The organism is Streptomyces sp. NPDC047022, from assembly GCF_040644155.1.
Classification (GTDB): domain Bacteria; phylum Actinomycetota; class Actinomycetes; order Streptomycetales; family Streptomycetaceae; genus Streptomyces.
Window position 1 is genome coordinate 1 of sequence record NZ_JBEYVV010000016.1, and the last position, 55,909, is coordinate 55,909.

53 protein-coding genes and 2 pseudogenes (1 of these 55 cut by a window edge) are annotated in these 55,909 nt (G+C 70.9%); 24 read left to right on the plus strand and 31 right to left on the minus strand.

The window, feature by feature from the left end:
• On the minus strand, window positions 1–317 hold a 317-nt coding region (locus tag ABZ845_RS18280), incomplete at its 3' end, for a biotin carboxylase N-terminal domain-containing protein (RefSeq protein ID WP_360980325.1).
• Window positions 318–681: 364 nt separating this feature from the next.
• On the opposite strand from ABZ845_RS18280, the gene ABZ845_RS18285 reads away from it, so the two are divergent.
• Window positions 682–1,197 carry a hypothetical protein gene (locus tag ABZ845_RS18285; RefSeq protein ID WP_360980328.1) on the plus strand — a complete coding sequence of 172 codons (516 nt, stop codon included), beginning with the start codon at window positions 682–684 and terminating at the stop codon, window positions 1,195–1,197.
• 117 nt (window positions 1,198–1,314) lie between these two features.
• On the opposite strand, the gene ABZ845_RS18290 is transcribed toward ABZ845_RS18285, so the two are convergent.
• The 4 genes from ABZ845_RS18290 to ABZ845_RS18305 form a co-directional block, all read right to left on the minus strand.
• Entirely contained in the window at window positions 1,315–1,935 is a 621-nt protein-coding gene (locus ABZ845_RS18290; RefSeq protein WP_360980331.1) for a nucleoside triphosphate pyrophosphatase, read from the minus strand.
• 22 nt (window positions 1,936–1,957) lie between these two features.
• Window positions 1,958–2,086, minus strand: coding sequence for a hypothetical protein (locus ABZ845_RS18295; RefSeq protein WP_360980334.1), 129 nt, complete (start codon window positions 2,084–2,086; stop codon window positions 1,958–1,960).
• Window positions 2,087–2,269: 183 nt separating this feature from the next.
• Window positions 2,270–2,479, minus strand: a complete 210-nt coding sequence (locus tag ABZ845_RS18300) for an acyl-CoA carboxylase epsilon subunit (protein ID WP_360980337.1) — start codon at window positions 2,477–2,479, stop codon at window positions 2,270–2,272.
• A gap of 27 nt (window positions 2,480–2,506) precedes the next feature.
• Window positions 2,507–4,090: an acyl-CoA carboxylase subunit beta gene (locus tag ABZ845_RS18305; RefSeq protein WP_360980340.1), complete on the minus strand. Its 1,584-nt coding sequence runs from the start codon at window positions 4,088–4,090 to the stop codon at window positions 2,507–2,509.
• A 163-nt stretch (window positions 4,091–4,253) separates the two neighbouring features.
• On the opposite strand from ABZ845_RS18305, the gene ABZ845_RS18310 reads away from it, so the two are divergent.
• Both ABZ845_RS18310 and ABZ845_RS18315 read left to right on the plus strand, forming a co-directional pair.
• Entirely contained in the window at window positions 4,254–5,159 is a 906-nt protein-coding gene (locus ABZ845_RS18310) for a biotin--[acetyl-CoA-carboxylase] ligase (RefSeq protein ID WP_360980343.1), read from the plus strand.
• 209 nt (window positions 5,160–5,368) lie between these two features.
• The gene (locus tag ABZ845_RS18315; protein WP_360980346.1) at window positions 5,369–6,508 is read left to right on the plus strand and encodes an adenylate/guanylate cyclase domain-containing protein; all 1,140 of its coding nucleotides are present in this window, start codon (window positions 5,369–5,371) and stop codon (window positions 6,506–6,508) included.
• Window positions 6,509–6,610: 102 nt separating this feature from the next.
• Here the strand turns inward: ABZ845_RS18315 and ABZ845_RS18320 are convergent, their stop codons facing one another.
• A complete protein-coding gene (locus ABZ845_RS18320; protein ID WP_360980349.1) occupies window positions 6,611–7,210 on the minus strand; it encodes a hypothetical protein in 600 nt (199 codons plus the stop codon).
• 231 nt (window positions 7,211–7,441) lie between these two features.
• Between ABZ845_RS18320 and ABZ845_RS18325 the strand changes: the two genes are divergently transcribed.
• The 3 genes from ABZ845_RS18325 (at window position 7,442) to hutH (ending at window position 11,184) form a co-directional block, all read left to right on the plus strand.
• Window positions 7,442–8,248 (plus strand): enoyl-CoA hydratase-related protein, encoded by an 807-nt coding sequence (locus ABZ845_RS18325; protein ID WP_360980352.1) that lies wholly within the window; start codon window positions 7,442–7,444, stop codon window positions 8,246–8,248.
• Between the two features lie 113 nt (window positions 8,249–8,361).
• Window positions 8,362–9,528 (plus strand): GGDEF domain-containing protein, encoded by a 1,167-nt coding sequence (locus ABZ845_RS18330; RefSeq protein WP_360980355.1) that lies wholly within the window; start codon window positions 8,362–8,364, stop codon window positions 9,526–9,528.
• 117 nt (window positions 9,529–9,645) lie between these two features.
• Complete coding sequence (gene hutH / locus ABZ845_RS18335; RefSeq protein WP_360980712.1) at window positions 9,646–11,184, plus strand: histidine ammonia-lyase; 1,539 nt, start codon at window positions 9,646–9,648, stop codon at window positions 11,182–11,184.
• 97 nt (window positions 11,185–11,281) lie between these two features.
• On the opposite strand, the gene ABZ845_RS18340 is transcribed toward hutH, so the two are convergent.
• Window positions 11,282–11,608 (minus strand): hypothetical protein, encoded by a 327-nt coding sequence (locus ABZ845_RS18340; protein WP_360980358.1) that lies wholly within the window; start codon window positions 11,606–11,608, stop codon window positions 11,282–11,284.
• A 110-nt stretch (window positions 11,609–11,718) separates the two neighbouring features.
• Here ABZ845_RS18340 and ABZ845_RS18345 point away from each other — a divergent pair, with 110 nt between their 5' ends.
• The 4 genes from ABZ845_RS18345 to ABZ845_RS18360 all read left to right on the plus strand — a co-directional run bounded on the left by ABZ845_RS18345 (window position 11,719) and on the right by ABZ845_RS18360 (window position 16,158).
• Complete coding sequence (locus ABZ845_RS18345) at window positions 11,719–12,072, plus strand: hypothetical protein (RefSeq protein WP_360980361.1); 354 nt, start codon at window positions 11,719–11,721, stop codon at window positions 12,070–12,072.
• A 237-nt stretch (window positions 12,073–12,309) separates the two neighbouring features.
• Entirely contained in the window at window positions 12,310–13,554 is a 1,245-nt protein-coding gene (locus tag ABZ845_RS18350) for an Ig-like domain-containing protein (protein ID WP_360980364.1), read from the plus strand.
• Window positions 13,555–13,810: 256 nt separating this feature from the next.
• A complete protein-coding gene (locus ABZ845_RS18355) occupies window positions 13,811–15,289 on the plus strand; it encodes an ABC transporter permease (RefSeq protein WP_360980367.1) in 1,479 nt (492 codons plus the stop codon).
• A gap of 185 nt (window positions 15,290–15,474) precedes the next feature.
• Window positions 15,475–16,158, plus strand: coding sequence for an ABC transporter ATP-binding protein (locus ABZ845_RS18360; RefSeq protein ID WP_360980370.1), 684 nt, complete (start codon window positions 15,475–15,477; stop codon window positions 16,156–16,158).
• Window positions 16,159–16,251: 93 nt separating this feature from the next.
• On the opposite strand, the gene ABZ845_RS18365 is transcribed toward ABZ845_RS18360, so the two are convergent.
• Complete coding sequence (locus ABZ845_RS18365; RefSeq protein WP_360980373.1) at window positions 16,252–17,172, minus strand: helix-turn-helix transcriptional regulator; 921 nt, start codon at window positions 17,170–17,172, stop codon at window positions 16,252–16,254.
• Window positions 17,173–17,346: 174 nt separating this feature from the next.
• On the opposite strand from ABZ845_RS18365, the gene ABZ845_RS18370 reads away from it, so the two are divergent.
• Together ABZ845_RS18370 and ABZ845_RS18375 are read left to right on the plus strand one after the other, a co-directional pair.
• A complete protein-coding gene (locus tag ABZ845_RS18370; RefSeq protein ID WP_360980376.1) occupies window positions 17,347–18,387 on the plus strand; it encodes an NAD(P)-dependent alcohol dehydrogenase in 1,041 nt (346 codons plus the stop codon).
• Between the two features lie 134 nt (window positions 18,388–18,521).
• Window positions 18,522–18,908: a VOC family protein gene (locus ABZ845_RS18375; protein ID WP_360980379.1), complete on the plus strand. Its 387-nt coding sequence runs from the start codon at window positions 18,522–18,524 to the stop codon at window positions 18,906–18,908.
• A 50-nt stretch (window positions 18,909–18,958) separates the two neighbouring features.
• Here the strand turns inward: ABZ845_RS18375 and ABZ845_RS18380 are convergent, their stop codons facing one another.
• Together ABZ845_RS18380 and ABZ845_RS18385 are read right to left on the minus strand one after the other, a co-directional pair.
• The gene (locus tag ABZ845_RS18380; RefSeq protein ID WP_360980382.1) at window positions 18,959–19,699 is read right to left on the minus strand and encodes a DUF2637 domain-containing protein; all 741 of its coding nucleotides are present in this window, start codon (window positions 19,697–19,699) and stop codon (window positions 18,959–18,961) included.
• A gap of 23 nt (window positions 19,700–19,722) precedes the next feature.
• On the minus strand, window positions 19,723–19,899 hold the full coding sequence (locus tag ABZ845_RS18385) for a hypothetical protein (protein ID WP_360980385.1): 177 nt from the start codon (window positions 19,897–19,899) through the stop codon (window positions 19,723–19,725).
• Window positions 19,900–20,536: 637 nt separating this feature from the next.
• Between ABZ845_RS18385 and ABZ845_RS18390 the strand changes: the two genes are divergently transcribed.
• Together ABZ845_RS18390 and ABZ845_RS18395 are read left to right on the plus strand one after the other, a co-directional pair.
• Complete coding sequence (locus ABZ845_RS18390) at window positions 20,537–21,016, plus strand: hypothetical protein (RefSeq protein WP_360980388.1); 480 nt, start codon at window positions 20,537–20,539, stop codon at window positions 21,014–21,016.
• A gap of 61 nt (window positions 21,017–21,077) precedes the next feature.
• Entirely contained in the window at window positions 21,078–22,940 is a 1,863-nt protein-coding gene (locus tag ABZ845_RS18395) for a S8 family serine peptidase (protein WP_360980391.1), read from the plus strand.
• An 80-nt stretch (window positions 22,941–23,020) separates the two neighbouring features.
• Here ABZ845_RS18395 and ABZ845_RS18400 read toward each other — a convergent pair whose 3' ends face one another.
• Window positions 23,021–24,139, minus strand: coding sequence for a hypothetical protein (locus ABZ845_RS18400; protein ID WP_360980394.1), 1,119 nt, complete (start codon window positions 24,137–24,139; stop codon window positions 23,021–23,023).
• Between the two features lie 208 nt (window positions 24,140–24,347).
• On the opposite strand from ABZ845_RS18400, the gene ABZ845_RS18405 reads away from it, so the two are divergent.
• Entirely contained in the window at window positions 24,348–25,502 is a 1,155-nt protein-coding gene (locus ABZ845_RS18405) for a cystathionine gamma-synthase (protein ID WP_360980397.1), read from the plus strand.
• A gap of 52 nt (window positions 25,503–25,554) precedes the next feature.
• On the opposite strand, the gene ABZ845_RS18410 is transcribed toward ABZ845_RS18405, so the two are convergent.
• From ABZ845_RS18410 to ABZ845_RS18420, 3 genes are all read right to left on the minus strand, one after another.
• Window positions 25,555–25,803: a hypothetical protein gene (locus tag ABZ845_RS18410; protein ID WP_360980400.1), complete on the minus strand. Its 249-nt coding sequence runs from the start codon at window positions 25,801–25,803 to the stop codon at window positions 25,555–25,557.
• A 47-nt stretch (window positions 25,804–25,850) separates the two neighbouring features.
• Window positions 25,851–26,375: a sigma factor-like helix-turn-helix DNA-binding protein gene (locus ABZ845_RS18415; protein WP_360980403.1), complete on the minus strand. Its 525-nt coding sequence runs from the start codon at window positions 26,373–26,375 to the stop codon at window positions 25,851–25,853.
• Window positions 26,376–26,638: 263 nt separating this feature from the next.
• Window positions 26,639–27,136, minus strand: coding sequence for a MarR family transcriptional regulator (locus ABZ845_RS18420; RefSeq protein WP_360980406.1), 498 nt, complete (start codon window positions 27,134–27,136; stop codon window positions 26,639–26,641).
• Window positions 27,137–27,300: 164 nt separating this feature from the next.
• On the opposite strand from ABZ845_RS18420, the gene ilvA reads away from it, so the two are divergent.
• The 3 genes from ilvA to ABZ845_RS18435 all read left to right on the plus strand — a co-directional run bounded on the left by ilvA (window position 27,301) and on the right by ABZ845_RS18435 (window position 30,671).
• A complete protein-coding gene (ilvA, locus tag ABZ845_RS18425; protein ID WP_360980409.1) occupies window positions 27,301–28,530 on the plus strand; it encodes a threonine ammonia-lyase in 1,230 nt (409 codons plus the stop codon).
• A 282-nt stretch (window positions 28,531–28,812) separates the two neighbouring features.
• Complete coding sequence (locus tag ABZ845_RS18430) at window positions 28,813–29,823, plus strand: ATP-binding cassette domain-containing protein (RefSeq protein WP_360980412.1); 1,011 nt, start codon at window positions 28,813–28,815, stop codon at window positions 29,821–29,823.
• Entirely contained in the window at window positions 29,820–30,671 is an 852-nt protein-coding gene (locus ABZ845_RS18435; RefSeq protein ID WP_360980415.1) for an ABC transporter permease, read from the plus strand. Before ABZ845_RS18430 ends, ABZ845_RS18435 begins: the two co-directional genes overlap by 4 nt.
• A 70-nt stretch (window positions 30,672–30,741) precedes the next feature.
• On the opposite strand, the gene greA is transcribed toward ABZ845_RS18435, so the two are convergent.
• Window positions 30,742–31,242: a transcription elongation factor GreA gene (gene greA, locus ABZ845_RS18440; RefSeq protein WP_360980418.1), complete on the minus strand. Its 501-nt coding sequence runs from the start codon at window positions 31,240–31,242 to the stop codon at window positions 30,742–30,744.
• Window positions 31,243–31,410: 168 nt separating this feature from the next.
• Window positions 31,411–31,809, minus strand: coding sequence for a DUF4307 domain-containing protein (locus ABZ845_RS18445; protein ID WP_360980421.1), 399 nt, complete (start codon window positions 31,807–31,809; stop codon window positions 31,411–31,413).
• Between the two features lie 157 nt (window positions 31,810–31,966).
• Here ABZ845_RS18445 and mca point away from each other — a divergent pair, with 157 nt between their 5' ends.
• Entirely contained in the window at window positions 31,967–32,845 is an 879-nt protein-coding gene (mca, locus tag ABZ845_RS18450; RefSeq protein ID WP_360980424.1) for a mycothiol conjugate amidase Mca, read from the plus strand.
• 6 nt (window positions 32,846–32,851) lie between these two features.
• Window positions 32,852–33,127, plus strand: coding sequence for a hypothetical protein (locus ABZ845_RS18455; protein ID WP_360980427.1), 276 nt, complete (start codon window positions 32,852–32,854; stop codon window positions 33,125–33,127).
• Between the two features lie 254 nt (window positions 33,128–33,381).
• On the opposite strand, the gene ABZ845_RS18460 is transcribed toward ABZ845_RS18455, so the two are convergent.
• Window positions 33,382–36,582, minus strand: coding sequence for a tetratricopeptide repeat protein (locus tag ABZ845_RS18460; RefSeq protein WP_360980430.1), 3,201 nt, complete (start codon window positions 36,580–36,582; stop codon window positions 33,382–33,384).
• Window positions 36,583–36,848: 266 nt separating this feature from the next.
• Between ABZ845_RS18460 and ABZ845_RS18465 the strand changes: the two genes are divergently transcribed.
• Window positions 36,849–38,876: a thioredoxin domain-containing protein gene (locus tag ABZ845_RS18465; RefSeq protein ID WP_360980433.1), complete on the plus strand. Its 2,028-nt coding sequence runs from the start codon at window positions 36,849–36,851 to the stop codon at window positions 38,874–38,876.
• 38 nt (window positions 38,877–38,914) lie between these two features.
• On the opposite strand, the gene ABZ845_RS18470 is transcribed toward ABZ845_RS18465, so the two are convergent.
• The 4 genes from ABZ845_RS18470 to ABZ845_RS18485 all read right to left on the minus strand — a co-directional run bounded on the left by ABZ845_RS18470 (window position 38,915) and on the right by ABZ845_RS18485 (window position 42,733).
• Complete coding sequence (locus ABZ845_RS18470) at window positions 38,915–39,646, minus strand: Mut7-C RNAse domain-containing protein (protein ID WP_360980436.1); 732 nt, start codon at window positions 39,644–39,646, stop codon at window positions 38,915–38,917.
• A gap of 25 nt (window positions 39,647–39,671) precedes the next feature.
• A complete protein-coding gene (locus ABZ845_RS18475; RefSeq protein WP_360980439.1) occupies window positions 39,672–40,322 on the minus strand; it encodes a TetR family transcriptional regulator in 651 nt (216 codons plus the stop codon).
• A gap of 11 nt (window positions 40,323–40,333) precedes the next feature.
• A complete protein-coding gene (locus ABZ845_RS18480) occupies window positions 40,334–41,893 on the minus strand; it encodes an MFS transporter (RefSeq protein WP_360980442.1) in 1,560 nt (519 codons plus the stop codon).
• A gap of 126 nt (window positions 41,894–42,019) precedes the next feature.
• Complete coding sequence (locus tag ABZ845_RS18485; protein WP_360980444.1) at window positions 42,020–42,733, minus strand: hemolysin III family protein; 714 nt, start codon at window positions 42,731–42,733, stop codon at window positions 42,020–42,022.
• Window positions 42,734–43,043: 310 nt separating this feature from the next.
• Here ABZ845_RS18485 and ABZ845_RS18490 point away from each other — a divergent pair, with 310 nt between their 5' ends.
• Complete coding sequence (locus ABZ845_RS18490; protein WP_360980447.1) at window positions 43,044–44,867, plus strand: phosphoenolpyruvate carboxykinase (GTP); 1,824 nt, start codon at window positions 43,044–43,046, stop codon at window positions 44,865–44,867.
• A 162-nt stretch (window positions 44,868–45,029) separates the two neighbouring features.
• Here the strand turns inward: ABZ845_RS18490 and ABZ845_RS18495 are convergent.
• The 4 genes and pseudogenes from ABZ845_RS18495 to ABZ845_RS18510 form a co-directional block, all read right to left on the minus strand.
• A pseudogene (locus tag ABZ845_RS18495) lies at window positions 45,030–45,602 on the minus strand (hypothetical protein); the annotation flags it as partial.
• An 11-nt stretch (window positions 45,603–45,613) separates the two neighbouring features.
• Window positions 45,614–45,931: pseudogene (locus ABZ845_RS18500) on the minus strand (hypothetical protein); the annotation flags it as partial.
• Window positions 45,932–46,309: 378 nt separating this feature from the next.
• Window positions 46,310–46,774 carry a hypothetical protein gene (locus ABZ845_RS18505; RefSeq protein ID WP_360980450.1) on the minus strand — a complete coding sequence of 155 codons (465 nt, stop codon included), beginning with the start codon at window positions 46,772–46,774 and terminating at the stop codon, window positions 46,310–46,312.
• A 116-nt stretch (window positions 46,775–46,890) separates the two neighbouring features.
• Window positions 46,891–48,102: a pyridoxal phosphate-dependent aminotransferase gene (locus ABZ845_RS18510; protein WP_360980453.1), complete on the minus strand. Its 1,212-nt coding sequence runs from the start codon at window positions 48,100–48,102 to the stop codon at window positions 46,891–46,893.
• A gap of 383 nt (window positions 48,103–48,485) precedes the next feature.
• Here ABZ845_RS18510 and ABZ845_RS18515 point away from each other — a divergent pair, with 383 nt between their 5' ends.
• Window positions 48,486–49,364, plus strand: coding sequence for a serine protease (locus tag ABZ845_RS18515; protein WP_360980456.1), 879 nt, complete (start codon window positions 48,486–48,488; stop codon window positions 49,362–49,364).
• A gap of 71 nt (window positions 49,365–49,435) precedes the next feature.
• On the opposite strand, the gene ABZ845_RS18520 is transcribed toward ABZ845_RS18515, so the two are convergent.
• A complete protein-coding gene (locus tag ABZ845_RS18520) occupies window positions 49,436–51,046 on the minus strand; it encodes a D-aminoacylase (RefSeq protein ID WP_360980459.1) in 1,611 nt (536 codons plus the stop codon).
• Window positions 51,047–51,224: 178 nt separating this feature from the next.
• Between ABZ845_RS18520 and ABZ845_RS18525 the strand changes: the two genes are divergently transcribed.
• Window positions 51,225–52,067 (plus strand): HAD-IB family hydrolase, encoded by an 843-nt coding sequence (locus tag ABZ845_RS18525; protein WP_360980462.1) that lies wholly within the window; start codon window positions 51,225–51,227, stop codon window positions 52,065–52,067.
• Window positions 52,068–52,140: 73 nt separating this feature from the next.
• On the opposite strand, the gene ABZ845_RS18530 is transcribed toward ABZ845_RS18525, so the two are convergent.
• From ABZ845_RS18530 to ABZ845_RS18550, 5 genes are all read right to left on the minus strand, one after another.
• Entirely contained in the window at window positions 52,141–52,335 is a 195-nt protein-coding gene (locus ABZ845_RS18530; protein WP_360980465.1) for a hypothetical protein, read from the minus strand.
• A gap of 182 nt (window positions 52,336–52,517) precedes the next feature.
• The gene (locus ABZ845_RS18535) at window positions 52,518–53,621 is read right to left on the minus strand and encodes a ketoacyl-ACP synthase III (protein WP_360980468.1); all 1,104 of its coding nucleotides are present in this window, start codon (window positions 53,619–53,621) and stop codon (window positions 52,518–52,520) included.
• Window positions 53,622–53,681: 60 nt separating this feature from the next.
• The gene (locus tag ABZ845_RS18540; RefSeq protein WP_360980471.1) at window positions 53,682–54,575 is read right to left on the minus strand and encodes a hypothetical protein; all 894 of its coding nucleotides are present in this window, start codon (window positions 54,573–54,575) and stop codon (window positions 53,682–53,684) included.
• A 104-nt stretch (window positions 54,576–54,679) separates the two neighbouring features.
• Complete coding sequence (locus tag ABZ845_RS18545; protein ID WP_360980474.1) at window positions 54,680–55,309, minus strand: hypothetical protein; 630 nt, start codon at window positions 55,307–55,309, stop codon at window positions 54,680–54,682.
• A gap of 114 nt (window positions 55,310–55,423) precedes the next feature.
• Window positions 55,424–55,909, minus strand: partial view of an AfsA-related hotdog domain-containing protein gene (locus ABZ845_RS18550; protein WP_360980477.1) — the 3' portion only. 330 nt of this gene lie beyond the right edge of the window; 486 of the gene's 816 nt are visible here — the last part of the coding sequence; its start codon lies off the right edge, out of view — the gene reads right to left on this strand; the stop codon is at window positions 55,424–55,426.

Sequence of the window (55,909 nt, forward strand, 5' to 3'; positions counted from 1 at the left end):
GGGGGCGGGCCGATCCAGATCAGGCCCGCGTCCAGGACGGCCTGGGCGAAGTGGGCGTTCTCGGAGAGGAAGCCGTAGCCGGGGTGGATGGCGTCGGCGCCGGAGTCCTTGGCGGCTTGCAGGACCTTGTCGATGTCCAGGTAGCTGGTCGCGGGTGTGTCACCGCCCAGCGCGAACGCCTCGTCCGCCGCGCGGACGTGCAGGGCGTCCCGGTCCGGGTCGGCGTACACGGCCACGCTCGCGATCCCGGCGTCACGGCAGGCCCGGGCGACACGGACAGCGATTTCGCCACGGTTGGCGATCAACACCTTGCGCACGTTGGCTCCCTCTCCTTGAAACAAGCCGAGTTTAGGGACTGCCGACACGACGTTTCGACCCGTCCCCAGTGGTGAGCTTGCCCACACGGAGCGTGAAACCAGGCTCACTCCACCGGCGAAATCCCTTGTCGCATCGCCGTACAGGGGAATCCACCCGAAAACCCTAGCCCTCCGATGTGGTCAAGGTCTCTATGAAGTCGTCCTGCCGCCGGTCGTGTTTCTTTGTGGAGTCCCTACTAATGGCCCAACGAATCTTTGCCCCTGCCAGGACTCTTGTCCCCAGCTTTACCCGTTAGTAGCGTTCGCGACGACTCGAACGTACTGCGAGTAACCAGCAAGCGCGCTAGAAGGTGGGTGGGGGCCGGTGGTCCGCAGACCGGTGGCAGCAGTGGTGGCGATCGTTCTGTTCGGGGAGGCGATCGGCATCGCACTCCTGAACTGGTTCCTCGGCGTGATCGCCGACCGGCAGGACATGTCCCTGGCCGGCATCGACCCGGACACGATGGCGACGTCCTCGAAGGCGGGCGGTGTCGTCTTCGGGCTCTATTTCGCGCTGTGCGGGGTCGCCGCCCTGCTCATCGCCCTGCGCGACCGCGCACCGTCCGGCTTCTGGCGCATCGTCCTGATCAGCGCCGCCGTCGTGCACGGTCTGCTCGGCGCGCTCACGGTCGGCCTGGTGGGCTGGAGCGCGTTCGCGTACATGATGGTGGTGTTCGGGCTGATACTGCTCACCCTCATGATGTACGACCGCGGGCAGGGCCCCGCCGGAGCGCCGCCCGCGGACAGTGCCCCGGGAGGCGACACGGAGGGCGCCCGCAAGGACACGGCCCAGGGGGATGCCCCGGAGGGCGGAGGAGCGCCCGCACCGGCCGCCTCCTGAGGGGCTCCACGGCGCTCTGCGGGCCCCTGCAGCTGCCGGGGCCCGCGTGGGCGCTCCACGGGGCCTACGAGGCGCTCCAGGGGTCCGGCGGGCGCTGCGGGCGAGAGGCCTCGGCGCTCACTTCTTCACCGGCGCCCACAACTCCGTGATGCCGATCCCCAGTTCCGCCAGCAGCCGGCGGATCAGCGGCAGCGAGATGCCGATGACATTGCCGTGGTCGCCCTCGATGCCGTCGATGAACGGCGCCGAGCGGCCGTCCAGGGTGAAGGCTCCCGCGACGTAGAGGGGCTCGCCGGAGGCGACGTACGCGGCGATCTCCTCGTCCGTGGGCTCGCCGAAGCAGACCACGGTGGAGGCGGTGGCGGATGTGTACCGTCCGCTGACCGTGTCGTAGACGCAGTGGCCGGTCTGGAGCGTGCCCGCCCGGCCGCGCATCGACTTCCAGCGGGCCGTGGCCTCCTCGGCGTCCGCGGGCTTGCCGAGGGCCTGGCCGTCCAGGTCCAGCACCGAGTCGCAGCCGATCACCAGTGCCCCCTTGACCTCGGGCCGGGCCGCGACGACCGACGCCTTCGCCTCGGCCAGCGCGAGCGCGAGCTCCGCGGGGGTGGGGGCGGTCACGGCGTTCTCGTCGACGCCGCTGACGATGACTTCGGGATCGAGTCCGGCCTGCCTGAGCAGTCCGAGCCGGGCGGGGGACTGGGAGGCGAGCACGAGGCGGCGACGCGGCTGAACGGTCATGCGCTCAGCGTATCGGCGCACCTCACCTGATGCCGACGACGAGCATCGCCAGCACTACCGCCAGGGCCATGAGAACCCCCAGGCGCCGCAACATCTCCTGCGTCTCGCGCAGTTCCTCCGGCGGCTCGTCGTCGGGGTCGGACCACAGCATGCCTTCGATCCTGCGCCGTGGGCCCGCCGCGCCGCCTGAGTACGCGTACTCAACTATGCCGGTCGATATCGCCCATGAACGACCGCGGGCCCGTCGTGGACGGACCCGCGGTCACTTGTGCTGCTCCAGTGCCTGCCGCGGCACCAGCTCCCCGATCCAGGGGGCTTCTCCTGCGGGAAACCCTCAGCCGGGCCAGTAGGTCCGGGACCAGGTCACCGGGCCCGGCTGGGGCAGCCGGTGGGCGGCGATACGGGCGGGATCGGCCCAGGAGTCGCGCCGCCGCGCCGCGCCGGACGGCTGCGCGGCAGCCGCCGCGGCGCGGGCTCGGACCACCGCCAGTGCGGCGGCCAGCTCCTCCGGGGTCGGATTGCCCCGTACGACCTTGATCGTCATATCCGCTCCAGGGGTCGGGTCCGGGGTTTACAGGGGGATGTTGCCATGCTTCTTCGGGGGCAGGGATGCCCGCTTGGTGCGCAGCTGACGCAGACCGCGCACGACATGGCGGCGGGTGTCGGACGGCATGATCACCGCGTCGATGTAGCCGCGCTCGGCCGCGACGTAGGGGTTGAGGAGGGCGTCCTCGTACTCCTGGATCAGCCGCGCGCGGGTCGCCTCCGGGTCGTCCGACTCGCCGATGGTGCGCCGGTGCAGGATGTTGACCGCGCCCTGCGCGCCCATGACCGCGATCTGGGCGGTGGGCCAGGCCAGGTTGAGGTCCGCGCCCAGGTGCTTGGAGCCCATGACGTCGTAGGCCCCGCCGAACGCCTTGCGGGTGATGACCGTGATCAGCGGGACCGTGGCCTCGGCGTACGCGTAGATCAGCTTGGCGCCGCGGCGGATGATGCCGGTGTGCTCCTGGTCGACGCCGGGCAGGAATCCGGGGACGTCCACGAAGGTGATGACGGGGAGGTTGAAGGCGTCGCAGGTGCGCACGAAGCGCGCGGCCTTCTCGCTCGCGTCGATGTCGAGGCAGCCCGCGAACTGCATCGGCTGGTTGGCGACGATGCCCACCGGGTGGCCCTCGACGCGGCCGAAGCCGGTGAGGATGTTCGGCGCGAACAGGGGCTGTGTCTCGAAGAACTCGGCGTCGTCCAGGATGTGCTCGATCACCGTGTGCATGTCGTACGGCTGGTTCGCGCTGTCCGGGACGAGCGTGTCCAGCTCGAGGTCCTCGCCGCTGACCGCGAGGTCCGCCTCCTCGGGGAAGACCGGGGCCTCGCTGAGGTTGTTGGACGGCAGGTACGACAGCAGTTGCTTGACGTATTCGATGGCGTCCTTCTCGTCCCCGGCCATGTGGTGGGCCACGCCGGAGGCCGAGTTGTGGGTGCGGGCGCCGCCCAGCTCCTCGAAGCCGACGTCCTCGCCGGTGACCGTCTTGATGACGTCGGGGCCGGTGATGAACATGTGCGAGGTCTGGTCGACCATGACCGTGAAGTCGGTGATGGCCGGGGAGTACACCGCGCCGCCCGCGCAGGGGCCGACGACCAGGCTGATCTGCGGGATCACACCGGAGGCATGGGTGTTGCGGCGGAAGATCTCGCCGTACGCGCCCAGCGACGCGACACCCTCCTGGATACGGGCGCCGCCGGAGTCGTTGATGCCGATGACCGGGCAGCCGGTCTTCAGCGCGAAGTCCATCACCTTGACGATCTTCTGGCCGTAGACCTCGCCCAGCGCCCCGCCGAAGACGGTGAAGTCCTGCGAGAACACGGCGACGGGCCGGCCGTCCACGGTTCCGTATCCGGTGACGACACCGTCCCCGTACGGCCGGTTCTTCTCCAGGCCGAAGTTGGTGGAGCGGTGCCGGGCGAACTCGTCCAGCTCGACGAACGAGTCCTCGTCGAGCAGCAGTTCGATCCGCTCACGGGCCGTCAGTTTGCCCTTGGCGTGCTGCTTCTCGACGGCACGCTCCGAGCCGGCGTGCGTCGCCTCCTGGACCCGGCGATTCAGGTCCGCGAGCTTGCCCGCGGTGGTGTGGATGTCGATCTCTTCCGGCTCGGACATCGGGATGCGGCTCCCTGCCTGCTCAGTGGGGACGTGAGGGTGAGTGCTTCGAGGGTGCTTCGAGCAAGCGAATGCTCAGAAGAACGAACGGTTACTCATCCGTAGCGTAGTGGCGCGCCTACCTGTCGGCAGTGCGGCGTTTACCACACCTAGGGTGGCTTGCATGATGCCGCGAGATGCCTCAGACGCGAACGACCGGTCCGGTGACTCCTCCGACGACTCCTCCGAGGGGCGCGGACGTTGGTCCGACCTGGACCGCCCGCCCCTGAACGCCGCCGCGCTGCGCCGGGCGCTGCTGCGGGACGGGGGCCTGTGGTCCGGAGTGGATGTCGTGCAGAGCACCGGTTCCACCAACACCGACCTCGTCGCCCTCGCCGCGTCAGGCAAGGCTGCCGAGGGCGCCGTCCTGATCGCCGAGCAGCAGGACGCCGGGCGCGGCAGGCTGGACCGCACCTGGACGGCTCCGGCCCGCTCCGGCCTCTTCTTCTCGGTGCTGCTCCGGCCGGCCGAGGTGCCCGTCCAGCGCTGGGGCTGGCTGCCGCTGCTCGCGGGGGTGGCCGCCGCGACGGGTCTCTCCCGGGTCGCGGGGGTCGACACGGCACTCAAATGGCCCAACGACCTGCTGATCACCGTGGGCGACGAGGAGCGCAAGACCGGAGGCATCCTCGCGGAGCGCGCGGGGGACGACGGGGTCGTGGTCGGTATGGGCATCAACGTCACCCTGCGCGAGGACGAACTGCCGGTGCCCACCGCTGGGTCCCTGGCCCTGGCGGGCGCCCGGACCACTGACCGCGATCCGGTGCTGCGCGCGGTGCTGCGCTCGCTGGAGGACTGGTACGGCCGCTGGCGCGAGGCGGGCGGCGACCCGGCGGCGAGCGGACTGCAGGAGACCTACGCGGCCGGGTGCGCCACGCTGGGCCGGCTCGTACGGGCGGAGCTGCCCGGGGACCGCACCATCACGGGGGAGGCGGTGGCGATCGACCGCGACGGCCGTCTGGTGCTGGCGACGGAGGACGGGGTGCAGGAGCCGGTGGGGGCGGGGGACATCGTTCACCTGCGCCTGGCTTGAGCGGCACGGGCGCCGGGGCGGGCGGGGGCTTCCGCCCTCGCGGGCCCGGGCCCGGAGGCCGGGGCGGGGGCCCCTGGCAAGCGGCCTCCGGCGGCGGGCACCCGCGGGCTCCCGCCGGACGCACCCGCTGAGGAGTGAGCTACCGCACACCTGCCGTAGAGTTGACCGCGGTCGATACCTGACCGCGGCAGATCGGAAGGGCAGCACGCGTGACCGTCGACGACACGGGCTCGGGCACGGGCGTACACCCCGTCCCCGACGGTGGACCCGAGCGGGACGCGGACGCCGAGCCCGAGGAGAACCCCCTGGCGCTGCGCCTGGAGCAGCTCATCCTGGGAGCGGAGCGCCGCTACACGCCCTTCCAGGCGGCCCGTAGCGCGGGTGTGTCCATGGAGCTGGCGTCCCGCTTCTGGCGGGCGATGGGCTTCGCGGACATAGGGCAGGCCAAGGCGCTGACGGAGGCCGACGTACTGGCGCTGCGCAGGCTCGCCGGTCTGGTCGAGGCGGGCCTGCTGAGCGAGGCGATGGCGGTGCAGGTGGCCCGGTCGACCGGGCAGACCACCGCCCGGCTGGCCGAATGGCAGATCGATTCCTTCCTGGAGGGGCTCACCGAGCCCCCCGAGCCCGGCATGACCCGCACCGAGGTGACGTACCCCCTGGTCGAGCTGCTCCTCCCCGAACTGGAGGAGTTCCTCGTCTACGTCTGGCGCCGCCAGCTGGCCGCCGCCACCGGCCGGGTCGTCCAGGCGGGGGACGACGAGGAGATGGTCGACCGCCGCCTCGCGGTCGGCTTCGCGGACCTCGTCGGCTTCACCCGGCTGACGCGCCGCCTGGAGGAGGAGGAACTCGGCGAACTCGTCGAGGCGTTCGAGACCACCGCGGCCGACCTGGTCGCCGCCCACGGAGGGCGGCTCATCAAGACCCTGGGCGACGAGGTGCTGTACGCGGCGGACGACGCCGGTATCGCGGCGGAGATCGCCCTGCGTCTCATCGAGACGATGGCGCACGACGAGACCATGCCGGAGCTGCGCGTGGGCATCGCCTTCGGCACCGTCACCACCCGGATGGGCGATGTGTTCGGTACGACGGTGAACCTGGCGAGCCGCCTGACCTCCATAGCGCCCCGGGACGCGGTCCTGGTCGACGGCGCCTTCGCGGAGGAGCTCATCCGTACGACCGAGGCGCCCGCCTCCGAGGCCGAGGCCGCCGAGGCCGCGGCAGCCGCGGAGAAGGAGGGCGAGGAACCGCCCTCGTACCGCTTCGCGCTCCAGCCGATGTGGCAGCGCCCGGTGCGCGGCCTCGGCGTGATCGAGCCGTGGCTCCTCAACCGGCGCGACGGATCGCCGTAGAGCCGGGCGGGACGGAGCGCACCGGGGCGGAGCACGACGGAATATCGCCGTATGACCGTATGACTGCTCGTCCTACCGAATCCTTTCTGCTCGGCGCGCGGCTCAACCGCCGCCGAGACACAGTCCGATGAGCGGGACGCAAAGGCCCGGCGGGGCCGGGTCCGGTGCGGGTGTGTGCGTGGACGTGGAGCCTGGCGTCGTCGTGGTCGGGGCGGGCTCGGGCGACACGGTTCTCGTGACCGACGGGGCGCCGGACGCGGCGGGTGCCCTCGGCGTCGACGGCGCCTCGGGGATTCCGGTCGCCGGGTCGGTGGCGGACGGTGCCGACGCGGGCGGGTGCGCGGACAGGCTCGTGGGGCTCGTCCCGGCCGAATCCGCCGTCGCCGCCCGGGTGGTGCCCGGTGCCGGGACCACGGAGTGCCGGTCCGCGCCGGCCTTCGGGGGCTCGGTGGTGATCGTGGCGGCCGTGTCGGTGGCGCGGATGTGGGGATCCGCCTGTGCGGTCCCGCCCCCGCCCGTCGCCGCGTCCGGCCCCAGGCGTACGAGGGTCAGGGCCCCCGCGGCGAATGCGAGTCCGCCGACGGCGAGAACCGTGCTCCGGCGGCGCGGCTTGCGGTGCCGGCCGCCGGGACGGAACCAGAGGACGCCCGTGGTGCCGTGCGTCGCCGCCTCGGTCTCGGTGATGGTCGTTTCTGTCGTCATTGCGCGTGCCTCCCCGGTATGCCCGTGATCCCCCGATGCGCCCCAGCGGTGCGCAGATTATGTGCGGATTGGGGGCAGGTGACGGGGAGACGGCCGGGATGTCACTCGAACGGGGAGCGATGGCCGTCGGTGGCCCGCATGCGGCTCGGGTCCGGAACACCTTCCGCGGGACCGCTCCGGCTGCCATGATCGGGACATCGTTAGTTAACCCGCGTTAACCGGGAGGGTGTCATGGCGGAGCAGGCGGACGAACGGCGTTTCGGCGAGTTCGTCGTCGTACGGCGGCACGGGTATGTCGCGGAGCTGGCGCTCGACCGGCCCAAGGCGATGAACGCGGTGTCCACCGAGATGGCCCGCTCGATCGGCGCCGCCTGCGCGGACCTCGCCGCCGACCGGGACGCCCGGGTGACGGTGCTGACGTCAACGCACGAGCGCGCGTTCTGCGTCGGCGCCGACCTCAAGGAGCGCAACTCCTTCACGGACCTCGACCTGGTGCGCCAGCGCCCGGTCGCGCGCGCCGCGTACACCGGCGTGCTGGAGCTGCCGATGCCGACGATCGCCGCCGTGCACGGCTTCGCGCTGGGCGGCGGCTTCGAGCTGGCCCTGTCCTGCGATCTGATCGTGGCGGACCGTACGGCCCTGGTCGGACTGCCCGAGGTCTCCGTGGGCGTGATCCCGGGCGGCGGTGGTACCCAGCTGCTGCCCCGCCGGGTTGGTGCCGCGCGGGCGGCCGAGCTGATCTTCACGGCCCGCCGTCTGGAGGCCGCCGAGGCGCGGGAGCTGGGCCTGGTCGACGAACTCGTGGCGGAGGGCCAGGACCGGGAGGAGGCGCTCGCCCTCGCGGCCCGTATCGCGGCGAACTCCCCGGTGGGTCTGCGGGCGGCGAAGCGGGCTCTGCGGCTCGGTCATGGCCTCGATCTGCGGGCCGGACTCGAGGTGGAGGACGCGGCCTGGCGGTCGGTGGCGTTCTCGGGGGACCGCGCGGAAGGCGTGGCCGCGTTCAACGAGAAGCGCAGTCCGCAGTGGCCGGGTGAGTGAGTCCGTCATGGCCGGGTGAGCGATCGGGCGTTCCGCGGCACCACACCCTGGCACCACAACCTGATCGCCGCACCGATGTCTCATCTCGCGCTGATCATCTCTAGCCTGGAGTGATGGGTGAGGACAGTCGGCTGAGGGCCGTGGTGGCGCTCGCGCAGGGGATGGCGGCGGCGCACAGCCCGCACGAGTCCTGGCGGGCCGCGGCGCTCGGCGCATGCCGGGCGCTCGCCGGTAACTTCGCCGCGCTGTCCGTGTGGGAGCGTGAGCGCGGACGGCTGCGGGTCCTGGTCAATGTGGGGGAGCGCGCGGCTGAGGAGGAGGAGTTCCCGGAGGACGAGGCGTACCCCGTGCACCAGTTCCCGGAGATCACCGAGTTCCTGCACGAGCGCTGGGCGGGCGGGGGCGGGCCGAGCGCCTGGGTGGAGACCGCGCGGGGCACGGCCGCGGGGCACGCCGGGTACTGCCATCAGCGGGTCGCCGCCCTGCGCCGCCGTGGCCGCGGCTGCTGCGTCGTGGCGCCTGTGGTGCTGCACGGCAGGGCCTGGGGGGAGCTGTATGTCGCCCGCGAGGCCGGTGCCCCTCTCTTCGGCACCGCCGACGCCGACTTCGCAACCGTCCTCGCCTCCGTCGTCGCCGCGGGCATCGCTCAGACCGAACGTCTGGAGGAGGCCCGCCGACTCGCCTTCACCGACTCCCTCACGGGCCTCGCCAACCGCCGCGCCGTCGATGTGCGCCTCGACGAGGCCATCGAACAGCATCGAGGGGAGGGGGTCGCGGTCTCGCTCGTCGTCTGCGATGTCAACGGGCTCAAACGGGTCAACGACACCCAGGGACATGCGGTCGGCGACCGGCTGCTGGAGCGCTTCGGGTCGGTGTTGTCGCTGTGCGGCGCGATGCTGCCGGGTGCCCTTGTCGCCCGGCTCGGCGGCGACGAGTTCTGCCTCCTCGCGGTCGGCGCCGGCGCCGACGAGGTCGTGCGGATCGCCGACGAGGTCTGCCGCCGGGCCGCCGAACTCGAACTCGGTGACGGCGTCGCCTGCGGGGTCGCCTCCACCCAGGACCCGATCGGCCCCGTCCGCTCGGCCCGCCGGCTGTTCCGGCTCGCGGACGCGGCCCAGTACCGCGCCAAGGCCCTGCACGCCGCCAAGCCGGTGGTCGCGGGCCGGGAGGGGCCCGACGACCCTGTGCTCCGCCTGGCCGACGCGCCGCCGCCCGCCGCGGGGGAGCGCCGCCGTTTCCGGGGGCGCCACCCCGAGTCGCCGGACGGCGGGCGATGCTGAGCCGGCGGGTGGTGCCGAGCCGACGGGTGGCGGGCGCCTCCGCTGGCGGGTAAGGGGTCAACCGGCCGTCCACTAGTGACATCAGTGCATTCACTGCGTACGCTCCTGAATATGGATATGCACACTGTGGTGGTGGGGACGTCCGGGGTCACCGCGTCCGACGTTCTGGCCGTGGCGCGCGCGAACGCCCGGATCGAGCTCTCGGAGGAGGCCCTGGCGGCCCTCGCGGCGGCCCGCGGGATCGTGGACGCGCTGGCGGCGAAGCCGGAGCCCGTCTACGGGGTCAGCACCGGCTTCGGGGCACTGGCGACCCGGCACATCAGCGCGGACCTGCGCACCCAGTTGCAGCGCAACATCGTCCGCTCGCACGCGGCCGGAATGGGCCCCCGGGTCGAGCGCGAGGTCGTGCGCGCCCTGATGTTCCTGCGGCTGAAGACCGTCTGCTCCGGCCACACCGGTGTCCGCCCCGAGGTCGCGCAGACCATGGCGGACATCCTCAACGCCGGCATCACCCCGGTCGTGCACGAGTACGGTTCCCTCGGCTGCTCGGGAGACCTCGCCCCGCTGTCCCACTGCGCGCTGACGCTCATGGGCGAGGGTGAGGCCGAGGGTCCCGACGGTGTCGTACGGCCCGCCGCCGAACTCCTCACGGAGCACGGCATCGCCGCGGTCGAGCTGCACGAGAAGGAGGGGCTCGCGCTCCTCAACGGGACCGACGGCATGCTGGGCATGCTGGTCATGGCGCTGGCCGACCTGGAGAAGCTGTACAAGTCGGCCGACGTCACGGCGGCGCTGTCCCTCGAGGCGCTGCTCGGTACGGAGAAGGTGCTCGCGCCCGAGCTGCACGCCATCCGCCCGCACCCCGGGCAGGGCGACTCGGCCGCCAACATGCTGGCCGTGCTGAAGGGTTCCGGCTTGACGGGCCATCACCAGGACGGCGCGCCGCGCGTCCAGGACGCCTACTCCGTGCGGTGCGCTCCGCAGGTAGCGGGCGCAGGCCGGGACACCATGGCGCACGCCCGCCTCGTCGCCGAGCGCGAACTGGCCGCCGCGGTGGACAACCCCGTCGTCCTGCCCGACGGCCGTGTCGAGTCGAACGGCAACTTCCACGGCGCGCCCGTGGCCTATGTCCTGGACTTCCTGGCGATCGCGGCGGCGGACCTGGCGTCCATCGCGGAGCGCCGCACCGACCGGCTGCTGGACAAGAACCGCTCGCACGGCCTGCCGCCGTTCCTCGCGGACGACGCGGGCGTCGACTCGGGTCTGATGATCGCCCAGTACACGCAGGCGGCGTTGGTGAGCGAGATGAAGCGGCTGGCCGTACCGGCCTCGGCCGACTCGATCCCGTCCTCGGCGATGCAGGAGGACCATGTCTCGATGGGCTGGTCGGCGGCGCGCAAGCTGCGTACCGCGGTGGACAACCTCACCCGGGTCCTGTCCGTCGAGCTGTACGCGGCGGCCCGGGCGGTGGAACTGCGCGAGGGCCTGACCCCGGCTCCCGCCAGCCAGGCGGCCATCGCGGCACTGCGCCGGGCGGGCGTCCAGGGCCCCGGCCCCGACCGCTTCCTCGCCCCCGACCTGGCCGGGGCGGAGGCCTTCGTGCGCTACGGAAGGCTGCTCGAGGCGGTCGAGACGGTCACGGGGGCGCTGCGCTGAGGCGGAGCGGTCGCACTGCCTCCTGATGCGGTGAGGGCCCCGGAACACGCCGAACGGCGGGGCCCTCCCCACATCTGTGCTCAGAGGACATCTGTGCTCAGAAGCCCATGCGCTCCCTGCGCACCGAATACGTCACGAATCCCGCGCCCAGGCCCAGGAACAGGGTGCCGCCCACGACGTAGGGCGTCGTGTCCACGCTTCCCGTGTCGGCCAGTCGGGTGGCGGTCTCCACGCCGTCCACGGAGTCCGCGGTGGTGCTCGCGTCCGTGGAGGACTGCGCGGACGTCGGCACCTGCAGCCCGGGGGCCTGCTGTGTCGCGTCGGCGGACGGGACGAACCACAGGGCTCCCAGCAGGGTCCCCGCGGCGGTTGCGGTCAGCAATGACCGGCGTGCGGTGGACGTCGATCGACGTGCGGCGGACACGAAATACCGATCCCTTTGTGGCGCTTGCGAATTGGCCGTGTGGGGCGATGCTAGTGAAAGGCGCGGGTCGCGGGAAAGTCGCGCACCCCGCGGGCCGTACGCTGCCCGCCATGAGCACTTCTGAGACATCACGGTTCGTCCGGCTTCGCGTGGAACTGGTCGTCGAGATCGCCGACCCGGACGTCGTCACCAAGGCCGCGCTGCACCGGATCGAGAACGACCCGGACATGCCCGAGGGAGAGCGCGTCTACACCGAGAGCGCGGTGTCGGAGGACGCCGCCGAGGCCCTCGCGTACCTGATCGACCCGTCCGAACTGATCGGCGAGATGCCGGGCGTCGAACTCGCCCAGGCCTCATGGAGCAGCGAGGAGATCGACTACGACCCCGAGTCGCCGGACTGGGCCCTCGACGAGGACGACGAGGCCGAGGACGACGAGGACGAGGAGGAGGCCGTGCTTCGCTGACGTGTCTTGGGGAAATCGTGACCCCGGGTGGCAACCGGCACCCGGGGTTCCGTCGTCTCATGGGGAGATCCCCGGCGTCCCGCACGACGCGGAGGCCGCCCTGCGTATCCGCCCTTCCGGGGTGGTGTGGACCACATCACCTCCGCATACGGAACCAGGTCGCCCGGCCTTACCGTTGGTGCTTCTTACGGGGGCCGATGGGTTCATGGGGATTCGGCGACGATGGAGAATCGTGTGATGACGGACAGTATGCGGCGCAATGGTCTGGCGACCGCTGCCGCTCTGCTCGGCGGAATGCTGGTGCTCACCGCGTGCAGCGGCGGCGGCAAATCGGCCTCGGGGGGAGACCCCACGTCGCAGGCCCAGGTCGATGAGGCAGCCGCCAAGAAGACCTCCGAGGCACAGATCAAGATCACACCGGCGGACGGCTCCGACAACGCCTCCATCAACAACGCGGCCAAGGTGACGGTGGAAAAGGGGACCCTCACCAACGTCACCATGACGACCGAGTCCGGTACGCCCGTCGCCGGGCAGATATCCGCGGACAAGAAGAGCTGGGCGCCCGACGGCCAGCTGCAGCGCTCGACCACGTACAAGGTCGCCGCGACCGCCAAGGACTCCGCGGGCCGCGACGCCCATGAGAACGCCTCGTTCACGACCGTGGCCCCGGCCCACTCCTTCCTGGGCAACTTCACGCCGGAGAGCGGCTCGACCGTCGGCGTGGGCATGCCCGTCTCGATCAAGTTCGACAAGGCCATCACCAACAAGGTCGCCGTGCAGAAGGGGATCACCGTCTCCTCCAGCAGCGGGCAGGAGGTCGTCGGCCACTGGTTCGGCTCCGACCGGCTCGACTTCCGTCCCGAGCAGTACTGGAAGGAAGGCTCCACCGTCACGATGAAGCTCAACCTCGACGGCGTCGAGGGCGCGAGCGGCGTTGTCGGCGTGCAGCAGAAGACGGTCACCTTCAAGATCGGCCGCAACCAGGTCTCGTACGTCGACGCGAAGACCAAGGAGATGAAGGTCACACAGGACGGCCGGACCGTCAAGACCATCCCGATCTCGGCCGGTGCGCCCGAGCACACCACGTACCAGGGCCAGATGGTGATCTCCGAGAAGTTCACCCAGACCCGGATGGACGGCGCGACGGTCGGCTTCAAGAAGGACGACGGCAAGGGCGAGTACGACATCAAGGACGTGCCGCACGCCATGCGCCTGACCAGCTCCGGCACCTTCATCCACGGCAACTACTGGGGCGCGCCGTCCGTGTTCGGCAGCGAGAACACCAGTCACGGCTGCGTCGGCCTCCAGGACAAGAAGGGGGCGGGCGACCCGAACACCCCGGCAGCCTGGTTCTACAGCCACTCGCTCATCGGTGACGTCGTGGTCGTCTCCAACACGGGTGACAAGACCGTCGCCCCGGACAACGGCTACAACGGCTGGAACATGAGCTGGGCCCAGTGGAAGGCGGGCTCGGCCGTCTGACATCCCCGGACGCCCCCACCACTTCACCACGGCGCCCGCACCCCCTCGGGGGATGCGGGCGCCGTGCCGTTTCCTGCGCCTGAGGCCGTGCTGTCATCGGCGGTCCCTGAGACCGCCTCGCAAGCCTGTTCAGGGGCTTGCTCGGGGGGCCTGCTCAGGGGTTTTCTCACGTCGGTCCGAGGCCATGGACAGCCTTCTCATGCTTCTCTTATGACCGGTTGATGGGTTCATCAGGGTTCCTCCCTAGCTTGCGGGCATGTTCTTCACCTACCTGAGGCGCGAACTGCGCCGCCGGCGAAAGGCGGCCCTCGTCGTCGCCTCCGGGCTCGCGCTGGGCATCGCCCTCGTCATCGTGGTCAACTCCGTGTCCTCCGGCATGGGGAAGGCGCAGGACAAGGTCCTGCAGTCGCTGTACGGCCTCGGCACCGACATGACCGTCACCAAGGCCGCCACCCCGCCCGCGTCCGGCGGCTCGCAGGGGCCGCGCTTCAGCTTCGGCGCCCGTGACAACGGCTCCGGCGAGACGCAGAGCAGCGACCGTGTCATGGTCCAGGGCTTCGAGACCCTGGCCGACAGCACGGTCGCCAAGGTGGGTTCGCAGAGCGGGGTCTCGGACGCCGTGGGCGGACTCAGCCTCCGGGTCATCAAGATCAGCGGTCAGTTCACCCGGGGCCAGTTCAAGCAGGACCAGAGCGGTGGCGGCCAGGGCGGCCGGGGCGGCTTCGGGGGCGGCAGGGCGCAGGGCCGTGTCGAGGGCGGCGGCGCGAATTTCGGCGTCGACAACTACTCCGTCTACGGCACCGACGTCACCAAGCCGGCCCTCGGCCCGCTGACCTCCTCGAAGATCACCAGCGGCCGTACGTTCAAGACGTCCGAGACGAACGCCAAGGTCGCGGTCGTGGACTCGGCGTACGCCGAGCAGGCGAAGCTCAAGGTCGGCGGCACGGTCACCGTCAAGGGCGTCACGTACCAGATCATCGGCATCGCCACGGCCGACAGCGGTGACTCCGCGGCCAACCTCTACATCCCGCTGACGCAGGCTCAGTCCCTCGCCGGTGCGAAGGACAAGGTCACCACGATCTACGTCAAGGCGGCCGACTCCCAGCAGATCGCGGCGGTCAAGAAGACCATCCAGAAGAACATCTCCGGGACGACGGTCACCACTTCCTCGGACCTCGCCTCCACCGTCTCCGGATCGCTGTCCACCGCCTCCAGCCTCGCCGACAGCGTGGGCAAGTGGCTGTCCATCACGGTGCTCGCGGCCGCGTTCCTGGTCGCAGGGCTGCTCACCTCCTCCGCCGTCTCCCGCCGGGTGCGCGAGTTCGGCACGCTCAAGGCGCTGGGCTGGAAGTCGGGCCGGGTGACCCGGCAGGTGGTCGGCGAGGCCGTCGTCAACGGGCTGGTCGGCGGCGCCCTCGGCATCGCGCTCGGCCTGGCGGGCGCCTACGCGGTCACCGCGATCAGCCCCACGCTGCAGGCCCAGCTCGGTGGCGGTGGCGGCTTCGGCGGTGGCCGCGGCTTCGGTGGCGGTGGCGGTGGCTTCGGCGGCTTCGGCGGCGGTGGCCGCCGGGCGGCGGGGAAGACACTGGAAGTGGCGCTCACCGCCCCCGTCAGCGCCACCACCATCGCTCTCGCGGTCGCCCTCGCCGTGGCCGGCGGCCTGATCGCAGGCGCCTTCGGCGGCTGGCGAGCCTCCCGCCTGCGCCCAGCGGACGCCTTGCGCCGGGTCGAGTAGCACCGGCACCCGCGGAATGCGCGCCAAGCGCGCTCCACAGGGGCGCGGGGGTCCTGTCGATATGCGACTCCGCCGCGCCGGCGCGAAACCCCGCGACGCACCCGCGGACGACAACGCGCCGTCAGGCGGCAGCGCCCCGCACCCCGCTCCCGAGCGGAGCGTCAACCCACCCAGGAGTCACACCCATGTACGAACTGCAAGGTGTCACCAAGCGCTACACCCGCGGCAAGGAGACCATCACCGCCCTGAACGCCGTGGACCTCACCATCGCCGACGGCGACCGCCTGGTCATCCAGGGCCCCACCGGCGGCGGCAAGTCGACCCTGCTGCAGATGCTCGGCGGACTCGACAAGCCGACCGCGGGCAGCGTCGAACTCGACGGCGTCGACCTCACCCGGCTCTCGGAGGCCAGGCTCACCAAGGTGCGCAGCGAGAACATCGGCTTCGTCTTCCAGTCCTTCAACCTGATCCCCACGCTGACCGCGCAGGAGAACGTCGAGACCGCCCTCGTCCCCCTCGGGGTGAAGGCGAAGGACCGGCGAGAACGTGCCGCCGAGGCGCTGACGTCCGTCGGGCTCGGTGAGCGGCTCGGACATCTGCCGGGCGAGATGTCCGGCGGTCAGCAGCAGCGCGTCGCGATCGCGCGTGCCCTGGTGAAGCAGCCGAAGGTGCTGCTCGCCGACGAACCCACCGGAAACCTCGACGAGTCGACGCGCGACGAGATCATGGACGTGCTGGAACGCATGTGGAAGGAGCACGGGCTGACGTTCATCATGGTCACCCACGACTCCGCGATCGCGAAGAAGGCCCCGCGGCTCGCCACCATCCGCAAGGGGCAGATCACCGTCAAGGAGAACACGGCGCCGTAGGCGGGACAGCCCCGTGGACAAGGCCGTTCACCGGACCCGCCCGCCTGGAGCCGCGCATCCCGCGCCTTCGGCGGGCCGTCCGGGGCGGTGCTCTCAGGAGCGGGACGCGCTCGTGCCCGCGCGGGTGGCGTCCGCACCCCAGCTCGCCAGCAGCCGCAGCGCCTCGGCGGAGGCCGAGCCCGGTTCGGCGTGGTAGGTCACCAGCACCTGCTCGATGTCCCCGGTCATCCTGAACGACTCGAATTGCAGCTCGATATCACCCACCAGGGGATGCCGCATCCGCTTCAGCCCGTAGCTCTTCTCCTTGACGTCGTGCGTCGCCCACAGCCGCCGGAACTCCTCGCTCTTCACCGACAGCTCGCCGACCAGCGCGGACAGCCGGGGATCGTCCGGGTGGCAGCCCGCCTCGTACCGCAGCAGGGACACGATGTCGATCGCCTTCTGCTCCCAGTCGACGAACAGATCTTGGTACTCGGGCCGCAGGAACACCATGCGCGCCCAGTTCCGCTCCTGCTGCGGCAGCTCGCCCCAGTCGCCGAAGAGGGCCGCGGCCATCCGGTTCCACGCCAGGATCTCCCCCCGCCGCCCCGTGATGTAGGCGGGGACGTCGCCGAACGCGTCCAGCAGCTGGCGCAGGGAGGTCCGCACCTGCTGCGGCCGCGGCGACGGCTTCTTCTTGTGCGCCTTCGGCTTGGCGAGGTGCGTCAGATGCGCGTGCTCCGCGTCGCTCAGCCGCAGCGCGCGGGCGATGGAGCCGAGGACCTCGGCGGAGACGTTCTGCCCGTTGCCCTGCTCCAGGCGCGTGTAGTACGCCACGGACACCCCGGCCAGTTGCGCCAGTTCCTCGCGCCGCAGCCCAGGCACCCGCCGGTGACGTCCGTAGTCGGGCAGGCCCACGTCCTGCGGCTTGAGACGGGCTCGCCGGGTGCGCAGGAACTCGCTGAGCTCGGCACGCCGGTCCAGGGCCTGACCCGCCGCGACGGGCTCCTGTGCGGAATCGGGCTGTGCGTCCATACGCCCAGTATTCCCGGTCGCGGGCAGTCGCAGGAAAGGAAGCCTGACCCCGTCAGTAGTAGGAACGCTGGACGTAGGCAGAGCCGTGGTCTGGGTGAGTACGAGGTCCTCCTGCAGCCTGGAGGCGTGCCCCGGTGGATGGCAGCCGGGCACATGACCCTAGGAGATTCCGGCATGACCACCGTTGCCGCGTACGCCGCATCAGCCGCCAAGGCCCCGCTCGAGCGCACCACGATCGAACGGCGTGAGGTGGGTGAGTCCGACGTCCTGATCGACATCAAGTTCGCCGGCATCTGCCACTCGGACATCCACCAGGTCCGCGAGGGCTGGGGCGAGGCGATCTTCCCCATGGTTCCGGGCCACGAGATCGCGGGCGTCGTCTCCGCCGTCGGCTCGGGCGTCACCAAGTTCAAGGTCGGCGACCGCGTGGGCGTCGGCTGCATGGTCGACTCCTGCCGCGAGTGCGAGAACTGCGAGGCCGGCCTGGAGCAGTACTGCCTCAAGGGCATGACCGGCACGTACAACGCCCTCGACAAGAACGGCGAGCCGACCTACGGCGGCTACTCCCAGCAGATCGTCGTCGACGAGGCGTACACCGTGCGGATCCCCGACGGTCTCTCCCTCGACGTGGCCGCCCCGCTGCTGTGCGCCGGCATCACCACGTACTCCCCGCTGCGGCACTGGAACGCGGGCCCCGGCAAGAAGGTCGCCGTGGTCGGTCTCGGCGGTCTCGGGCACATGGCCGTCAAGCTCGCGCACGCGATGGGCGCCGAGGTGACCGTGCTCTCGCAGTCCCTGCGCAAGAAGGACGACGGGCTGCGACTGGGCGCGGACCACTACTACGCCACCAGCGACCCGAAGACCTTCGAGGAACTGCGCGGCACGTTCGACCTGATCATCTCGACCGTGTCGGCGCCGCTGAACTTCGGTGCCTTCCTGTCGATGGTGAAGACCGACGGCGCCCTGGTGAACGTGGGCGCGCCCGAGGAGCCCATCTCGCTCAACCTGTTCTCGGTGATCTCGGGCCGCAAGACCCTCGCCGGCTCCGGCATCGGCGGGATCCGCGAGACCCAGGAGATGCTGGACTTCTGCGCGGAGCACGGCATCGGTGCCGAGATCGAGCTGATCGGTGCCTCCGAGATCAACGACGCGTACGAGCGGGTGCTGGACAGCGATGTGCGGTACCGGTTCGTGATCGACACGGCCACGATCTGAGGCTTCTGCGACCAGGACGAGAGGCGGTCCCCCGCGGGGCCGCCTCTCGCTGTTCTCGCGCTGCCCGAGCGGGCCCCGGTACGGCGGTAGCGTGGAAGGGGGGCCCGGTGTCCAGGGGCAGGAGGCTCGGAGCGATGTCCGTAGAGCTGAACCACACCATCGTCGCCGCGCACGACAAGGAGGCGTCCGCACGCTTTCTCGCGGATCTGCTGGGGCTGGAGGTGTCGCCGCAGTACGGCCCGTTCACCCCGGTGCAGATCGCGAACGGCGTGACGCTGGACTACAGGGAGGAGGCCGGTTCGATCACGCCTCAGCACTACGCGTTCCTCGTCTCCGAGGACGAGTTCGAGTCGATCTTCGGCCGGGTACGGGCGGCGGGGCTGACGTACTGGGCGGATCCTCACCACCGCCGCCGGGGCGAGATCAACCACAGGGACGGCGGTCGCGGGGCGTACTTCGACGACCCGAACGGCCACAACCTGGAGATTCTGACGAGGCCGTACGGAAGCGGCGGGGACTGACTCCCCGCCGCTTCCGTTTCCGTTCCCGATCCGGCCTCCGCCGCTCCCGCTCAGGTGCTGCCGGGCAGATCGTCGACCGGGGCGGCGTGCCGGGGGCGGTACTTGGACGACACCTGTCCGACCAGTTCCCGGAAGCAGACCAGCGCGGTGACCGGGGGAATGCCGACGATCACCATCGAGAGCATCGAGTGCGCCGAGTTGCAGATGCACAACGCCACCGCGGTGGCGGAGGCGAGCAGGATGACACTCCATGAACGCCGGGCGGAACGGTGCTGGAAGGCCGCCCGCAGGATGGAGAGGGCCGCCACGAACCAAGGCCCGTACACCGTCAGCGGCCACCACAGTGCCAGTGGCGCCGGAAGGACCGTCGACGCGATGGCGCGCAGCTGGCTGTACGAATACGCGGTGGACCAGCCGAGCAGGGCGACCGCGAAGGCGGCGATGGTCGCGACCAGGATCGTGACGGGGCCGACTCTCTGGCCTCCCTCGAGGACATGGGCCGCGGGCCCGGGCCGCCGATGGCGGTGGTGCCCCTCCAGCGGGGGCGGTAGCGGGTCCACCGCGGAGACGCTCGACAGCATCTGGGCCAGTTCCTCGTCCGGGTCCCAGCCATTCGCGGGGATGTCCGGATCGGGCGCGTTCCAGACGTGATGCGCCTCAAGGGCATCGACGCCGAGGGGGTCGACGCCGAGCGGATCGACGTCGTAGGAATGCTGCCCCAGTGCGTCGTAGTCGGTTCTCAGGGCGAACTGGATGTCGTAGAGGCTGGGCTCGCCTTGAATCCTGTCCATTCTCAGTTCCTCCGCGCCCTCGATCAGGACGCACCATCGAGAGCCCGCAGGTATGCGCTTTCCATGTCGCCGATCTCCTTGAGGAATTCATCCAGAATGTCCGAACATCCCTTCAGGAGCGCCTCGTTACCCGCCGATTCGAGCCATAGCGCCACTCGGCTTCCGACGGGGATCTGATCTTCGGGTTCGTTCCACGTCACGATCACCTAACGAGCGCCGCGCGGTTCGGGCAATCAGGCATTCGGGGGAATGGATCGCTGGAGAATCGTTTCGGCAGTCTGATGACAGTATCTGGCTGACATAATGGACGAAATGCATGCAAGCATATTTGCGTGAGTATCGATGAATGATGATTCACTCTCTGCGATGTGCGGCGGTGAGCATCCTGGGGGAGCGGGGCCGCAGCGAGGGCCGTGATCGTGATCCGCTCAAGGTGTGGTGCGGTGCTGTGCGGTGCGGCGGCCGGACGTGATCATGTCGCCCCGGGCCCGCCGTCGCGCGTACCCCCGTACCCGATTGGATCCCCGGCGCCCGGAAAGTACATCGGACGCCCCGTCGACGCCCGTACCGCCGCCGTTGCCACGTACCGTATTCGCCCGGTTGGCGGCGCGGCCCCGGCGAGGAGCGCCCAGGCCTCCGTGTGCAGGTGTGGGCGGGCGACCAGCTTCCGGCCGCCTCCGGCCCGGGCTGTTCATCCGATTGCGGTCGGATCGGCGTCACCTTAGCTTCGGGGTGTCGGAATCTCCCGATAAGGCACACATGGACCCCTATGTGCGGGTCTCAATGTCTGCTTTCTCATGATGCGTCGAAGCGTCGAACGGAGCATTCATGTCGGTCATGACCGGTATCCCCCCCATACAGCACCAGCAGCAGTACGGCCAGCAACTGGCCGGCGGGCAGCCGCAGATCGCGCAGATCGTCCATCAGGCGATCCAGCAGGCGTGCCAGCAGGCGAGCCAGCAGGTCGCGCAGCGCATGCAGCAGACGCTCCAGCAGATCCAGCAGGTCCAGCAGCAGCTCCAGCAGCAGGGCATGTCCCAGCAGGCGCACCCGTACCTGGCGCTCGCGCTGCACCACACGCTGCACGCCGGTGTCCGCAGCGCGGTGGAGCAGTCCGTGCAGCAGGCGCTGCCGACCGCGATCGTGGCGCTGCTCCAGCAGAGCCAGCAGGGGCAGCAGGGCCAGCAGCAGTGGGGCGGAACATTCGGCCAGCAGATCCCGCAGATGTCACAGATCCCGCAGATCCCACAGAGCTCGCCGTACCAGCAGCCCGGCTTCGGCTTCGGGCAGATGGGCCAACCCTTCGGTATCGGCTGACCCCGGGGCGGAGCGCGATGCGGTGTGGCCGGGACCGGTTTCCCGGGCACACCGCATCACCGTGGAGGCGCGAGGCGCCGCCCGTCGCCGGATCGGCACAGCACGAGCACCACACGGGTGCGAGTACCAGTACGAGGACGAGTACGACGTCGGCGTGGTGAAGGTGGACGCAATGGTCAAGGAAAGGCCCGGAAGCAACCGGGAGAGCGGGGCCGGGGAGAGCGGGGCCGAGGAGTCGGCGGGTGGGCCGGTGCCCGAGGGCAAGGAGACGGGCTCACGCAAGAAGGGCGCGCGGTCGCCGGTCATGGTGCAGCCGCGCCGCGAACGGTACATGGTGACGCCGCTGCCGCAGAGCCTGCTTCCGCCGGGAGTGCCCGAACTGAGCATGGACGCGGTGTGCGACCGACTCGAGCGGATGCCCGAGGTCAAGGTGATCCGCAGACTCCGGCCGTCGGAGAAGCTCCAGTCGAACGGACTGCTGCCCGCCTGCCCGGAGATCGCGGTCGTCGAGGCGGCCGAGGCCCAGGTGCCGGCGATGCGGTCGCTGCACGTGCACATCGAGCCGGATCTGCCGCTGTCCGCGGCCGCCGGTCCCGCCGCCATGCCGGCCGCGGGGGCCGTGCCGTTGCGTGATCCGGGGCTGGTCCTGCCGCTGGAACGTCCAGTGGACATCACGTTCCGCGTCTGCGGGCCGGACGACGAACCGCTCGCCGGCGCGGGAGTGTTCCTGATCGGCGCGACCTGGCCGGCCCAGGGCATCACCGCCGCCGACGGAACGGTCACCGTCACGCTGGCGACGGACTCCGAGCAGTCCGTCCAGTCCCTCTACATCCGGCCCAAGGGCGGCTATACGGACCGCTGGATCCACCGCCCCGAACTGTCCGCGACCCATGAGAACGTCGTCACCCTGACCCCGCTGGCCAAGGTGTATCCGGAGCTGGAGCAGCGGCAGCAGTACGGCTGGGGCCAGCAGGCCATGCGGCTGGACCGGCTGCCCCCCACGTTCCGCGCCTTCGGCGTCAGGATCGCGCTCATCGGCTCGGGGGTCAGCGCCGAGCACCCCGACCTCAAGCAACGTGTGCGCTCCGGGGCCGACTTCGTGCACGGCGCGGGGGAGGGCTGGGCGCACGACACGGTGGGCACCGGCACGCACGCGGCGGGGATCATCGCCGGGGCGGACACCGGCAAGGGCGTCATCGGCATCGCGGTCGATTCCGAGATCGATGTGTGCAAGGTGATGCCCGACGGGTGCTTCAGCGATCTGATCGCCGCCCTGGACCGCTGCATCGAACGCGACATCGACATCGCCCATATCGCGGTGGCGACCCCGTACCCGTCGGCGCTGGTGTCACGGAAAGTCGCCGATGCGGGCGCGGCCGGCATCGCCTGCGTCGTGCCCGCGGGCGACACCGGCGGACCGGTCGCCTTCCCGGGCTCGCTGCCCACCGTGTTCACCGTGGGCGCGCTGGGCGTCTTCGGCTCGTACCCGCAGGACACCTCCCAAGCCACCCACTCGGGGGCCCAGCTGACACCGGAGGGACTCTTCGCCGCGCCGTTCAGCTGCCATGGCCCGGGCGCCGACGCCGCCGCCCCCGGTGTGGCGGTCCTGTCGTGCGCGCCGCACGGCGGGTACGCGGCACTCGACGGCACCGGCACGGCTTCGGCCCATGTCGCGGGCCTGGCGGCTCTCGTACTCGCCCACCACGAGGACTTCCATGGGCAGCTGCTGCCTCGCGGCCCCGGCCGCGTGCAGCATCTGTACGAGATCATCGCCGCCAGCTGCCGTCCGCTGGCCGCCCACGGCACGGTGGAGGCGGCCCGTGTCGGACGCGGGCTGCCCGACGCGCTGGTGGCCCTGAGCCTGGCTCCGGGCGTACAACTCGCCCCGGCCCTGTCCCCCTACGCACTGTCGATGGCGGGATAGCCCCCACCTTCGCCGAGCCCGCAGAACGGCACCCCTGTACTACCGGGGGTGCCGTTCGCTTCACCGCCGCGCGCCCGCGCTCAGTGCGGCAGCGTGGCGGGGCTTCCGCCGTTCGCCTCGAACCCCGCCACCGCGAGGGCCCGGTACACCGCGTAGTCAGCGGCCGGGTCGGCGGTCAGGGTCCAGGGCAGGGCGCCCACATGACCGTCGATGTGGACCAGCTGGGCCATCGCCTCCAGCCATCGCTCGCCGCGGACCAGGAAGAAGACCAGGAGGTGGCGGACGTGCGCCAGCATCGGATCGTCGGGACGGGCCGACCGCACCGCGAACAGCGCGCCGTGGACCGCCTTCGTGACGACCTCGCTCTGGTAGAAGCTGCGGACCAGGTTCACCTCGGGGAGGTGCTCGAAGACCGCGAACAGCGGCATGGCGGCCAGGAGCGAGCCCTGCGGGGCACGCGCGGCGGCCGACTCCGCGAAGGCGTACGCCAGCTCCCGCGAACCGTGCCACTTCTCGCACCAGTAGTGCAGGGCCGCCAGGTGCGCCCCCATGTGGGCGGGGGCGCGGTCGATGATCTTCAGCCACAGCTGCTCGAAGTCCGGCTGCGCATAGGCGAGCCCGCGGGCCACGGAGAGTTCGATGATGTACGGGACCGGGTCACCGGGGGCCAGCAGCGCGGCCTCCGCGCACGCCGACCGCGCCTCCTCCATGATGATCCGGAACTCGTCGGTGCCCGGCGTCGAGGTGCGCCACGCCTGCTGCACCAGGAACTCCGCGTGCACGGCCGCGCCGCCCGGGTCCTTGGGAGCCTCGGCGCGCCACACCCTCAGCCACTGGCCGCCCGGCATCTCGCTCACACCACCGGGCCGCTGCATCAGCTCCAGGGAAGCGGCGCCGGCGAAGGCCTGCACACGCTGCCAGCGTGCCTCGCCCTCCGTCTCGGTTCCGGCCAGGAGCTGCGAGGCCGCCCGGTAGTCCTGGGCGCGCTGCACCACGTCCAGGACATCCAGCAGGTCCTGGTCGGGGCCGGGCATGCGCACGTCGAGCTGCTCCTGGCGCACAAAGCCGTAGTCCGCCGGGTCCGCGGCGTCCGGGTCGCCCGGCGTCACCAGCTGAATGCCCGAGCGCCGGCGCCTGACGACAGGCAGCAGGACCATGCTGAACAAGGCCAGCGCCATCAGGACCCAAAGAATCACCATGCGTCAAGCGAACCAGACGGGTCGGACACTTGGCCAACCTGGTCGCCGGCCTGTGGGCGACCCGCCGCCTCCCGCGGCCCCTGGCCGCCCTCCGCCGCCGGTCCGGCTGCCGCGCCGCCGCCCGCCGGGCACGGCCCGCCTCACCAGCACACCTGACCGTACGCCGCTGTCCACCGTCCATGCCGCGGGCGCACTACCCTCGGTGCTCATGAGCGACAGGCATATCAGTCAGCACTTCGAGACCCTCGCGATTCACGCGGGGAACACCGCCGACCCCCTCACCGGTGCGGTCGTCCCGCCGATCTACCAGGTGTCGACCTACAAGCAGGACGGCGTCGGCGGGCTGCGCGGCGGCTACGAGTACAGCCGCAGCGCCAATCCGACCAGGACCGCCCTGGAGGAGAACCTCGCCGCCCTGGAGGGTGGCCGTCGCGGCCTCGCGTTCGCGTCCGGACTGGCGGCCGAGGACTGCCTGTTGCGTACGCTGCTCGCCCCGGGCGACCACGTGGTGATCCCGAACGACGCGTACGGCGGCACGTTCCGTCTCTTCGCCAAGGTCGTCTCGCGGTGGGGCGTCGAATGGTCGGTCGCCGACACCAGCGACCCGTCCTCCGTACGGGCCGCGCTCACCCCGAAGACGAAGGCCGTGTGGGTGGAGACCCCCTCCAACCCGCTGCTCGGCATCACCGACATCGCCGCCGTCGCCCAGATCGCCCACGAGGCGGGCGCGAAGCTCGTCGTGGACAACACGTTCGCGACTCCCTACCTCCAGCAGCCCCTCGCGCTCGGCGCCGACGTCGTCGTGCACTCTCTGACCAAGTACATGGGCGGCCACTCCGACGTCGTGGGCGGCGCGCTGATCACGGACGACCAGGAGCTGGGTGAGGAACTCGCGTACCACCAGAACGCGATGGGCGCGGTCGCCGGCCCCTTCGACTCCTGGCTGGTCCTGCGCGGCACCAAGACGCTCGCCGTCCGCATGGACCGGCACAGCGAGAACGCCGCCAAGGTCGCCGACATGCTCACCCGGCACGCGCGCGTGACGCGCGTCCTGTACCCGGGGCTGCCGGACCACCCCGGTCACGAGGTCGCCGCGAAGCAGATGAAGGCGTTCGGCGGCATGGTCTCCTTCCAGGTCGAGGGCGGCGAGGAGGCGGCCGTCGCGGTCTGCAACCGCGCCAAGGTGTTCACGCTCGGCGAGTCCCTGGGCGGTGTGGAGTCCCTCATCGAGCACCCGGGGCGCATGACGCACGCCTCCGCCGCGGGCTCGGCCCTGGAGGTCCCCGCGGACCTGGTCCGTATCTCCGTTGGCATCGAGAACGTGGACGACCTCCTGGAAGACCTCCAGCAGGCCATCGGCTGATTCCTCCGGGCCCTCGTCCCTCTGGTCGCTCGCTTCTCGCTCCGCCGGCGGGTCACCAGTCGCTGACGGGTGGAGTCGTCGTCGACGGCGGCTCCACCCAGGGCCGTGCGACCGACGCCCAGATCACGAAGGCAAGGGCCGCGGCGAGCAGCGCCAGCCACAGCACGCGGCGCGTCGCCGTCCCACGGCGCAGCATGCGTATCCCGCGGCGCACCGCCTCCGGGTACAGGTCGGGCGGCACCGTGGGAGGCGTCTGCTCCAGCATCCGCCGCACCATCGCGTCACGGTCGGGCACCCTCATCCGTCACCCCGTTCCCCCGCCGAAGGGCCGGGCCTCATGCGGCCCGGTCACGACGGCACCGCTTTCGCGAGCGCCGCCGCCGTACCGGCCGGCGGGTGCAGCAGCGTGGCCATGGCCCTCGCACAGATCGCGCGCACCCGATCGACGGGCAGACCGAGCAGGGCGGCCGTCTGCTCCTCCGCCACGCCCTCGTACATCCTCAGGACCAGGACGAGCCGCTCCCGGGGCGACAGGGACGCGAGCAGGCCGCCCGGGCCCCGGCGGCGCCGGCCCAGCGCTCCGAGACCGCCGAAGGTGCCGAGGCCCCCGTACTGGTGCCATGCCTCGCGTGCGAAGCGGGTGGCCAGATGCTGGCGCGCCCGGTCATAGGGGTCGTCACCGCGCAGCCGGTCCCAGGAGGCATACGTCTGGGCGAGGGCCAGCGCGATCAGGCGCCGCGCGCGCGGGTTGTCGTCCGGCGCCTCCGCCGTGAGGAGAGTGGCGGCATGCAGCAGCCGCCCGGCCGCGCCCGCGACGAACGCCTCGAATTCCCGGGCACGGCGGGCTTCCTGGGACGCACGCCGTTCCTGCACCGCGCCTCCCGCCTTGAGGGCGACCACCGACCATGAAAAAGAGCAGGGTCGAACAGGTCTCCCGTCGCGTGCGGAAGCGGCGGCACGGCCACGGCGGAGGGAGCGTGTACGGCGCGCCGGTCCGCGTACGACAGGGGTCCGGTCTCATATGAGACCGGCGGTGCCCCCGGGGTCAAGAGCCGGGGCGTGCTCGCCCGCACGGGCGGCCGGGGAGAGGACGCAGTGCGTGCGGCGAGCGGTGTACGAGGTGTGCGCCCCGTGGCTCAGGAAGCGGGCTGCGCCTCGGCCCCCGGAATCCTCTGCCGGGCGGAGAGGGCCGCGTTGAAGCGCGTGAGCAGCGTGCAGAAGTCCGTGCGCTCCTCGGGCGTCCAGTCGTTCGTCAGTTCGGCCATGAGCTGCCGCCTGGAGGACCGCACCTCTTCCAGGCGGGACAGCCCGCGCGGGGAGAGCTGGAGCACGACCGCGCGCCCGTCCTCCGGGTGGGAGGTGCGCTTGACAAGTCCGGTGTCCACCAGCGGGGCCACCTGCCGGGTGACCGTCGACGAGTCGATGCCCATGCTCGCGGCGAGCGCCTTGACGCCCATCGGGCCTTCGTTGTCGAGACGGTTGAGCAGCAGGTATGCGGCACGGTCCATGGAGTTGCGCACCTGCCCCACCCCGCCGAGCCGTGTCTGCTCGGCGCGGCGCGCGAACACCGCGACCTCGTGCTGCAGCGTGTCCAGAAGACCGGGGTCACCGACGGTCGTCATGTCCATCGACATTTCAGGTGTTGTGGGCATGGCCGGGGGCTCACTTCATGCGTGGGGAGCTGGGTTGGGGGACAGGGTACGCGGCCGGAGCGCGGGCCGTACCGGCGCTGCGCAAACCCGTTCCACGGCTTGGTCACACCCGATGCGGGCGGGCGTGAACTGCGAGACTGGTGGTCATGAGGTACAGCACGGCCGGCTCCTTGCCCATGGTGACGCTGGACGACGTACGCGGCGCCCAGAAAATGCTCTCGGGGATCGCTCGCATCACCGCCATGGAGGGCAGCAGATACCTGTCCCAGCTGGTCGGCGCCCCGGTGCACCTGAAGTGCGAGAACCTCCAGCGGACCGGGTCGTTCAAGCTGCGGGGCGCCTATGTGCGCATCGCGGGGCTGCTGCCCGAGGAGCGGGCGGCGGGCGTCGTCGCGGCGAGTGCGGGCAACCACGCGCAGGGTGTCGCCCTCGCCTCCTCGCTGCTCGGTGTGCGCTCCACGGTCTTCATGCCCCGGGGCGCCCCGCTGCCGAAGATCAGCGCGACCCTCGAGTACGGCGCCGACGTACGGCTGCAGGGCCAGGTGGTGGACGAGACGCTGGCCGCCGCGCAGGAGTACGCCGCCGACACGGGCGCGGTCTTCATCCACCCCTTCGACCATCCGGACATCATCGCCGGCCAGGGAACGGTGGGTCTGGAGATCCTGGAGCAGTGCCCGCAGGCGCGCACGATCGTCGTGGGTGTCGGCGGCGGAGGGCTCGCCGCGGGCATCGCGACCGCGGTGAAGACGCTACGGCCGGACGTTCGGGTGGTGGGTGTGCAGGCGGAGGGTGCCGCCGCGTATCCGCCCTCGCTGGCGGCCGGACACCCGGTGGCGGTGCGCAACCCGGTCACCATGGCTGACGGCATCAAGGTGGGGCGGCCCGGCGACGTGCCCTTCCGGATCGTCCAGGAGCTGGTCGACGAGGTCCGCACGGTGCCGGAGGACGCGCTGTCCGCCGCGGTGCTGCTCTGCCTGGAGCGGGCCAAGCTGGTCGTCGAGCCGGCGGGCGCGGGCCCGGTGGCCGCCCTGCTGAGCGACCCCGGCGCCTTCGACGGCCCGGTGGTGGCGGTGCTGTCCGGCGGCAACGTCGATCCGGTGCTGCTGCAGCGCATCCTGCGTCACGGCATGGCCGCGCAAGGACGCTACCTCGCCGTCCGGCTGCGGCTGACGGACCGCCCCGGCGCTCTGGCGACGCTTCTGGCGGCGTTGTCGGCCGCTGACGCCAACGTCCTGGACGTGAGCCACATCCGGACCGATCCACGGCTCGGGCTCACGGAGGTGGAGGTCGAACTGCACCTGGAGACCAAGGGCCCGGAACACTGCACGGAGGTCGGCCAGACGCTGCGGGAGGCCGGGTACGTGGTCATCGACTGAGGCCGGGTACGCGGTCATCGACCGGGGCCGGGTACGCGGTCATCGACCGGGGACCGGTGCGACGTCGAGTGCGCGGAATACCCTCTTGAGTGACGCGATACATCGCGTTATGGTTTCCGTCGAGCCATCTGCTTGCATTCGCATCCGCACCGGGGCCGTGCTGCCGCATGCGGGTAAACCCCTCGAACGCGAGGCGTCCCACATCGTAGGGTCGTTGCCTCAGCGCTCACCCCCACCTCCCACTCCTCAACCCCTGACTCCCCGACGACGTGGAGAAGTGATATGCCAGGCGCCATCTATGCCGAAGGTCTGGTGAAGACCTTCGGTGACGTAAGGGCTCTGGACGGCGTCGACCTCGACGTCCCGGAGGGCACCGTGCTGGGCCTGCTCGGGCCGAACGGCGCGGGCAAGACCACCGCGGTCCGCTGTCTGACGACCCTGTTGCGCCCCGACAGCGGCAGGGCGACCGTCGCGGGGATCGACGTGCTCAAGCACCCGGAGGCCGTGCGCCGTTCGGTCGGTCTGTCCGGGCAGTTCGCCGCGGTGGACGAGTATCTGACCGGCCGCGAGAACCTCCAGATGGTCGGGCAGCTGTACCAGATGAGAGCGAGGGCGGCCAAGCAGCGGGCCGCCGAGCTGCTGGAGCAGTTCCACCTCACGGACGCCGCCGACCGGCCCGCGAAGACCTACTCCGGCGGTATGCGCCGCCGTCTGGACCTCGCGGCGGCCCTGGTCGTCCGGCCGCCCGTGATGTTCATGGACGAGCCGACGACGGGTCTCGACCCGCGCAACCGCCAGCAGCTCTGGGAAGTCATCAAGCAGCTCGTCTCCGGCGGTACGACGCTGCTGCTCACCACCCAGTACCTCGAAGAGGCCGACCATCTGGCGCACGAGATCTGTGTCGTCGACCACGGCCGCGTCATCGCCCGCGGCACCTCCGACGAGCTCAAGGCGCGCACGGGTGGCGAGCGGGTGGAGGTCGTCGTGCACGAGCGCGGGGACATCGAGACCGCGGCCGAGGTCCTGCGCGGCTTCGGCAAGGGCGACACCACGGTCGAGGAGCACACGCGCAAGCTCACGGTGTCGGTCACCGGAGGTGCCAAGCTCCTCGCCGAAGTCATCAGGGAACTCGACCGCCGGGGTGTGGAGATGGACGACATCGGGCTGCGCCGCCCCACCCTCGACGATGTGTTCCTGTCCCTGACCGGCCATGTCGCCGAGCAGGAGTCCGAGGACAGCGGCGCGGCCGAGGACCCCAAGGCCCGCATGCGCGCAAAGGAGGCCGCCAAGTGAGCGCCACCACCGACACCGTGCCCGCCGCGGTGCCCGCGAACCCCGTCGCGCAGTCCGTCCGCGACTCGTTGGTCGTCGCCAAGAGGAATCTGATCCGCATGGGCCGGATTCCCGAGATGCTCGTGTTCGGGCTGGTCCAGCCCATCATGTTCGTGGTGCTGTTCACCTATGTGTTCGGCGGCTCGATCCAGGTGGGCTCGTCCACCTCGACCCAGGCCTACCGCGAGTTCCTGATGGCCGGCATCTTCGCCCAGACCGTCACGTTCGCCACGGCGGGCGCCGGTGCGGGCATCGCCGACGACATGCACAAGGGGCTCATCGACCGCTTCCGCTCCCTGCCGATGGCGAGGGGCGCCGTGCTCACCGGTCGTACGCTCGCGGACCTCGTGCAGTCGGCGCTCACCCTCGTCGTCCTGGCGGTCGTCGCCGTGATCGTCGGCTGGCGCACGCACGAGGACTTCGGCAAGGTGCTCGCCGGATTCGGCCTGCTCCTGCTGCTCGGGTACGCGTTCTCGTGGATCGGCGCGCTCATCGGCCTGTCCGTGCGCACTCCCGAAGCGGCGACCTCGGGCGGCCTGATCTGGCTGTTTCCGCTGACGTTCATCTCGAACGCGTTCGTGGACGCGAACCAGATGCCGGCCTTCCTGCGCCACATCGCGGAGTGGAACCCGTTCAGCGCCACCGTGCAGGCGTGCCGCGAGCTGTTCGGCAACCTCCCCCCGGGCTTCAGGACGCCCGACGCCTGGCCCATGCAACACCCGGTGTGGGCCTCGCTGATCTGGTCGGTCGTGATCATCCTGACCTTCCGTACGCTCGCGGTCCGCAAGTACCGCCGGGCTGACGGCTGACGGCTGCCCCCGAGGAACGCGGACGCCCCCGGTGCCTCAAGGCACCGGGGGCGTCGTCGACAGGTGGGGCTCAGCCCTGGTAGGGCTCGGCCTTCAGGATCTTCACCGAGGACTTCTTGCCGTTCGGCAGCTCGTACTCCGCGTCCTCGCCGACCTTGTGGCCGATCACGCCGGCGCCGAGCGGGGACTGCGGCGAGTACGTCTCGATGTCGGCGCTCGCGTACTCGCGGGAGGCGAGCAGGAACGTCATCGTGTCGTCCTCGTCACCGTCGAAGGCGATCGTCACGACCATGCCGGGTGCGACGGTACCGTCGGCCGAAGCCGGAGCCTCGCCGACGTGGGCGTTCTCAAGGAGCTGGGTCAGCTGGCGCACACGGAGCTCCTGCTTGCCCTGCTCCTCCTTGGCCGCGTGGTACCCGCCGTTCTCGCGCAGGTCGCCCTCCTCACGCGCAGCGGCGATCTTGGCGGCGATCTCCGTGCGCGCAGGACCAGTAAGGTACTCAAGCTCGTCCTTGAGCTTGTTGTACGCCTCCTGGGTCAGCCAGGTGACGTTCTCGCTGGTCTGGGTCACAGGGTGCTCCTCGTCGGTACTGGGAATACAAAGCATCGCCCTACCCAGAAGAATGTTCCTCCACGGGAGGGCGAAACCACGAGCCTAACAATTCAACGGCCGAAGGGGGAGGACATAAGCCATCAGCATTCCATCAACCCAGGTCAGGGTCGTGTGAGAAGGGTGACGTCAGTCGGCGTGGCAGCCCAGCAGCTCCGCGGTGGTGCCCGGCGCCGTTGTGCGCAGCGTGACGACCTTGTCGATACGCGTGGCACGGCCGCCGAACCGGAAGTCCGCGCGCCCCACCTCGGTGCCGTCCGCGGCCTGTGAACGCAGGGTGCAGTAACCGGTGGCACCGGCGTCCTTGTGCACCTCCAGGTGGGCCTCGACCGTGTCGTGCGACGCCTGGAAGGTGATGACCTGCGCGCTGATCTTGTTCTCGACGATGTAGTGGTATGCGAACCAGCCCACGACGACAAGCAGCAGCGCACCCAGCACACTGCCGACGATCTTGAGGGTGCGGTCGGCCCGCTCGTCGGCGGAGCGGCCGTAGCGGCCCTCGGGAAGCCGCGCGCTGGCCGTGCTCATGATCGTCCTCTCGGCAGAACAGCGGGACGAATGTCCCTCGAGGGGTACTCCGGGACGGGGCCCGGAATTTTTCACCCCCTGATTCGGTCACTATAGAAGCCGCCCATTGCGCCGAATCACGCTGGGCGCCGACTTGCCGAGTTACTGAGGATGAGTCTTGACTGACCAACTGCGACTGATGGCCGTGCACGCCCACCCCGACGACGAGTCGAGCAAGGGCGCGGCCACCATGGCGAAGTACGTGTCCGAGGGGGTGGCTGTGCTGGTCGTGACCTGCACAGGCGGAGAACGTGGCTCCATCCTCAACCCGAAGCTCCAGGGCGACAAGTACATCGAGGAACACATCCACGAGGTACGCAAGAAGGAGATGGACGAGGCCAGGGAGATCCTGGGCGTCGAGCAGGAGTGGCTCGGCTTCATCGACTCCGGCCTCCCGGAGGGCGACCCCCTGCCCCCGCTTCCCGAGGGCTGCTTCGCCCTGGAGGACGTGGACAAGGCGGCGGGCGAGCTGGTCCGCAAGATCCGTGCGTTCCGTCCGCAGGTGATCACCACCTACGACGAGAACGGCGGTTATCCGCATCCCGACCACATCATGACGCACAAGATCTCCATGGTGGCGTTCGAGGGCGCGGCGGACACCGAGAAGTACCCGGAGCAGGAGTTCGGCGCGGCGTACCAGCCGCAGAAGCTCTACTACAACCAGGGATTCAACCGTCCCCGCACCGAGGCGCTGCACAACGCGCTGCTCGAGCGCGGCATGGAGTCGCCCTACGGGGACTGGCTCAAGCGGTGGGACGAGTTCGAGCGCGTCGAGCGCACGCTGACCACCCATATCCCGTGCGCGGACTTCTTCGAGATCCGGGACAAGGCGCTGATCGCGCATGCCACGCAGATCGACCCCGACGGCGGCTGGTTCCGCGTTCCGCTGGAGTTCCAGAAGGAGGTCTGGCCGACCGAGGAGTACGAGCTGGCGAAGTCCCTCGTGGACACCTCGCTCCCGGAGGACGACCTCTTCGCGGGCGTCCGCCGGCCTTGAGGGACAATGCCTGACATGAGCGCAAGCGCGAGCCTGGCAATGACGCACCTCGTCCCCCTCGCCGAGGTCGACCAGAACAAGGTCACCCCCGGTGTCCTCGGCTTCATCGTCTTCGCGGTGATGGCCCTGGCGGTGTGGGGCCTGATGAAGTCCATGAACCGGCACATGGGCAAGGTCGACTTCGCGGTGGACCGTGAGGAGGACGCCTCCGACGCCGCGGACAAGGCCGGGAAGAAGGACTCCGGCACAGTGGGCGGCGCGCCGAAGGCCCAGCGGGGCTGACGCTTTCCCGGGAGCCGCGGCCCGACACGGGGCGCGGCCCTTCCGGGACGGACGACCCGCGGCCCGCCCGTGTGCTGCGCCCGCGTGCCGCCCGCCCTCCGCCTCCCGCCCGGTCCGCCGCCGGGCCGCCCCGCCCTGCGCGCCCGCCGCCGTGCGCGCCGAAGGCCGTACGTGCTCGCGGCCGGGTGCGCGCACCGCCGGGATGAGCCCGCCGCCGGACGGACCCGGCCGGCTGCCGGGGGCCACCGGTGGTCTCAGCCCCGGGCGTCAACCTCCACCCCCATCACCTCCCGGGCGTGCCGGCCCGGCACCATGCCCAGACCCCAGGCCTGCCAGCCGCCCTCCAGGCTCACGCCCCGCTCCAGCAGCAGCCGGAACGCCCCCACGCAGTCGTCCAGCTTCTCGTCCCTCGCCGGATGCCCGGTCCGGGACAGCTGCGCCAGCTCCTCCTGGGCCACCGCCGTGCCCACCTCGATGCCGCCGGGGGAGGCGTAGGGAAGCAGAGTGCAGCGCAGGAACCGGGCCCAGTCCCCGCCCCTGCGGTCGCCGTACGACGTGAACAGGCCCACCGCCTCGTCGCACAGGGCCAGCGCCTGCTGGGTGCGCGCGTTTCCCGCGTCCACCACCGCCAGCTCCAGGCAGGTCCATGCCTCGCCATGGGCCACGCCGATGCGCTGGAAGTCCGCCCTCGCGTCGACCAGCAGCTGACGGGCGAAGCCGGAGTTGCGCAGGGAGCCGGTCCGAGCCGCCTGCTGGTCGCGGGTGGCCCGTGCCGAGTGGTGACGGGCGCAGGCCAGGCCGTACACGTCCCGCATACGGGAGAAGAGCGTGCGCGCGCGTTCCAGCTCACGGACCGCCTTGTCGAGGTCGCCCCCCTCTTCCAGCGCCTGGCCGAGGTAGTAACCCGTCCACGCCTCGCCGCGTGCGTCCTCGTTCTCCCGGTGGCGCGCGGCGGCCCGGCGCAGGGAATCGGCCGCCGCTGCGGCGTCCCCCGCGACCAGCCGGGCGCGGGCCAGCTGCGTCAGGGCCCAGGCCTCGCCGCGCGCGTCCTGGGTGCGGGTGTACAGATCCAGGGCCGCATGCAGTTCGCTCTCCGCGCGGGGAACGTCCCCGAGGCGCAGATCCAGCTGTCCAAGCTGGAAGTGGGCCCAGGCCTCGCCGTGCACCGACTCGTTCTCCCGGTGCAGGACCAGGGCGCGGGTGAGCAGGTCCAGCGCCGGTGCCAGACGCGCCCGGTCGCGCTCCACCGCCGCCAGCGCGTGCATCGTCCACGCGCGGTCCGCCGTCAGCTCGGGGGAGGCCTGGAGGTCCATCGCCTCGTGAAGCCTCGCCGCCGCCTCGGTGAGGTTGCCCTGGTGGTGGAGCGTGATGCCGAGGGAGCACAGCGCCCGCGCCGCCCCCGCGTCGTGATGCGCCTCCCGGTACAGGTCCACCACCGAGGCGAGCGTCGTGCGCGCCTTGTCCAGCTCGCCCAGCTGTCGCGCCGCGATGCCCGTACGCCACTGCACCGAACGCACCAGCAGCCCCTGGTCGACGGCCTGGGTCAGCTCGCTGATCTCGCCCAGGCGGTAGAGGTCGCCGCGCAGCAGACAGTAGTCGCACAGGGCGCCCAGCAGATTCATCACGGCCGCCTGGTCGACGCCCTCCGTGTGCCGCAGGGCGGCGGTGATGAAACTCGACTCGTCGTCCAGCCAGCGCAGCGCCGCGTCCAGGGAGGTGAAGCCGTGCGATCCGAAGCGGTCGGAGCGGGTCGACACATTGCCGTCCACCAGCCGCAGCACCGAGTCGGCCAGCTCCCCGTAGTTCACGATCAGGCGTTCCTGCGCGGCCGTGCGCTCGGCCGGGTCCTCCTCGTCCGCCAGCCGGGCCTGGGCGAAGGCCCGTACGACGTCGTGCAGGCGGTAGCGGTCGCCGCGTACGTGGTCGATCAGACCGGCGCGCGCGAGCGTCCGCAGTGACCGGGTCGCCTCCTGTTCGTCCGCGCCCAGGAGGGCGGCTGCCGCGGCCGCGCCGAGGGACGAACGCCCCGCCAGCGCGAGTCGCCGCAGCAGACGCCGCGAAGTCTCCGACTGGTCGGTGTAGCGCAGCCACAGGGCCCGTTCCACCGGCTCCACCGGACCGTACGCGCCGAGGTCCGCAGCCAGCCGGCGCGGGCTGCGCGGACCGAGGGACGAACCGGCGACGCGCAGCGCGAGCGGCAGCCCGCCGCACAGCTCCCTGATGCGGTCGGCGGCCTCGGCGTCGTACGGTCCCGGATCGTCCTGGGCCGTCGCCTTCAGCAGTTCCTCGGCCCCGGCGGCGTCCAGCGCCTCGACGGGCAGCTGATGCACGCGCGCCGGGAGGTCCTGGGGCAGGTCGAGGGGGCCCCGGGCGGTGACGAGGACCAGGCTCTCGGAACGCTCCGGAACGAGCATGCACACCTGCTCGGGATCACGGGCGTCATCGAGCACGACGGCGACCGGCAGGCCCGTCAGATGCTGGTGGTACAGCTCGCTCAGCCGCTTGATCTGCTGGTCCGGGGCGGAGCGCTCACGGAACAGAAGCTGCTCGCGGGGCGCGCCCAGCCGGTTGAGCAGATGGAGCAGGGCGTCACGGGTGGACAGGGGCCGCTCCTCGGCGCTGTCGCCGCGCAGATCCACCACGCACGCGCCGCGGAAGTGGTCCCTGAGCTCGTGCGCGGCACGGATCGCGAGCGCGGTGCGCCCGGAACCCGGGCCGCCGTGCAACACGACCACCGTCGGCTCGGTCTCCGTGCCGGCGCGGGCCGCCTGGACCCACTGGCCGATCTGTGCCAGCTCCCGGCGGCGGCCCGCGATCGGGCCCGATGCGTCGGGGAGTTGGTCGAAGGACTGCTCAAGTACGGTGCGCCTGCGGGCCGCCGCGCTCTTGTCGGTACGGCGCAGCTGGGGCGAGCCCTTGCGGGTGGTGGCGGAGGCGACGATCACCCGCTGCTGGTCGAGGAAGGGGCGGATGCCGCGTACGTCCAGAGCGGTCAGCCACTGAAGGCGCAACTGCTCCGGGCCGCCTGGCCTGCCGAGTTCTCCGGCGCGCCGGCTGGCCGCGGGCAGATGAGACGCGGTCACCTTCGCCACCGTGGCCGCGGCCCCCACGACCCCGGCGGTGGCGCCCGCGCCCAGCGCCGTGCCGCCGCCCGTGCCCAGCGCGAGGTCCGCGACACACGCCGCGACGGCGGCCAAGCCCGCCACCAGCAGCGCGGTCCCGGCCCCTGACTGCGCACAGCGCTGGCCGAAGCTCAGCCGCCCGGCCTCCGCCTCGTCGAGGGCGCGCGCATACGCCTCGTACTCCTCCCCGGCCGTCGCGGCCATGGCGTCGAGCGCTCCGCGCGCCCGCGACAGCAGCACGGCGCCGTCGGTGCGACCGCCCGACCGGCGCACCTCCTCCTCCACGGCCCGTGCCAGCAGCCGCTCGGCCTCCGCCCGATGGCCGTCCCGCATGTCACGTCCCCCTCCGGCGTCAACTCCGTTTCCACCCAGTGTCCTTCGAGTAGGGCGTGAGCGCGAGGGTGTGATCGGCGGGCATCAACCCTTCGCACGCTCGCTGCCCTGCCCCCGACCGGCCCCGACCCGGCCGAGGCGCGATGCGCAGGGGTCGTGGCCCGCAAGGGAAGCCGACGGGACGCGGGCGGCGCAGAGCCCTCCGGACCACGCCCGTCGGCCCCTGCGGTACCGCGCCGTGCCCGGCGCCGTGGGAGAGTGGAGGCGTGAACCGACTGGCCCATGAGACGTCCCCGTACCTGCTTCAGCACGCCGGCAACCCGGTGAACTGGTGGCCCTGGGCGGAAGAGGCGTTCGAGGAGGCGCGGCGGCGCGATGTCCCCGTGCTGCTGAGTGTGGGCTATTCGAGTTGCCACTGGTGTCACGTCATGGCGCACGAATCATTCGAGGACCCGGAGACGGCCGCCGTCCTCAACGAGCACTTCGTCAGCGTCAAGGTCGACCGCGAGGAGCGCCCCGACGTCGACGCCGTATATATGGAGGCCGTCCAGGCGGCCACCGGCCAGGGCGGCTGGCCCATGACCGTCTTCCTCACCCCGGACGCCGAGCCCTTCTACTTCGGGACGTACTTCCCGCCCGCCCCGCGCCAGGGCATGCCCTCCTTCCGCCAGGTACTCGAAGGGGTGCACCAGGCATGGGCGGGGCGCAGGGACGAGGTGGCGGAGGTCGCCGGGAAGATCACACGCGACCTCGCCGCACGCGAGCTGTCCTACGGGGACGCGCGGGCCCCCGGTGAGGACGAGGCCGCCCAGGCGCTGCTCGGACTCACCCGCGAGTACGACCCGCAGCGCGGGGGCTTCGGCGGCGCGCCCAAGTTCCCGCCGTCCATGGTCCTCGAGTTCCTGCTGCGCCACCATGCCCGCACCGGCTCCGAGGGCGCCCTCCAGATGGCGCGGGACACCTGCGAGCGCATGGCGCGCGGCGGTATCTACGACCAGCTCGGCGGCGGCTTCGCCCGCTACTCCGTCGACCGCGACTGGGTGGTGCCGCACTTCGAGAAGATGCTCTACGACAACGCGCTGCTGTGCCGGGTGTACGCGCACCTGTGGCGCGCCACGGGTTCCGAGCTCGCCCGCCGGGTGGCCGTGGAGACCGCGGACTTCATGGTGCGCGAACTGCGCACGAACGAAGGCGGGTTCGCCTCCGCGCTCGACGCCGACAGCGACGACGGAGGCGGGCGCCACGTCGAGGGCGCCTACTACGTCTGGACGCCGGCACAGCTCACCGAGACCCTCGGCCAGGAGGACGCCGAACTCGCCGCCCAGTACTTCGGCGTCACCGAGGAGGGCACGTTCGAGCACGGCAGCTCCGTCCTCCAGCTCCCGCAGCGTGAGGTCATGGCCGACGCGGAGAGGACCGAGTCGATCCGGCGACGGCTGCTCGCGCGCCGGGGGGAACGCGCAGCCCCCGGCCGCGACGACAAGGTGGTCGCCGCCTGGAACGGTCTCGCCGTCGCCGCCCTGGCCGAGACCGGCGCCTACTTCGACCGCCCCGACCTCGTGGACGCCGCGATCGGGGCCGCCGACCTCCTCGTACGGCTGCACATGGACGAGCACGCCCGCCTCACCCGTACTTCGAAAGACGGCCGTGCCGGCGCCAACGCGGGCGTGCTGGAGGACTACGCCGATGTCGCCGAGGGCTTCCTCACCCTGGCCTCCGTCACCGGGGAGGGCGTCTGGCTGGAGTTCGCCGGGTTCCTGCTCGACCATGTGCTCACGCACTTCACCGACGACAGCGGGGCGCTGTACGACACCGCCGCCGACGCGGAGCAGCTGATCCGACGCCCCCAGGACCCCACCGACAACGCCACCCCGTCGGGCTGGACCGCCGCGGCGGGCGCCCTGCTGTCCTACGCCGCGCACACCGGATCCGAACGCCACCGCATCGCCGCGGAGCGGGCGCTGGGTGTCGTGAAGGCGCTCGGCCCCCGTGTGCCGCGCTTCATCGGCTGGGGGCTCGCCGCCGCCGAGGCGTTCCTCGACGGGCCGCGCGAGGTCGCCGTCGTCGGTCCGGCAGTCGACGATCCGGCCACAAGGACCCTGCACCGTACGGCACTTGTCTCGACGGCCGCGGGCGCGGTGGTGGCCGTGGGCACTCCGGGCAGCGATGAGCTCCCGCTGCTCGCCGACCGGGTCATGGTGAGGGGCGAGCCGACGGCCTACGTCTGCCGCAACTTCACCTGCGACGCCCCGACCGCCGACCCCGAACTCCTCCGCAGGGCCCTGAACAGCTGAGACGTCCTGACCGGCCGCACCGGCCGAAAGCCCAAGTACTAGGCGCGGCTCGGGAACTCGGCGAGGGCGCGTTCCACGATGGCCTCCAGCTGTTCGTGGTGTGCGCCCTTCCAGTAGGCGCGACCGCACGCGGCGCACTGCGCGAAGACGTCATAGGACCGCCGGGTGCCGTGTTCGAGCTGGTCCACCACATCCTCCTTCGTGGCGTCGCGGAGCAGTCCGTTGCACGCGGTGCACCGCGTCCACGGCCGCAGCTCGGGCGCGAACCGGTCGAGCACGTCGCGAAGTTGGTCGTCGGGCCGGGTGCTGTATACATACGCGCCCGCCCACAGCTCACGGCGGTGCAGCAGACCCCGGTCGCGGCTGAGCATCACGCGCCGCTCTGCCGCCGAACGGGCCGCGAGAGCGGCATCGCCGATGTCCGTGGACTCGTACGCCGCGTCCACACCCAGCAGCCGCAGCCGGCGGGCCAGGGTGCCGAGATGGACGTCCAGGAGGAAGCGGAGCGGGGCGCCGGGCACCCGCTGGGGGCGCTCGACGGGGCGTACCTCGACCGACTCGCCGGCGGCCGGAACATGGGAGGGAGCCGAGTCACGGCCGTCCACGAGGAGCGCCCCGACCTCGGTCAGGGGCACACCCAGCGACTCGACGACATGGCCGAGTGTGGCGGCGCCGTCGGTGACGACCTTCGTGGCGCCCTCGCGTCGCCGGTGCGTGACGAAGAGCCCCAGCTCGGGGGCGAACGCGATATGGATCTCGGGTCCGTTCACCTGGTCAGGATGGCACGAGGAGGTGTCAGGGAGCCTCGGATTTCCGGCGCCCGAGACCGTGCTCCAGAACGTCCAGTGCGCGTACGGCGTAGTCGCCGAGGTCGCCCTCCTGGCCGTGCTCGGCCCAGTAGCGCGAGGCTTCCAGCAGTGCGCCGAAGACACCCATGCAGTACACGCGTACTTCGAGGTCGTCGGGGTCGCGTCCGGTGCGCTCGGCCACCACCCGGCACATCATCTGGCCGGACACGGACATGCTCTCGTTCATCCGGGCGCGGACCGCGGGCACCTCGACCATCAGCCGGCTGCGCAGCCGCATCTCGGCGGGTGTCTCGTAGTCGCCCGACATGCTGCGCCTGAGGGCACTGCGGATCACGTGCCGCAGCGAGTCGGGCAGCGGCTCGTCCGCGGGCCGCGCGCGCAGTTCCTCCTCCAGGAGCGGGTCGTACTCGTCGGTGATCACGATGTCCTCCTTGGTGGGGAAGTACCGGAACACCGTGGAGGGGGACACCTCCGCCGCCTCCGCGATCTGCTCGATGGTGGTCGCGTCGTACCCCTGTTCCTGGACCAGCTGGTACGTCGCCCTGCGGATCGCCATACGAGTCTTGATCTTCTTCCGCTCGCGCAGCCCCAGACGGGGTTCGGCGGCGGGGGTCGAGCGGTGTGCGGTGGCGGCCATGGTCGCCATTGTCAGGCATTCTCCGGGTCGGGGACCATGGCGGGGTCCGCCTCCGGGACGTGGGGCGCCGGGCGCGGGCCGGGGACGAGGGCCGCCGCGAGCAGTGCCGTGACCAGGGCGGCCATGCCGCCGATCAGGAGCACCAGGTCCATGCCGTGGACGTAGGCGGCGTTCGCGGAGGCGGCCAGGGCCCGGTCTCCGAGCCGCGCGGCGACCATATGGGCGCCGACCACGGAGTCTGCGGCGCTGTGTGCGGCCGTGTGCGGGAGGGCGGATATGTCGAGGCGGTCCTGGTAGGCGCCGGCGAGCAGCGAACCCAGCAGCGCGATGCCGATCGCGCCGCCCACCTGGCGCACGGTCATGAGCAGCCCGGAGCCGCTGCCCGCCCGGTCCCGCGGCAGTGCGCCGAGCGCCGCGTCCATGGCCGGGACCACCGCGAGACCGAAGCCGAGCCCGGCGATCGACAGCCACAGCGCGGTGAAGCCGTACCCGTCCCGCACCGTCGTACGGCTGCCGAGGAACGCGGCGAAGGCGAGCACCACGAGCCCCACGCTGATCACCGCGCGCGGCCCGAACCGGGAGACGAGCGGGGCCGCGCCCTGCGCCGCGACCAGCAGTCCGCCCATCATCGGCAGCATCCGCACCCCCGTGGCGAAAGCGTCATGGCCGAGGACCGCCTGGAGGTACTGCGGCAGGACGAACATCAGTCCGGACAGCACGAACATGACCAGGGTGGCGGCCAGCGTGTTGACCAGGAAGCCGCGGTGGGTGAACAGGGAGAGGTCGAGCATAGGGCGGGCGCTGCGCCGCTCACGCACGACCAGCAGCGCGATCAGTATCGCCGAGGTGGCGAAGAAGCCCAGGATCAGCGGGTCGCCCCAGCCGCGGTCCGGTGCCTCGATGATGGCGTAGATCAGGATGCCGAGGCCGGACGCGGTGAGCGCGGTGGACACGGCGTCGACCCTGGGGGAGCCCGGGTCGCTGGTCTCCGGCAGCAGGAAGACACAGGCGGCGATGCCGATCGCGGCCATCGGCACGTTGATCAGGAACACCGACCCCCACCAGAAGTGGTCGAGCAGCCAGCCGCCGACGATCGGCCCGAGCGGCAGCCCCAGGGCGGACGCCGCTGAGACGGCGCCGACCGCCTTGGTGCGCTCGTCGGACTCGAACAGCGAGGGCAGGACCGCCATCGCGAGCGGCATCACCAGTGCTCCGCCGACACCCATGACCGCGCGGGCGACGATCACCGACGTGACGTCGTCGACGAGCGCGCCGACCAGGGAACCGGCCAGGAACACACCCAGACCCGCTATCAGCATCCGGCGCCGCCCGAACCGGTCGCCGAGGAGCCCCGCCGGGAGCATCAGCGAGGCGAAGACCACGACGTACGCGTCCGCCATCCACTGCTGGCGGCCGGTGGAGGCGCCCAGGTCCCGGGCCATCGTCGGCAGCGCGACATTGAGGATCGTCATGTCGAAACCGAGCACGAGCATGCTCGCGACCAGGGCGCCGAGCGCCCACCAGCGACGCGGGTCCCGCTGACTCGTCGCGGTGTTCTTGATAGTCACCATGAAATGAGGGTAACTGTCAAAAGGTTGTGTGTGTCAATGGCGATTCACTCTCACGGGCAAGCGAAAAGGCCGCGGCTGAGAAGCCGCGGCCTTGGGGAACCGGCTGGGAGGGGGCGGGGCGCCTGACTACCCGTGCTGATACGCCACGAGAGAGATCCCGACGTAGTGCACGACGAACGCCGCGAGGGTGAAGGAGTGGAAGACCTCGTGGAAGCCGAACCAGCGGGGCGACGGGTTCGGGCGCTTGATCCCGTAGATCACACCGCCGGCGCTGTAGAGCAGGCCGCCGACGATGACGAGTACCAGGACGGCGATCCCGCCGGCGCGCATGAAGTCGGGCAGGAAGAAGACGGCCGCCCAGCCCATCGCGATGTAACAGGGTGTGTAGAGCCAGCGCGGGGCGCCGACCCAGAACACCCGGAAGACGATGCCGGCCGCCGCCGCACCCCAGATGCCCCACAGCAGCCACTGCCCCTTCGCGCCCGGAAGGAGCAGCAGGGTCAACGGGGTGTACGTGCCCGCGATGATCAGGAAGATGTTCGCGTGGTCGAGCCTGCGCAGGACGCCGTCCATGCGCGGGCTCCAGTTGCCCCGGTGGTAGAGCGCGCTGACGCCGAAGAGCAGACAGGCCGTCAGGACGTAGATGCCACAGGCGATGCGCCCTCTTGTCGAGTCCGCGAGAGCCGTGAGGACCAGACCGGCGATCAGGACCGCCGGGAACATGCCCAGATGCAGCCAGCCGCGGAGCTTCGGCTTGACCGGATGAAGCGACGGGAGCGCAATGGGACCGCGGCCGGCGTCCGGCGGGTCCATGGGCGCGTCGGGGACGGACGCAGTCATGGGCCGCATGGTACCTACGGAACCGTAAGTTAGGGATCAAGGTGCGACCGATATCACCCGTACCGTACCGCCCTGGTGGGCTCCACGCCACGGCAAAAAATCCTTCAGCTGAACCCTACGTGCACGCAAAGAATCACGGTGACACGTGGCGATCCTCACTTTGCTCAGGTGTGACGTCCTCTGGACAGATGGGCAAACTCGTCAGAGGATCAAATGAGTGCGGTCGGCACCGGATGAGCGGGCTACGAAGCATCCGGGCCGCGGCCCCCAAGGGGCACTCAACAAAAGAACCCCTCATCTAGGAGCAATCGTGGCGCGCGACATCGCGGCTCCCTCTACCGTCCCCACCCAGCACAAGGACCTGATCTCGTGGGTCAACGAGATCGCCGAACTGACGCAGCCGGACAGCGTGGTCTGGTGTGACGGATCCGAGGCCGAATACGAGCGCCTGTCTGAAGAGCTCGTCCGCAAGGGCACCTTCAAGAAGCTCGACCCGATCAAGCGCCCGAACTCCTACTACGCCGCCTCCGACCCGACCGATGTGGCCCGGGTCGAGGACCGGACGTTCATCTGCTCCGAGCAGGAGCAGGACGCCGGCCCCACGAACCACTGGAAGGCCCCCGCCGAGATGCGGGAGATATTCCAGGGCGACAAGGGCCTGTTCCGCGGTTCCATGCGCGGTCGCACGATGTACGTCGTGCCCTTCTGCATGGGCCCGCTCGGCTCGCCGCTCTCCGCGCTCGGCGTGGAGATCACGGACTCGGCCTACGTCGCGGTCTCCATGCGCACGATGACCCGGATGGGCAGCGCTGTGCTCGAGGAGCTCGGCGAGGACGGCCGCTTCGTGAAGGCCGTCCACACCCTGGGCGCCCCGCTGGAGCCCGGCCAGGAGGACGTCCCCTGGCCCTGCAACCGGACCAAGTACATCTCGCACTTCCCCGAGACCCGTGAGATCTGGTCCTACGGCTCCGGCTACGGCGGCAACGCCCTGCTCGGCAAGAAGTGTTACGCCCTGCGCATCGCCTCCGTCATGGCCCGCGACGAGGGCTGGCTGGCCGAGCACATGCTGATCCTCAAGCTGACGCCCCCGCAGGGCGAGTCCAAGTACGTCGCCGCGGCCTTCCCGAGTGCCTGCGGCAAGACGAACCTCGCCATGCTGGAGCCGACGGTCTCCGGCTGGACGGTCGAGACGATCGGCGACGACATCGCGTGGATGCGGTTCGGCGAGGACGGCCGTCTGTACGCGATCAACCCCGAGGCCGGATTCTTCGGCGTCGCGCCCGGCACAGGTGAGCACACCAACGCCAACGCGATGAAGACTCTGTGGGGCAACTCCGTCTTCACGAATGTGGCGCTCACCGACGACAACGACATCTGGTGGGAGGGCATGACGGAGGAGACTCCCGCCCACCTCACCGACTGGAAGGGCAACGACTGGACGCCCGAGTCCGGGACCCCGGCCGCCCACCCCAACGCCCGCTTCACCGTCCCCGCCTCGCAGTGCCCGATCATCGCGCCGGAGTGGGAGGACCCGAAGGGCGTGCCGATCTCGGCGATCCTCTTCGGCGGCCGACGCGCCTCCGCGGTCCCGCTGGTGACGGAGTCCTTCGACTGGAACCACGGTGTGTTCCTCGGCGCCAACGTCGCCTCCGAGAAGACCGCCGCGGCCGAGGGCAAGGTCGGCGAGCTGCGCCGCGACCCGTTCGCGATGCTGCCGTTCTGCGGCTACAACATGGGTGACTACATGGGTCACTGGGTCGAGGTCGCCAAGGACAAGGACCAGTCCAAGCTGCCGAAGATCTACTACGTCAACTGGTTCCGCAAGAACGACGAGGGCAAGTTCGTCTGGCCCGGCTTCGGCGAGAACAGCCGCGTCCTGAAGTGGATCGTGGAGCGCCTGGACGGCAAGGCCGAGGGCGTCGACACCCCGATCGGCATCCTGCCGACCAAGGCCGCGCTGGACACGAACGGCCTGGACCTCTCGGAGTCCGACCTCGAGTTCCTGCTCACCGTCGACAAGGAGGTGTGGCGCGAGGAGGCCGCCCTGGTCCCCGAGCACCTCAACACCTTCGGCGACCACACTCCGAAGGAGCTGTGGGACGAGTACCGCGCACTGGTGCAGCGCCTGGGCTGACGCCCTCCCGTTGACTCCGCGGCCGGTCCGACACTGCCCTGACCAGCGATGTCGTCACGAAGGCCGGTCGCGGGGACAAGCACCACACATGGGCCGGGGCCCCGCACAACGGCGTGCGGGGCCCCGGCCCATGTGCTCCCGTGCCCGCTCCCCGGGCTCAGGGGAGCGGTCCTCGAGACAGCGCGTGTGGGTCTCCTGCCGCCGCGCCTCGGTCTCACGCGGGGCCGCCGCGAGCCGGTCCGCCTCCTCGTGCAGAAGCGTGAGCCGGCGTTCCAGATGGCGTTCCGCAGGCTCCTGCCCGGGGGCCGGCCGGCTCCACCAGCGTGTGCGTACGTAGGTGTCGACGGCCTCCGGAAGGTCCTGGCGCACGGTTCGCGACAGCGCGTGCCCGCCCTCGGGATCCTGCGCGAGCACCTCGACCCAGCCGGGGTCGAGCGGGGCGGTCAGCAGCCCGGTGAGCTCGGTGAGCCGCCCGGAGGCGGCGGGCGGCAGCTCGTCCGCCAGATACGTCCGCGGTCTCTCGAAGTCGGTGCGCAATTCGTCCAGTTGCGCGGAGGGGTCCGGGAAGTCCGGCAGCGGCGGACGCTCCGGAGGGGCGATCGGCGCGCCCGCTCCGTACAGACCGGCGACGACGACGGGCCAGTACGGGCCCGCCACGCCCGTGAAGGTGAGCACGAGCCCCGCGATACCGCGGGCGCTCCCGGCGAGGTTCTTGCGGGACTCGGCGTAGCGCAGGACCTTACTGGGTAACCACGGATCTCCTTGAACGCACCGTCGAGCGAGCCCTCCCGGGCGTCGAAGAGACGCCCGCCGGTCAGGGTCGCGATGTGCTCCGGCTCCGACCGGTCGGAGCCGCCGAAGAGGATGGGGAAGACGGGGATGTTCCGCTGCCGGGCGCTCAGATCGCGGTAGAAGCCGTCGAAGTCCCCGGCCTTGACACCCGTGGTGTTCTCGCCGTCCGTCATCGGCACGATCGAGGTGAACGCGTCACGGTCGTCGCCGAGGTGCTCGTAGGCCTTCTCCAGGGAGGTGTAGATCGCCGTGTCGCCGTCGGCATCCAGGGCCCTCTTGTCCTGCCCTCGCGGCCCGCGACGACGGCGGTCACAACTCCGCCCGTCAGCAGTACCGCGAGGACGATTCCTGCGATTCGTCTCACGCGGGGAGCGCGCTCCCGGAACTCGACGTTCCTCCCGGCCGGGGATGAACCCCTGGCGACGGAGCCATCCCGGTATGCAACGGGAGCGGGGGGGTCCGGCGGCACGCGTGTTCAGGGCACGGGGGTGCCGGGTCCGAGGCCGAGCGGGAAGGGGGTCCGCCGCCCGTTGTGGAGGCGGGGCCTCGGCCGGGCCGGGAGCCGCGTCATGGCGCCCGGTCCGCGCGACGCTGCGGGTGCACGCGGACCGGGGCCGTCTCGGGGAGCCGCTTCGTGCGGCTCGGGGGCGTCAGCCGGTGGCGACCGGTGCCTTCGGCGCGGTCAGCGCGGCGCTGTGCGCGTCCATACGCTGTGCCGACAGGATCGCCGCCGCCGTGTCCGCGCGGGACGCGGCCACCACCAGGGCGCGGCCCGCCAGTGCGTGGGCCCGGCGGTGGAGGGCCGCGGTGTGCGGCTCGCCGGCGCGTGCGCCGCGGGGCGCGCGGACCGGCGGCGCTGCTTGACCGGGTTCCCGGCCGGGATCGGGCAGGGGGGAGCCTCCGCGCAGCCGGGCCACTTGCTCGGCGAGCCGCAGGGCGGCCGTGTCCAGCTCCTCGGCGGGTTCCAGGGCGCGCAGCTCGTCCGTCACCGCGAGCAGGGCCGCCAGATGCCCCGCGAGCTGGATGTCCAGCTCTTCCTCACGCGAGCGGTGCGGGAAGTCGGAGGTCGTGCCGGCCATCGAGTGCACCGACTTGGTGCGGATCGCTTCGTACATGGGACGGCCTCCTGTGCTCCGACAGGAAGCCATCCTAGCTTGGATTTCGTCTAAAGTTGAAGCTGATCGGAAAGTGCCTCTGATCGCGCGTCGCACCCGGGCGCGCGGGGCCGGCGTCAGGGCTGGCTGTAGCCGTCCAGGAAATGGCCGATGCGGGTGATCGCCGACGTCAGGTCGGCCACGGTGGGCAGTGTCACCACGCGGAAGTGGTCGGGCTCCGGCCAGTTGAAGCCCGTCCCCTGCACCACCATGATCTTCTCGCGGCGCAGCAGGTCGAGGACCATCTGCCGGTCATCCTTGATCTTGAACACCTTGGGGTCGAGGCGGGGGAAGAGATACAGCGCACCCCTGGGCTTCACGCAGGTCACGCCGGGGATCTGCGTCAGCAGTTCGTACGCCGTGTCCCGCTGCTCCTTCAGGCGCCCGCCCGGCAGTACCAGATCGTTGATCGTCTGGCGTCCGCTGAGCGCCGCCACGACGCCGTGCTGGCCCGGCATATTGGCGCACAGGCGCATATTGGCGAGGATCGTCAGCCCCTCGATGTACGACTCCGCGTGCGCCCGGGGACCCGAGACCGCCATCCAGCCCACCCGGTACCCCGCCACCCGGTACGACTTCGACATGCCGTTGAACGTGAGGGTCAGCAGGTCGGGGGCCACGGCGGCCGTCGGGGTGTGCGTCGCGCCGTCGTACAGGATCTTGTCGTAGATCTCGTCGGAGCAGACGAGCAGGTTGTGGCGGCGCGCGATGTCCGTCAGGCCCCGCAGCATCGCCTCGTCGTAGACCGCGCCCGTGGGGTTGTTGGGGTTGATGATGACGATCGCCTTGGTGCGGTCGGTGACCTTCCGCTCCACGTCCGCGAGGTCCGGCATCCAGTCCGACTGCTCGTCGCAGTGGTAGTGCACGGCCGTGCCGCCGGACAGCGAGACCGCCGCCGTCCACAGGGGGTAGTCCGGGGCGGGCACGAGCACCTCGTCGCCGTCGTCCAGCAGGCCCTGCATCGCCATCACGATCAGTTCGGAGACGCCGTTGCCGATGAAGACGTGCTCGACGTCGGTCTCGATGCCGAGGGTCTGGTTGTGCATCACGACCGCCCGGCGGGCGGCGAGCAGGCCCTTGGCGTCGCCGTATCCGTGCGCCGTGGAGACGTTGCGCAGTATGTCCTCGAGGATCTCGGGCGGGCACTCGAAACCGAAGGCGGCCGGATTGCCGGTGTTGAGCTTGAGGATGCGGTGACCTGCTGCTTCCAGCCGCGTCGCCTCCTCGAGAACCGGGCCCCGGATCTCGTAGCAGACATTGGCGAGCTTCGTGGACTGGATCACCTGCATGACCGCGAGCTTACGGGTGTGTAACGCTTCGCGCCGCGTGTTTTCCACCACGTGGGACGGGGGCGGACCGGCCTGCTACCGCCGGTAACTGCGCCGCCCGCCTCCCGGCACCCCCGGATTTCGCCTCACCTCCGTGCCGGCGGCGGGGTGAGCGGGGCGGATGCCGGGAACCAGGCGCCGTGCATCCATTCCCCCGTTCGAGTGCATCGGGCCGACTGTGGGCGGGCTCGCCCGGTGTTCCGGGGTGAGATGGCGTCGGCGCGGCCGAAAAGGGCTCCTTGTTCGCGCGCACCCCCACGCTCACAATGCGCATGACAATGCCAGGTGGCCGGAAAACCTCCGGCCGACCACGTCATCGCAAGCCCATCAAGAGGGGACCCCACATGAGAAAGCCTCTTGTTGCCGCGCTCTTCGCTCTGGCGGTAGCCGGAGCCGGAGCCGCGCCGGCGGTCGCGGAACCCCAGTCCGAGGCCACGGCACACACGGCGAGTGCGACAGCCAAGGCGAGCACCGGGACGCCTGCCGTCAAGGCCGTCGACTTCGCGGGCACCGTCTCGCTCAGCAACTGCTCCGGCTCCGTCATCCGCTTCCCGAAGTCGGCGGACGGCGACCCGGCGCTCGTGCTCACCAACGGCCACTGCCTGGAGACCGGCTTCCCGGACCCCGGCGAGGTCATCACCGGCCAGTCCTCGAGCCGCTCCTTCGGCCTGCTGAACTCCTCGGGCAGCAGGGTCGCCACGCTCCGCGCCAACAAGGTCGTGTACTCCACGATGACCGACACGGACATCACGATCTACCAGCTCACCCGCACCTACGCGCAGATCAAGAGCTCCTACGGGATCAGCGCGCTCACCGTGTCCGACACGCACCCGGTCGCCGGGACCGCCATCAAGGTCGTCTCGGGCTACTGGAAGAGGACCTACAGCTGCAACATCGACGGGTTCGTCTACCGCCTCAAGGAAGGCGACTGGACCTGGAAGGACTCGGTCCGCTACACCTCCGCCTGCAACACCATCGGCGGAACCTCCGGGTCGCCCGTCATCGACACCGGCACCGGCAAGGTCGTCGCCGTCAACAACACCGGCAACGAGAACGGCGAGCGGTGCACGGTGGACAACCCCTGTGAGGTCGACCAGAACGGCAATGTGACCATCCACGAGGGCATCAACTACGCCGAGGAGACCTATCTGATCCCGGCGTGCTTCGCCGGCGGCAACACGCTCGACCTCAACGCGAGCGGGTGCACCCTGCCCAAGCCGTGACACGCGTGACACGGCTTGGGCCATGACACGGCGCGGGCCGTGAACGGCCGTGATGGCTCGACGGCGGGCGGTCACAGGGGAGTCCTGCGGACCGCCCGCCCCGCCAGCACATCCGTCCGCAGTCCGTCCTCGATCACGAAACGGCCGTCCACCAGGACGTGCGGGATGCCCCTCGGAAGGGCGCGCGGCCGCTCGGAGCCGGCTCCCGCGGCGACCGTGACCGGGTCGAACAGGACCAGGTCGGCGCGGTACCCCTCGCGGACCAGACCGCGGTCCGGCAGCCGCAGCCGGGCGGCCGGGCGGGACGTGAGATGGGCGACGCAGTCCTCCAGCGACAGCACCCCCAACTCCCTGACGTACCGGCCGAGATAGTGCGGAAAAGTGCCGTACGCGCGAGGATGCGGCTTCGCGCCCTGGAGGATGCCGTCCGAGCCGCCGGTGTGGGCCGGGTGCCGCATGATCGTCCGCACGTTCTCCTCAATGCCCACGTGCTGGAGGACCGCCGGGCCCAACCGGTCCTCGATCAGCAGCCGCCGCACCGTCGTCCACGGGGCCTCGCCGCGCAGCTCCGCCGCCCCGCGCACGGTCCGGCCGACGTACGACGCCAGCGCCGGGTCGCTCACCCCCGAGATCTCCACGGTGTCCCAGTCGACGGGCACGCCGTGGCAGCCCTCGGAGCCGACGGCCTCCATATGGTGCCGGATGCGCTCGGCCGTGGCGTCGTCGGCGAGCCGCGCGAGGGTCTCCTCGGGGCCGCCCTCGCTCGCCCAGCCTGGCAGCAGCGCGGCCAGCGTCGTACAGCTCGCGGTGTAGGGGTATGCGTCCAGGGTGATGTCCGCGCCCGCCGCCAGCGCGGCGTCGAGCAGGGACAGCAGTTCGGGAGCGCGGCCCTCGTTCACGCCGAAGTTCAAGGTGGCGTGCGCGAGATGCAGCGGGCATCCCGCCTCACGGGCCAGGGCCACCATCTCCTCGTACGCCTCCAGGGCCCCCGCCCCGTAGGAGCGGTGGTGCGGGCAGTAGTAGCCGCCGTAGGAGGCCACCACCCGGCACAGTTCGGTGAGTTCCTCGTTCGTGGCGTACATGCCGGGCGCGTAGGTGAGCCCGGAGGACATGCCGACCGCGCCCTGCTCCATGCCCTCCGCCACCAGCTGCCGCATCCGCTCCAGCTCCCGGGGCGTCGCCTCCCGGTCCTCCCAGCCGACGGCCAGCATCCGGACCGTGCCCTGCGGGACGAGATACGCGGCATTGACCGCGATGCCTTCGTCCAGGCGGTCCAGGTACTCGCCCACGGAGCGCCAGGTGAAGTCGATGTCGTCGCCGTACCCGTGCCAGCCGGTGATCGCGCGGCGCACCTCGGCGAGCGTACGGTCGTCCACCGGGGCGTACGACAGCCCGTCCTGCCCGATGACTTCGAGCGTCACACCCTGCGCGGCCTTGGCGCCATGGTCCGGGTCGCGCAGCAGGGCCAGGTCGCTGTGCGCGTGCATGTCGATGAATCCCGGGGAAAGGACGAGGCCCTCGGCGTCCAGCTCGCGACGGGCGTCGGGGCGCTGGCAGCCGGCCGCCGCGGCCTCCTTGACGATCGTGACGATCCTTCCGTGGTCCACGACGACGTCGGCGCGGTAGGAGGGCTCCCCGCTGCCGTCGACGACGTCCGCGTCCCTGATGACGAGCTCGTCCACGCCGGGCCTCCTGATGGCTGGAAGGACTTCGAAGACATCTTCGACCAGCAGGGCGCTTCGGCACATCGAGAACTCCGCTCCACTGCCCCTCCCGGCGACCCTCCTGAAGTGATACCTTCACGAAGGAATGTTTTGGAGTGCGGCGCCAAGCCGGGCTCAGGAGAAGGAGGTTGCGGGAATGACGGTGATGGCAGACATGAGCGCCGGGGCGCCGACCGCCCGCGTACACCAGCCCGCGTATCTGGTCTTCTGCGACGTCGACGAGACACTGATCAACTGCAAGAGCATGTTCGAGTTCCTGCGGTTCCAGCTCGTGCGGCGCTTCGGGGAGGAGGGCGAGGAGCGCTACCGGAGGATCCACGGGGACATCAGAAGGCAGTCCGCCGAGGGGGCGCCCCGCGAGGTCGTCAACCGGTTCTACTACCGTTCCTACGCCGGTGAGAGCGTGGCCGAGATGACCGCCCTCGGGCGGGAGTGGTTCTCCCTCGCCATGGCGGACCCCGGCTTCTTCATCGCGTCCACGGTGGCCGAGCTGGACCGGCACCGGGCCGCAGGCGCCGAGATCGTGCTCGTCTCCGGCTCCTTGCCGCCGTGCCTGGAGCCCGTCGCCCGGCACGTCGGCACCCGTCACGTCCTGTGCACCACCCCGGACGTGGCCGAGGGCCGTTACACCGGCGAGGTGCCGGAACCCGTGATCGGGGAGGGCAAGCGAGCGGCGGTGCTGCGGATGCTCGCCGAGCATCCCGGAGTCAACCCGCTCGACTGCTACGCCTACGGGGATCACCCTTCGGACTTCCCCATGCTCGACTGTGTGGGCCACCCACGGGCCGTCGGCGACGACCCCGTCGTACGAGGCTATTCCGCCCGGCGTGCCGAGCGGGCCGGAGCCGCCGCCCCGGGATCCGGGGCCTCCGGAGCCTTCGCCCTCGGAGCCTCCGGGTGTGCGATCGCCTGCTGGTCCATGGGCCGGGACGAGCACTCCGCGGACTGTTCCGGCCGGTGCAGCCTGCCGCTGGGCTGAACAAGGTCCGCCACGACCGGTGCCGGGGGACGGTGCGGGCCCCGGCCCCCGTCCCCCGACACCGTGTACGGGATCAGTCGATGCTCCGGCAGATGTGCGGCTCCAGTCCTGCGTCGTCCGCGTCGCCCGCAAGACGCAGGACGGGGATCCTCGCCTCCGGCCCGGTGCCGAGCGGATGATGCCGGCGGCCGGCGTGCCGGGCCGAGGTGATGGTGCCGTCGGTGAGGCCATGCGGTCGGCGGCGTGCTGGAGCGGTCGGCGTGCTCATCTCGATTTCTCCTGGGTGCTGGTGCTGGTGCTGGTGCTGGTGCTGGTGCTGGTGCGGTTGCTGGTGGCGGTTGCGTTCTTGTCTCCGGTGGTCGTTCCGGCTTCTCTTCGCCGCGGCGCTCGTCTGCGCCGATGCGCCGGGTGCGCTGGTCGCTGCCGAGGTCCGGCGGGCGCCCGCTCCGGCTACCTGGCCCCCGCCAGCGCGGGCTCCCGTGTCGCGGCCTCCGGGACGAGCGAACCGGTGTGGATCCTGGCCGGGCGGGCATGACGGGTCGGGGCCCAGCGGAACAGGGCCGACCCCACCGACATGCCGCCGCCGAAGGCCGACAGGACGGTGAGATCGCCCTCGGCGAACAGGCCGCGGCGGTGCACCACATCGAGGGTGATCGGCACGGAGGCGGCACCCGTGTTGCCGTGATGGGCCAGGGCGAGATGCATCCGGGCGGTGTCCAGGCCGAGCGCCGGCCAGACCTCGGCCAGCATCACGCCGTTCGCCTGATGCGGGACGAAGTGGCGGACCGCGCGGCCGGGTACACCCGCCCTGACCAGGAGTGCCTGGATCGCGCCCGGCAGGTTTTCGTGCACGAACCCGCGAACGCCGCGCCCGTCCATGGTGAACCAGTGCGCGCCCTCCGCCAGCGTGTCGGCAGACGCGGGGCGCCTGCTCCCGCCGGCCGGCACGCTGATCAGCCGATGCTGGTCGCCGCGCGTGGTCAGGCTGGTGGTGATGCCGCCGGTGCCGGCCGGTACCGGGCCGAGCACGACGGCACCGGCGCCGTCGCCGAACAGGATGGCGCTCTTGCGGTCGGCCGGGTCCAGGATGCGGGAGTAGACGTCCGCGCCGATCACCAGGGCGTAGGGCCCCTGCCCGGCCGGCCGCTCGGGGTCCACCGCGTCCGCGCGCAGCATGCGGTCCGCGGCCGTGAGCGCGAACATGAAGCCGCTGCACACCGAGTTGACGTCGAAGGCCGCGGCGCGACGGGCGCCGATGAGGTCCGTCACGATGGCCGCCGTGGCGGGCTGGGGGTGATCGGGCGTGGAGGTGGCCACGACGATGTACGAGATCTCGTCAGCCGTCAGCCCCGCCTGCTCAAGTGCCCGCAGGGCCGCTCGTGCGGCGAGGTCCGAGGTGGCCTCGTGCGGGGCGGCGCGATGCCGTCGTCGTATGCCGGTCTTGCGTTCGATCCACTCTGCGGTCACCCCTGCCGCCTCGCCGACCTCCGCGTTGCCGACGACCGTGTCGGGCAGATAGGAGCCGGTGGCGATGACGCCGATCGCGGTGTTCATGGTCTCTCCTGGAGTCGGGGTCTCAACTGATCTGTGACGGGAGCCGGCCGGTGACGAACATCAGCCGGCGGAGACTGTCGTGAACTCGCCGAAGCTCGGGCCCCGCAGCTTCAACTGGGCGTGGATGTCGCCGCCGAGGCCGAAGTGGCCGATGGCGCCGCCGTAGTTCTGCTGGTAGCTCATCCAGAGCACCACCACGTTGATCACCCGGTTCGAACCGGGGGTGCCCGGCGCCGGGAAGGGGTTGGGCAGGGTCGCCCGGTAGTGGGCCATGCCGTTGCTGTCGCTGATGAACGCGTTGGGCACGCCCAGTGGGCCGGGGCGGGTCGGGCCCGCCGGGTCCAGGTCGTGCTCGCGCAGCGACATCACCGTGTAGAGGCTGTCCGGGATCAGGCCGGTGAAGGCGAAGGAGAAGTCGGCGCTTCGCCGGTGCTGCGGCAGATGCACCTCCAGCTGGCCGCGCGCCTTGACCCACTGGCCCAGCGTGATCGGCTCACGCACCTTCGGGCCGTCCTCCTCCCGCAGGTCCGGGATGGGGGCGCCGTGCAGCGGATAGCTCGGGCGGCGCACGTCATGCGCGTCGGGGCGCTGTTCCGGGGCGAAGAGCATCGGGTAGTTGTTGCAAGGCAGGGGAAGCGGGAGGGTGTAGAGCTGGACCTGGGCGTCCGGTCCCGTGAGGTCGGTGAGGTCCAGCTCGCGGACGATGTCGTACGGCAGGTTCTGCCCGAGCGGAGGCAGCGGGCTGTCCGGGGAGACCACCGAGCCGCCCCACGCGGAGACGGTGCTGCCGTCGGGCCCCGAGCGGTTGACGCGGCCGATGACGACGAAGTCGCCGTTCTCGTCCACGATCTCGCTCGGCGGGTACAGCGGCCCCTGCGTGGTGACGCTCAGGTCGTAGGTCCGGGTCATGGGTGCGGCGGCGACGGGTGCGGCGGCCACTGGTGTGAGGGTCATGTCGGGTGCTCCTTCGCCGGGGTACGGCCGATGCGAACGGCCGGCCGCGGGACCTTGCCCGTTGGACAGGTGAACCGCGGCCGGCCGTGGGGTGGACGGTGGGATCAGGCGGCGGTGACGCGCTCGTAGATGCGGGTGTACAGGCCGTTGTCGCCTCCGGTGATGTAGGTGTCCCCGGCTTCGCGGACGATCTGCTGGTAGCGGGGGGAGGTGAAGGCCTCCATGTACGTGGCCGGGTCCGCGTCGAAGCCGGACACGAACATCACGCCGGGCTCGGTGCTGGCCAGCGAGTGGAAGGCCTGGAAGCTCTTGACCTCGTCGGAGGTGCGCACGACGTCGAAGATGGTCTCCTCGCGCCAGGCGCGGTACTGCCGGTAGACGCGCGGAACGACTTCGACGTGGCGCATCTGCACATAGCGAGTGTCGGGAAGGGGGCCGGCGGCCGGCTTGGGCGCCTCGACGAACTGCAGGAACTGGCGGCGGAAGTCGCCCTCGCCCAGCGGGCCGACGGCCTCCCACAGCTTCCACCAGTCGGAGCGCAGCTCCTCCATCCGCTCGAAGCCGTCCAGCGGTGCCAGCTCCAGCACGGAGTTGCTCTCCAGGCCGCGGTAGAGGACGCGGCCCGCGAATCCGGACGCGTCGTTGTGGCGCTGCCATGCCTCGGCGACGGCGTCGATCTGCTCGGGCTTGGCGAACAGCTCGGTGGCGGTGATGAGGGCGGCGGAAGCGGACATGATGGGTCTCCTCGGGTCTTGTGCGGGGGAAGTCGTCTGGATGTGCGCGGGGGGCGTGCTGCGAACGCCGGCGCGGCTCGCGGATGCCGGTGCGGCCGGCGGACGTCGGTGTGCTCAGGCGCCGACGAGCACCGGCTGCCGGCCGGCCGCGGCTCCGGCGGCCGTGGCCGCGGGCGATGCCGTGCGCACCGCGTGTTCGACGGCGAACCGGGCCCGGCGGTGCTCCTTGGCCTCGATGACCGGCGAGTCGAAGGCCGTGTAGGTCACGGTGGTGATCGAGGCGCGGCGGTCGGCCTGGTGGAGGGAGATCTCCGCGACGAAGGAGAGCCGGGCCGGGTCGTCGAGTTCGGCGCGGATCGTGCGGTAGACGATCGTGGCGTCGAGCGGGAAGAGGAAGTTCTCGAAGCCGGTGTTCATCGATTCGATGACGTAGTAGTAGGACCGGTCGAGGTAGCGGGAGGCGTGGTAACGCTCGCTGACCGCGAGGAACATCTGCCGGGCGGCCTCGACGGCGACCATTCCCTGGACGTGCTCCCCGGTCTGGTGGTCGAGGAGCAGCTCGTTGTCGTTGTGGACGCGCAGCGTCGCGGAGAACAGGTC

Bases quoted from the DNA above. Each gene is read 5' to 3' on its own strand.
- ABZ845_RS18345 (WP_360980361.1), top strand. From the start codon at position 11,719: ATGAGCACTTCTGAGACATCACGGTTCGTCCGGCTTCGCGTGGAACTG.
- ABZ845_RS18535 (WP_360980468.1), bottom strand. From the start codon at position 53,621: ATGAACACCGCGATCGGCGTCATCGCCACCGGCTCCTATCTGCCCGAC.
- ABZ845_RS18545 (WP_360980474.1), bottom strand. From the start codon at position 55,309: ATGTCCGCTTCCGCCGCCCTCATCACCGCCACCGAGCTGTTCGCCAAG.
- ABZ845_RS18480 (WP_360980442.1), bottom strand. From the start codon at position 41,893: ATGGTGACTATCAAGAACACCGCGACGAGTCAGCGGGACCCGCGTCGC.
- ABZ845_RS18355 (WP_360980367.1), top strand. From the start codon at position 13,811: ATGTTCTTCACCTACCTGAGGCGCGAACTGCGCCGCCGGCGAAAGGCG.
- ABZ845_RS18375 (WP_360980379.1), top strand. From the start codon at position 18,522: ATGTCCGTAGAGCTGAACCACACCATCGTCGCCGCGCACGACAAGGAG.
- hutH (WP_360980712.1), top strand. From the start codon at position 9,646: ATGCACACTGTGGTGGTGGGGACGTCCGGGGTCACCGCGTCCGACGTT.
- ABZ845_RS18505 (WP_360980450.1), bottom strand. From the start codon at position 46,774: ATGTACGAAGCGATCCGCACCAAGTCGGTGCACTCGATGGCCGGCACG.
- ABZ845_RS18365 (WP_360980373.1), bottom strand. From the start codon at position 17,172: ATGGACGCACAGCCCGATTCCGCACAGGAGCCCGTCGCGGCGGGTCAG.
- ABZ845_RS18350 (WP_360980364.1), top strand. From the start codon at position 12,310: ATGACGGACAGTATGCGGCGCAATGGTCTGGCGACCGCTGCCGCTCTG.
- ABZ845_RS18430 (WP_360980412.1), top strand. From the start codon at position 28,813: ATGCCAGGCGCCATCTATGCCGAAGGTCTGGTGAAGACCTTCGGTGAC.
- ABZ845_RS18485 (WP_360980444.1), bottom strand. From the start codon at position 42,733: ATGACTGCGTCCGTCCCCGACGCGCCCATGGACCCGCCGGACGCCGGC.
- ABZ845_RS18405 (WP_360980397.1), top strand. From the start codon at position 24,348: ATGAGCGACAGGCATATCAGTCAGCACTTCGAGACCCTCGCGATTCAC.
- ABZ845_RS18525 (WP_360980462.1), top strand. From the start codon at position 51,225: ATGACGGTGATGGCAGACATGAGCGCCGGGGCGCCGACCGCCCGCGTA.
- ABZ845_RS18475 (WP_360980439.1), bottom strand. From the start codon at position 40,322: ATGGCCGCCACCGCACACCGCTCGACCCCCGCCGCCGAACCCCGTCTG.
- ABZ845_RS18530 (WP_360980465.1), bottom strand. From the start codon at position 52,335: ATGAGCACGCCGACCGCTCCAGCACGCCGCCGACCGCATGGCCTCACC.
- ABZ845_RS18290 (WP_360980331.1), bottom strand. From the start codon at position 1,935: ATGACCGTTCAGCCGCGTCGCCGCCTCGTGCTCGCCTCCCAGTCCCCC.
- ABZ845_RS18325 (WP_360980352.1), top strand. From the start codon at position 7,442: ATGGCGGAGCAGGCGGACGAACGGCGTTTCGGCGAGTTCGTCGTCGTA.
- ABZ845_RS18460 (WP_360980430.1), bottom strand. From the start codon at position 36,582: ATGCGGGACGGCCATCGGGCGGAGGCCGAGCGGCTGCTGGCACGGGCC.
- ABZ845_RS18300 (WP_360980337.1), bottom strand. From the start codon at position 2,479: ATGACGATCAAGGTCGTACGGGGCAATCCGACCCCGGAGGAGCTGGCC.
- ABZ845_RS18310 (WP_360980343.1), top strand. From the start codon at position 4,254: ATGATGCCGCGAGATGCCTCAGACGCGAACGACCGGTCCGGTGACTCC.
- ABZ845_RS18400 (WP_360980394.1), bottom strand. From the start codon at position 24,139: ATGGTGATTCTTTGGGTCCTGATGGCGCTGGCCTTGTTCAGCATGGTC.
- ABZ845_RS18380 (WP_360980382.1), bottom strand. From the start codon at position 19,699: ATGGACAGGATTCAAGGCGAGCCCAGCCTCTACGACATCCAGTTCGCC.
- ABZ845_RS18510 (WP_360980453.1), bottom strand. From the start codon at position 48,102: ATGCAGGTGATCCAGTCCACGAAGCTCGCCAATGTCTGCTACGAGATC.
- ABZ845_RS18295 (WP_360980334.1), bottom strand. From the start codon at position 2,086: ATGCTGTGGTCCGACCCCGACGACGAGCCGCCGGAGGAACTGCGCGAG.
- ABZ845_RS18420 (WP_360980406.1), bottom strand. From the start codon at position 27,136: ATGTCGATGGACATGACGACCGTCGGTGACCCCGGTCTTCTGGACACG.
- ABZ845_RS18455 (WP_360980427.1), top strand. From the start codon at position 32,852: ATGCCTGACATGAGCGCAAGCGCGAGCCTGGCAATGACGCACCTCGTC.
- ABZ845_RS18540 (WP_360980471.1), bottom strand. From the start codon at position 54,575: ATGACCCTCACACCAGTGGCCGCCGCACCCGTCGCCGCCGCACCCATG.
- ABZ845_RS18305 (WP_360980340.1), bottom strand. From the start codon at position 4,090: ATGTCCGAGCCGGAAGAGATCGACATCCACACCACCGCGGGCAAGCTC.
- ABZ845_RS18515 (WP_360980456.1), top strand. From the start codon at position 48,486: ATGAGAAAGCCTCTTGTTGCCGCGCTCTTCGCTCTGGCGGTAGCCGGA.
- ABZ845_RS18410 (WP_360980400.1), bottom strand. From the start codon at position 25,803: ATGAGGGTGCCCGACCGTGACGCGATGGTGCGGCGGATGCTGGAGCAG.
- ABZ845_RS18370 (WP_360980376.1), top strand. From the start codon at position 17,347: ATGACCACCGTTGCCGCGTACGCCGCATCAGCCGCCAAGGCCCCGCTC.
- ABZ845_RS18320 (WP_360980349.1), bottom strand. From the start codon at position 7,210: ATGACGACAGAAACGACCATCACCGAGACCGAGGCGGCGACGCACGGC.
- ABZ845_RS18330 (WP_360980355.1), top strand. From the start codon at position 8,362: ATGGGTGAGGACAGTCGGCTGAGGGCCGTGGTGGCGCTCGCGCAGGGG.
- ilvA (WP_360980409.1), top strand. From the start codon at position 27,301: ATGAGGTACAGCACGGCCGGCTCCTTGCCCATGGTGACGCTGGACGAC.
- ABZ845_RS18360 (WP_360980370.1), top strand. From the start codon at position 15,475: ATGTACGAACTGCAAGGTGTCACCAAGCGCTACACCCGCGGCAAGGAG.
- ABZ845_RS18390 (WP_360980388.1), top strand. From the start codon at position 20,537: ATGACCGGTATCCCCCCCATACAGCACCAGCAGCAGTACGGCCAGCAA.
- ABZ845_RS18445 (WP_360980421.1), bottom strand. From the start codon at position 31,809: ATGAGCACGGCCAGCGCGCGGCTTCCCGAGGGCCGCTACGGCCGCTCC.